We start from the raw sequence: 47,219 nt of genomic DNA, 5'->3' as shown, positions 1-47,219 counted from the left end.
CATTCCAGCCTTCATTGGGATTGGTAGAATGAAAAATCACCTCTCCCCAGCGATTGAAAATCCAGAATTCATACGTGGCAAGATTGCGAACCACCGGCTGAAAAATATTATTGTGTTCATCCGCATTTGGTGTGAATGCATTGGGAATAAAAACAGAAGGTGTTAAAATCACTTCCATCGAATCGACATACACACAACCGTAATCATCTTCAAAGGTTAAATAATACCATGTGTTTTGTTCCGGAGTGGCTACTGGATGCGCACAATCCGTACAACTTAATCCGTAAGGAGGCGACCAATAAAACGTTCCATTACCGGGAATAACAGGATTCAATACCGGAGCATCACCAATATCGAGAATTACATCCGGACCTGCATCAACATAACTCGGAGGAAAAACATTTACGGTTACAAATGCTGTATCGGCACAACCATTAGTATCAACGCCAATCACACCATAGGTAGTGGTAAAATCGGGACCCACAATCGGAAATGCAGAATTCGGATCGTCGATATCAAAAGGCGGGAACCAGGTATAACTATCAGCACCACTCACAAATAAAGCAGCGGTTTGATTGGAACAAATGGTATCTGCACCACCTGCTGTAATATGTGCAGGAGGCGGTAAATAAATTTGCGTATACGCCGTATCAGAAATATTACACGTATTATTCGCTGTTGCAATCAAGGTAATATCATAATAACCGGAAGCCGTATAAAAAATTTGTTCATCCGGATCGGTGGAGGTTTGACCATTACCAAAAATCCATTGATACGTAATTCCATTTGAACTGTTATTTTCAAATTGCACCAATGCAGGAATTACACAAGGTGTAAAATGAACATCCATATCTGCCTGCACATATTGCAACACTTCAATATGCACTTGCTGTGTATCTAAACATCCATTGGTATCCGCAACAATTACGGTATAATCGGTGGTAACGGTGGGACTCACCAATGGTGTTGCCGTATTTGCACCTATCACATTCAGCGTTGGTGTCCACGAATAAGTTGCACCACCCGATGCAGTAATGGTGGTTTGTTCTCCGTTACAAATGGTATCTCCGGGTAAAACACTTGCGCTGAGCGGACCCGGAATAAACACTTCTACATAAGCAGTATCTGCTCCATTACACGTATTGGAATCCAGCGCTACCAGCATAATTTCATAAGTGCCCGGTAAACTGTAAGTGTGATTTGGATTAACAGCAACAGACGTATCACCATCCCCAAAATCCCAATAATAACCTATTGCACCCACACTGTTATTCTGCAACTGAACAGAAACAGGAAGTTGACATGGATCTCCCGTAAAGCTGAATTGCGCTTGTGCAACGATATCTTTTAAATCAATTTTAAAAACAACGAGATTACAATTCGGAGAATTGTTGGTGTTCGACCATACACCCGGTGTAGTAGGAAAATTTGATTGTCCGCCACAACCACCACACACTGCCTGATACACTACCCCATCTTTATCGAAACGGGAAGTACCTCCATCTACATGTTCTTCACTCGGTGAACCTGCGCCTAAATAGGTTCCGTAAAGTAATTGTGTTGCATCCGGCGCAAGAATCATCAGATAAAAATCATTTCCATCTGTACTCAATTGTAATCCGTCAATGGTAACGGGTAATCCTGTAGTAGAAGAACTGCTTGCATGATAAGGTGCAATACCTGCTAAAAATCCACCCCAGCCACAGAGATAAATTTGTCCGCATTTATTAACCAAAAATGCAGATGGAGAAAAATCGACCACACCGGCATTTCTTCCTACGCGCGTGGAAAAATCGGTGCTGGTAAAAGAGTTATTGAATTTGTGAATGAATTGTCCGCTGTTTCCATTGTTGTAAACACCCGCCGGAGTGATTGGATAATTACCGGCTGTTTGTCCCACCACATACACATCATTATTCAAATCGATCTGCACAAAATAACATTGATCGTATTGCGATGTTCCGAAATACGAACAAGCTAAAATGGAATTTCCGCTCGGACTATACCGAACTGCAAATCCATCTACAGCTCCCGAATAAGTTGTTTGCAATGCACCGGGTGAAACCAATAAATCCGGACTCTCCGATCCGCCTGCCACATAAACATCGCCATTGGAATCTTCTTGTACACCATAAGCGGCATCGGCACCTGCTCCGCCGAAATAGGTGCTCCAGTTTAACACCGAAAGTGAGGCGTTCATTCGGAAAACAACACCATCATAACCTCCACCACCAAATACAGGTTCGGGAGCATTTGCGCTGGTGGGAAAATCAGCCGATGATGTTACAGACGCAACAACAATATCTCCGGTAGCATCTACAATTACTTCACCACGAAATGGATCACCATAATTGTAGGCCAGTGATGTCGATAAATTTAATCCGTCGTTTTGCGTTCCTCCAATATAAGTGCTCGATAATAAAGCAGTGCCTGTGGGATTAAAACGCGCAACAAAAATATCGGATCCGCTATTGTAACTCATTCCACTCGAAGGCGGCGCTGCATTGGTTCCACCATTAAACGTATTATCAAAAGGTGCTCCTGACATTGGGAAATCGAGCGATCCGGTAGTTCCCATAATGTATAATTCATTGGCGCTATTGCACACAATTGAATGCGGCGCTTCAGTTCCGGTTCCGCCTAAATAAGTTGAATAAATCAATGCACTTCCGCTCACATTAAATTTGCTCAGTCCAATATCACGGGTGAAGGAAGTCACTAATCCATTAAAACTGGTTTGAAAAGCACCAGGCGTTACGGGATATTGTCCGTTCGGATAAACAATGCCTGCACCAAATGTATTTTTTACGGCATCATAGGTTGCGGTAAATCCAAAATTATCTGCTGTTGATCCGCTGTACGAACTAAACACTAAAATCGGATCAATTATCAATGGGTAGTGTTCATCATAACCATTGGGAAAAACAAATGAAATAGAATCTCCCGCAAGCGCGTAACGGCATTCCACCATCACTTTTTTTCCCTGAATCATTTGCCACACCAATGGAGCTTTTTCTGTTAGCGTACAAATACTTGTTTCAATCACCAGATCTTTTCCTTGTAGTTTTATCTTATCTGCACCGGCATATTTCCATCGGATCACGGAAGCATCTGCACCGGGTGATACAAGAAAATCGTATTTGAGATTTCCGTTTTCATTGCCGTAATACATCAGATCAATCCCCGGATAAAAATTTTCGCGCGTCAGTTCATACGATGAATGCAAACCCGATTTCCATCGCGCAGGATCATTTCCCGTAAAATAGTTGTAATAAAACGGCGTTTGTTTTCCCGGGAGAAATGCTGCATCAGAATTGGAACCCACATAATTCATTCGCAAACAATGAGCGCGTGCTTCCGTGTTGGAGGGTTGGTGACGCGCATGTTTGTCCATTTCGAGAAAAAGATAAGTAGCCCCCTGATTTTCCAGGTACATATAACCCGGGTTCATTTTCAATTGGAAGCGGATCTTTTCATTCCACTGACCCTGGTTCGGTGTAAAAAAAACAGACTCATGCCAGGCATAGCCTTTTCCGCCCATCAGCAGAAAAAGAAACAAACACCCTATGGATAGCCAATTTTTCAAAACAACTCAGCAAGTTACGAAGCAATCTATAGACGTACAAAAGCAAAAAGTGTTGCCCGAGAGAAAAACTGATTTTTATGCTGTCTATAATTCTCGTAAATTTGCACTCCAGTTCTTCCCCTTATGAGCGATAACATCAAACACGAATGCGGCATAGCCCTCCTTCGTTTACTTCAACCCCTTGAATACTACGTCGATAAATACGGCACTGCCTTTTATGGACTAAACAAAATGTATCTCCTTATGGAGAAACAGCACAACCGTGGACAAGACGGGGCGGGGATCGCGAATATTAAATTCGACATGCAGCCTGGGCAGCGTTATATTTCCAGAAAACGTTCCATTAACACCAATGCCATTCAGGAAATATTTTCGGAGATCTATGGTAAAATCAACTCAGGCACCGAAAACAACCCTGCATTACTTAAGGATGTAGCTTACCTAAAAGAAAATTTCGGATTCACCGGGGAATTGTTTCTCGGACACCTGCGCTATGGAACCTACGGGAAAAACTCAATAGAAAGTTGTCACCCCTTTTTACGTCAGAATAACTGGATGACCCGCAACCTCGTGGTGGCAGGGAACTTCAACCTCACCAATGTGGATGAACTATTCGCCCAGTTAACTGAAATCGGACAACATCCGAAAGAGATGTCGGACACCGTTACGGTGATGGAAAAAATCGGTCATTTCCTCGATGTAGAAAATGAACGACTGTTTAAAATTTACAAAGCACTTGGCTACTCTAACCGACAAATTTCCGGTTTGATTGCATCCAATATGGACATCCAGCAGATTCTAATCAATTCTGCAGAAAAATGGGATGGAGGTTATGCTATGGCAGGATTAACCGGACATGGAGATGCATTTGTATTGCGCGACTCACACGGAATTCGTCCAGCTTACTATTACCAGGACGATGAAATTTGTGTTGTTGCATCGGAACGTCCCGTTATTCAAACTGCATTTAATGTCCCCTTCGAGGCCGTAAAAGAAATTACACCCGGACACGCCTTAATCATTCGGAAAAATGGTCAGGTTGGTGAATTTTCCATCACCGAAACCAAAGAACGAAAAGCATGTTCCTTTGAGCGGATTTATTTTTCACGCGGTAGCGATGCAGAAATTTACCGCGAGCGGATTCAATTAGGAAAAAGTCTCGTTCCGCAAATTCTCAAAAGCATCGACAACGATCTGGAGAACACTGTTTTTTCCTATATACCCAACACTGCAGAAACGGCCTTTTACGGAATGATCAAAGGGGTAGAAGATCATCTCAATATCATTAAAAAAGAAAAAATTCTTTCACTGGGATCGAATCCCGATCCCGATAAACTGGAACAAATATTATCCATTCGTCCCCGCGTAGAAAAACTTGCTGTTAAAGATGCCAAACTTCGCACCTTTATCACCAATGATGACGCAAGGGATGATATGGTGGCACATGTTTACGATGTAACACACGGCACGGTAAATAAAGGCGTGGATAATCTGGTGGTGATCGATGATTCCATCGTACGCGGAACCACGTTGAAAAAAAGCATTATTAAAATGCTGGATCGCCTGCAACCGAAAAAAATTATCATTGTCTCCTCCGCACCGCAAATTCGTTTTCCGGATTGTTACGGCATTGATATGGCTATTATGGGCGACTTCATCGCTTTTCAGGCTGCGGTGGAATTACTGCGCGAACGAAACATGAGTGGCTTACTCGATGAAGTGTATATGATGGCGAAGGAACAACTTCGTTTACCACGTGAACAATCGCACAATGTGGCGGTAAAAGTGTACGAAGCATTTCAACCGGAAGAAATATCTGCAAAGGTTGCACAACTCGTTACCCCTCCCGGATGTAAAGCACAAGTGGAAGTGATTTTTCAAACCATAGAAAACCTTCATGCCTCTTGTCCGAAAAACAGTGGCGACTGGTACTTCTCCGGCGATTATCCAACACCGGGCGGACACCGCGTTGCTAATCGTGCATTCGTGAATTTTATGGAAGGCAAAAAAGTAAGAGCCTACTGATTTACCAATTGGCCACTGCCCAATAAAGCGGCATACCAATGGTGATATTAACCGGAAATGTTATGGCTAGTGACATAGGCAAATATATTCCCGGATTCGCTTTCGGGTTGGCAATGCGCATGGCAGCAGGCACAGCAATATAGGATGCACTAGCCGCCAGAATTCCAAACATAAATCTGTTTTCCGGAACCGGACTTACCAATGCACTCAACCAGGCAACCGCAACGCCATTCACTAAAGGAATGAGGATGGCAAATGCATAGGGAAACCAACCGTAATTTTTTAATGAAGAAAGATTTTTACCACTGGTAATCCCCATGTCTAATAAAAAGATGGCCAAAAATCCTTTAAAAATATCATTGGTAAAAGGCTTGATTCCTTCGGCCTGACCCGCATCTGAAAAATAGCCAATCAGCAAGCTGCCCAAAATTAGCACCACGCTTCCATTGGTGAGGGAATGACGGATAACTTCCCGTTTAGAAACTGCCGTATTTTTTTCTTCAGAAAAACGCGATAACAAAAACAATCCCGCAATAATTGCAGGTGCTTCCATTAAAGCCATTATTGCCACCATGTGACCATGAAATGATTTACCTAACAATTCGAGGTAGCTAACGGAAGTAACAAAAGTAACAGCACTCACCGATCCATAAGCAGCAGCAATGGCACCGGCGTCATACACATTTAATTTTCTTCGTAAAATAAAAAAGGTATAAACCGGAATGGCCAGCGATAAAATCAGCGCAAGTACAATGGAATTAACAATCTCACCGGAAAATTCCTCATGCGAAAGTTCTTGTCCCCCCTTAAACCCAATTGCAAAAAGCAAATACATGGAAATAAACTTAGAAGAGGTCGACGGAATCTCCAGATCGCTTTTGATGAGTACCGCCAGAATTCCCAACACAAAAAATAAAAATGCCGGGTTGGTTAAATTCGAAATCAATAAATCAGTTTGCATATCGCATTTTCTCGGCCGCAAACCTAAGTGCAATTATTCATATCTTTTTATTTATATTAATTATATTTTACATAAAAATAATTTATAATTACAGATCGAACTTAACCAACTGATTCCCTCCCTTTCTGGATTAAGAAACCTTAAAAATTGGTCTGTACCCCTATATCCGGCAATTCATTTTTAATGATCGCTCTTTAACCAAACTTAATTTTTCTTTATGCAAAAATTGCCAAATATTCTGCTTATCGGATGCAAAACCAACAGGAGCAGATCCTGTTTTTGTTATGCATGCATACTAAAATAAACGAAACCGTTTTTGGTAGAAGCCAGGGAAATGCTGGTCGAAAAATCTGAACCATGCGCCCGAAAATCCGGTTAAACCAACCGGAAACCAAATCCGGATTCCACCCGAAGGAATCCGGAACCAGAGCTAGCCCTGATTTTGTCTTCAAGCCGGATTTACGAATCCGAATGTGATTGTTGAACCGATTAAACTCTGAAGTCATGAACGCTATTTCTACCTCCGTATCTCATTTTTTCCGTAAAGCAATTTTGTTGGTAACACTCGTACTTCAAATTCAACTTGCTTTTTCAAACCCTTCTTCAGCTGCATTGCCTGCAGGTCTTATCTTCCGGTTAAGAGCTGATAAAAACGAAATTTTACTCGCCGAAAAATCCATGAAATATTTTGCTCCCGTACATACCGATGGCAACATCAGCGAAATGGGGATGTATTCCGATTTCATCAAAGCTCAACGGGAAAGAAACCGTTTAATGGAAATGGGATTTACCAATGTAAATGTCATCGCCTATCTCGATAAAAAAGAAATCCCCACTGCAGATGCCATTAATCACCTTAACTCCAATGCAGCAACACAAAGTATCAGCGTACAAAAAATGGATTCACTTTTATCCCTCGTACAACAACATGATTATTATTATGCCATAACGATCGATTTCACCGATGCGAAAACAGTTGATGTATTTTTCGAATTAGGAAAAACACTTCAGATGGTGGTTAATTCCGCCGGAAAAGAGATGTGTATTTTCGGAAGATTTAATAGTCCGGAAGAAGCCGAAGTTTACATCGAACTTCTTCAGCAAAAAGGATTACAATCCGTCGCCCTCAGCGCCTGGTCGAAAAACAACGAAGCCCTCCCGCTCGCCCGCATCCTCGAAATTTCCTCTTCCAATCCGAAGGAGTTAGCCGATCAGAGTCGATAATCTCCGGTTCATCGATAGAAAAACCAGCTTAATGCTGGTTTTTTTTGTTTAATGAACGTTTAGGTGAGTCTTTGGTATAATCCTTGCTAAACCGTATTAGAAAAGGTGTATCTGCATTTTTTACCTCCTTCAACGGGTGTTGACCCTGATTAGTGGGTAAAAAAGCGGGATTGGGCAAAATAACCATTTTTGGCTAGTGCCTTTTAGCAACATATTTCGTCTTTTGTAACGTAGAAAGACCTGAACCAAAAATGCTCGATATTTTAAAAGATATGATGAGAGGACGACATTCCGCTGTTACGGATCCCAGCCTGAAGGTGCGCACCGAAGGTGGCGTGATGTATATTTTCTACACTGCTAAATCGGGCATGTTGATTTACGATATTTCCAATCCGAACGGACAAGTGATGTTAAAAGGCGAATTAAATGCCGAACAAGCGGAAAACACGATTGATGTTACATCACTTCGAAAAGGAAATTATACTCTCTATCTGATTGATGGTTCAGATTTGGTGAAATACCCATTTATCTATTATCCGGAATAGAAAACACTTCCTTAAAAAAATCACTGAGGTGGTGGATGCATGCATCTCTCTCTTCAATGAAGGACATATGTCCGCTATTCGTCAAAATCACTCCTTGCACCCGTGTTCCTGATTCGAACATTTCTTTCGATTTTTCTTCCGGCACCACATTATCATATTTACCTGCTAATACCATTACCGGAAAACGGCCCTTGCTTAATACAGATCGTTTATCTTCCCGTTCGCGCATTCCGCGTAAACATGCAGCTGCGCCTTGCGTACTTGTTAGCAAAGCCAGTTTTTTGATCAATTCAATTTCTTCAATAAACAAATGGAGATTCTGTTTGGCAAATAAATTCGGAATCGCTTCGCTGATAAAAACGCGCGGGTTCATTTCAAGAACGCGTATAGCACGGAGACGATCTGCCTTTTTTTCTTCACTGTCGGCAAACACCGTAGAATTCAACAATACAATTCCTTTACAAAATTCCGAATAGCGATCGGCCAATGCAAGAGCAACGTAACCACCCATGGAGTGACCAAGAACAATGGCCGATTTCACTTTTTCTTCACGCAACACACTTACCACAGCATCTGCCATTAAATTCATACTATTCACCTCAGCCAGCGACTCCGATTCGCCATGGCCCGCTAAATCGACACAAATCACTTTGTACGATTTGGAAAAAACAGCAGAAAAATCTTCCCAGATCAGTGATGATTCCAGAAATCCATGCAACAGCACAACGCAATGACTTGCATGGCCTTCGGTGTAATAACGGATTTTTTTAGAATTAAAAACGGTAAACGATGCCTTCATCAGCGATTCATCAGGCTTTCAATTTCATCGGCCTCAAGAGGAATATTAGCCATTAAATCGCGCGGCGAACTTTCGGTAACCATGATGTTATTTTCAAGACGAATACCCAAACTTTCTTCGCGGATATAAATTCCGGGTTCAACGGTGAAAACCATTCCGGGTTGAATGGGTTTATGCCATAATCCCACGTCGTGAACATCCAATCCTAAAAAGTGTGAAGTGCCATGCATAAAATATTTTTTATACGCCGGCCACTCCGGATTTTGATTGGCAATATCTGTTTTACTTAATAGTCCAAGTCCCAATAACTCACTCTCCATCACTTTTCCCACTTCCTTATGATAATCGGCCAGCATGGTTCCCGGACGTAACATCTTCATGGCTTCTTTCATCACACGGTGAACCGCATTGTAAACTGCTTTCTGACGATCAGTAAAACGACCTGAAACGGGAATGCAGCGCGTCATATCGGCCGCGTAATTAGCGTATTCAGCTCCCACATCAAGCAATATCACATCACCTGCTTTACACTCCTGGTTGTTGTCGATATAATGCAACACACAGGCATTAAATCCGCTTGCAATAATCGGCGTATAAGAAAATCCACGTGAACGGTTGCGCACAAATTCGTGAATGAATTCTGCTTCAATTTCATATTCCATCACGCCCGGTTTTACAAATTCCAACACGCGACGGAAACCTTTTTCCGTAATATCAATCGCCGTTTGCATCAGCTCAATTTCGAGTCCCGATTTCACACTGCGCAATTGGTGCATAATAGGAGCAACACGTTCCAGCGAGTGAAGCGGATAATTTGTTTTTATCCATTGAATAAATCGTGTATCGCGTGTTTCCGTTTCAATCACCGCGCGTAAATGTTCATTGGTGTTGAGGTAAATGGAATCGGCTTCGCAGACTAATTGTTTAAATACCTTTTCGAAATGTTGCAACCAGTAAACAGTTTTTATTCCCGAGGCTTCATAGGCCGATTTCTTACTGTGTTTTGCACCTTCCCAAATAGCAATTTCGTCGCTTGTTTCTTTTAAAAACAACACTTCGCGATGTGCAGGATCATGCGCGTGGGGAAACAAAACCAAAATGCTTTCTTCCTGATCAATGCCACTTAAATAAAACAGATCGTTATTCTGACGGAACAACATATGTCCGTCGGCATTGGTCGGCAATAAATCGTTCGAATTAAATACGGCTATTCCGCCGGGCTTTAACATTGCTGCAAAACGCTTGCGGTTGTCGATAAACAATTTCGGATTAATAGCCTGGTATTTCATAAGGAATGATTTTACCAAAAGGAAGAAAAAAAGCGCACAATTCAAAACGAATTCTGCGTTCATCATTGGTAAGGACATAAAAAAACCCCGAAATCGCTTCCGGGGTCTTTGTTATGTATGCGTCTTATTTCTTTTCAGGATTCCAGAATTCCTCCACAAATTTAGTGGTGAAATTTCCTTTTCTGAAATCTTCGTTTTTCAATAGTGCCTGATGGAACGGAATGGTGGTTTTAATTCCCTCAATGATGTATTCATCCAGCGCACGTTGCATTTTTGTAATCGCTTCTTCACGTGTACGTGCTACGGTAATTAATTTTCCAACCATCGAATCATAGTTCGGGGGAATAATATAACCGGCATACACATGGGTATCGATACGGATACCGTGTCCGCCCGGACAATGGTAATTCGTGATTTTACCCGGTGACGGAGCAAAGTTTCGGAATGGATCTTCGGCGTTAATACGACACTGAATGGCGTGTAATTGTGGTTCGTAGTTTTTACCGGAGATAGCTACACCTGCAGCAATTTTAATCTGCTCTTTCACCAGGTCATAATCGATCACCTCTTCGGTGATGGTATGTTCCACCTGGATACGTGTATTCATTTCCATGAAATAGAAATTACGGTGTTTGTCCACCAAAAATTCTATCGTCCCCACTCCTTCGTATTGAATTGCTTTAACTGCTTTAATGGCTGCATCTCCCATTTTCTTACGAAGTTCAGGCGTCATAAACGGAGAAGGTGTTTCTTCTACCAGTTTTTGATGCCGGCGTTGAATAGAACAATCGCGTTCGGAAAGGTGACATGCATTTCCGTATTGGTCGCCCGCTACCTGGATTTCGATGTGGCGTGGTTCTTCAATGAATTTCTCCATGTAAACACCATCGTTTCCAAATGCAGCACCGGCTTCCTGACGTGCAGAATCCCATGCGTTTTCAAGATCTTCTTCTTTCCACACTACGCGCATTCCTTTTCCACCACCACCGGCAGTTGCTTTCAGAATAACGGGATACTTAATCTTAGCCGCAATTTTTTTCGCTTCAGCAAGATCTTCCAATAATCCATCGCTACCGGGAATAACAGGAACACCCGCTTTTTTCATCGTGTCTTTTGCCGAGGCTTTGTCACCCATCGAATCAATTTGATAAGGCGTTGCTCCGATAAATTTGATGTTATGGTCCTGACAAATCTTCGAGAATTTCGAATTTTCGGAAAGGAATCCATAGCCCGGGTGAATGGCATCTGCATTGGTAATTTCGGCAGCTGCGATGATGCGCGACATGTTCAGGTACGAATCTTTACTCGGTGGAGGTCCGATACATACTGCTTCATCAGCGAAACGAACATGCAATGAATCTTTATCGGCCGTAGAATACACGGCAACAGTTTGAATGCCCATTTCCTTACAGGTGCGAATTACGCGCAATGCGATTTCACCGCGGTTGGCAATCAGAATTTTCTTAAACATTTTGCTAGAGTCATCTTTCGATTTTTTCGAAGAAGATGAGCCTGACTTTTTAAAAATAGCCATTGTTTTTGCTTTAAATGAGAAAGACCGCAACGAGTGCGGTCCTAATTCAGAATCGATTAAGCAGGATCAACAAGGAAAAGTGGTTGATCATATTCAACCGGTTTTGCATCGTCAACCAGAACTTTTACAATTTTTCCGGAAACCTCAGCTTCAATCTCGTTGAATAATTTCATTGCCTCGATGATGCAAATTTTATCACCGGCCTTGATGGTATCACCAACACTTACAAATGCAGGTTTATCAGGACCAGGAGAACGGTAAAATGTTCCGATCATTGGCGATTTTACAGTGATGTATTTAGCATCATCGGCATTGGTGGCCGGAGTTTTTGGTGCATCGGCAGCAGGTGCTACAGGAGTTGCAGCAATCACTTGTTGAACCGGAGCAGCAGCTACCACCTGAGGTGCAGCCTGTACGGTAGTTTGCACAACATTCGCTTTAGCGCGGATCACGATTTTAAAATCTTTTTTCTCGATTTCTACTTCGGTAACTCCCGATTTAGAAACAAACTTGATCAGATCCTGTATTTCGTTAAGTTCCATATGAATGGTTTTTGATTAAGCAATTAATTCGGTTCGTAAGCCCACTTCAAATATACAGCTCCCCAGGTAAAGCCTCCACCAAAAGCAGATAAAATTAAATTATCCCCTTTATGAAGTTTGTTTTCCCATTCCCAGAGCAAAAGTGGAATGGTACCTGCGGTGGTATTTCCGTATTTTTCAATATTGACCATTACCTTCGACTTATCCAACCCCATACGTTCAGCAGTGGCGTCGATAATTCGAAGATTGGCCTGATGCGGTGCCAGCCATGCCACATCGTTTGCGCTGAGATGGTTTTTCTCCATGATCTCGGCAGAAACATCGGCCATGTTGGTTACGGCAAACTTGAATACCGTTTTACCTTCCTGAAAAACGTAATGCAATTTTTTATCAATGGTTTCGTGCGAAGGCGGCATCATAGAACCTCCGGCGGGTTGGCAGAGATAATTTCTTCCTGCTCCATCTGCACGGAGAATAAAATCTTTAATTCCGTAACCTTCTTCGTTAGGTTCGAGCAATACCGCTCCTCCCCCATCTCCGAAAATAACACAGGTTGCGCGGTCTTCGTAATTGAGGATGGTCGACATTACATCCGCTCCCACAACAATCACTTTTTTATATCGTCCGGTTTCAATGAATTGAGCGCCGGTGGAAAGTGCATAAATAAATCCGGAACAAGCCGCCGAGAGGTCAAATCCCCAGGCATTTTTTAATCCGAGTTTATCGCAAACTACATTGGAAGTAGAGGGGAATGAATAATCACCGGTAATGGTGCCGATGATGAGCATATCGATTTCTTCGGGAGCAATTTTTTTCTTTTCAAGAATTTGTTTTACCGCTTCCACACAGATGTCGGACAAAGCCCTGCCTTCTCCTTTAAGAATTCTCCGCTCAGAAATTCCGGTTCGCGTGCGGATCCATTCGTCGTTGGTATCTACCATGGTAGACAGTTCTTCATTGGTAAGAACATATTCAGGAACATATCCTCCAACAGCAGTTATGGCAGCAGTAATCTTGGTCATTTTGCAAAAACTCCTTTGATCTTTTCAGGGATGCCGGCGTTCACCACATCCTTGCTCAAAAGTATCATATTTTTGATTGCAGTGGCATTAGAAATACCATGACCGATTATAACATTGGAATTCACCCCCAATACCGGGGTTCCGCCGTAGTTTTCGTAGTTAAAACGATCGAAATATTCGTCGCGGATACCGCGTTTGCGCAGGAGCCAGTATAATCCTTCCGCTTCCTTGAGCGCTACGTTACCTGTAAATCCGTCGCAAACAATTACGTCGGCTTTGTCGCGGAACAAATCTCTGCCTTCTACATTACCAATGAAATTGAAGTCCTTTGAATCTTTCATTAAGGCATGTGCGCTTTGAGCAAGCAGATTTCCTTTTTCAGGTTCTTCTCCGATATTGAGCAAGCCCACTTTCGGATTTTTTACGCCGTAAACCTGTTCAATGTAAATTGAACCCAAAACCGCAAACTGATATAATACATCCGGTTTGCAATCGGCATTTGAACCTACATCCAGAATGATGTTGATTCCACCTTCGAATTTTGGAAGAATAGAAGTGATACAGGGACGAATAACGCCGGGGACATTGTTGACGCTAAAAATGGAACCTACCAGCATGGCGCCGGTGTTTCCTGCAGAAGCAAAAGAATGCAAATTACCTTCTTTCAGCATGCGGAATCCAACCGCTATACTCGACTGAGGCTTTTGGGGCAAGGCGCGTGTTGGATGTTCGTCCATACCAATGACCTCCGTAGTATGCACAATGTCATACTTCGAAACATCTTCTTGCTCCCTTTCTAAAATGGAACGTATTTGTGGTTCATCACCAATCAGAACAAGCCTGACATCTTCAGGAAGTTCTTTTCTGGCTGCGATAGCTCCCGTAGTGGTAGCTTCAGGGGCAAAATCGCCTCCCATTATGTCAATACCTATCCTCATTCCTTATGGTTTTGGAATCGGACAAATGTAAACAAAGATTCGAATCAACCGGGATGTATCGATCAGGCAGTAGCGGTAGTGTCGATCACTACTTTGCCTTTATAATACATTTTTCCTTCATGCCAGTAGGCACGGTGGAACAGGTGTGGTTCTCCTGTGGTAGGACAGATTGCAACATTTCCGGCTACAGCCTTATAGTGGGTTCTTCTTTTGTCCCGTCTTGTCTTGGAATGTTTGCGTTTGGGATTTGGCATGGCTCAAACGTATTTTATGATTAAACAACTAACTCCTAATTTATTTACTCCTTTAATTCAACTTGATGTTCTTCAGCATATCCCAACGTGGGTCGGTATCATCATCGTCTTTTCCCTTTACGCGGTATTCTTCAATTTTCTTCAGCATTTCGGTATCGCATTCACCCTCCGGGTGAACCCGACGCACCGGTAGCGCGAGGTTGATGAATTCGTAAAGTTGCTGGGCGAACTGGACCTGATGTTCTCCGTGAGGAATGACCAGGATTTCTTCGGTATTGGTAAATTCTTCCTCACCGAACTTAACAATGAGTTTGTCATCACCTTCCACCTGAAGATCGAAATCGCCCGTGCAGAGATCGCACATCACCCGAACGGTTCCTTCGAAATGAAAAAACAATTCGAGCATGGAAGAAGATTTTTCCAGGATCACATGAACCTGAATATCGCCTTCTTCAATCTCCGACGATTCAAAGCATGCAAAGAACTTCTTGTCTACCACAAAACTAAACTCATGCCGGCCAACTCTCAGACCCGAAAATGAGATCGTATATTGATCCAGCAACTTCAAGTTTTATGATTAAAGGACGGCAAAGGTAATAAAAAAGAAAACAGGAAGGAGAAAAAGATGGAAAAAGGGACGAAATAATGCGAAATCACTCCCGCTCATTGCGTTCGGCCTTCACCTGTGGTTGTAAGGGGTTGGAATTGATCTCTTTATAAAACTTCCGGTTTAAAAACACATCTTTAGCCAGGTAAATCGCATTGCGGAACGAGGCCTCTGAAGCGGAGCCCTTACCCGCCAGGTCGTATGCTGTACCATGATCTGGAGAAGTGCGCACTACGGGGAGTCCCGCCGTAAAATTCACGCCTTCATCGAACGACAAAGCCTTGAATGGCGTAAGACCCTGGTCGTGATACATCGCCAGAATTCCGTCGAAATTCCGGAAGTTACCCGAGCCGAAGAGCCCATCCGCTGCGTAGGGACCAAATGCCATAATGCCTTCATTGCGCAAAGCGTTAATGGCCGGTTCTATAACGTTACGGTCTTCCTCCCCCAACAAACCATTTTCACCGGCATGGGGATTAATCCCCAGCACAGCAATCCGCGGTTTACGAATCCCGAAGTCGCGAATCAGGCTTTGGTTCATGCGTTGAGCCGTGCGGATGATTTTATCTTTGGTGATTAAGGTTGAAACCTCCTTTAAAGGAACGTGAGCGGTGACGAGTCCAACCCGCAGTGAACCACCCACCATCATCATGAGCGCTTCATCCACACCGGCAATGGAAGCCAGGTATTCGGTGTGACCAGGAAATTTAAACTGGTCACTTTGCATGACAAGTTTATTAATGGGCGCAGTAACCAGCACATCAATTTTTCCGGAAGCCAGATCTTTTACTGCAGCCTCCAGCGATTGAAAAGCATATTTTCCACCCAACGAAGTTGCTTCACCCGGGGTGATGTTCATTTCTTCATTCCACACCTGCACCAGGTTGGCCTTGTTTTTTTGTGCCTCTGTTGCCGAATTGATGAGATGAAAATTAAATTCATTCATCTGCAACACCTTTCGGTAATAGGAAGCCAGTTTAGAAGAACCGTAAACGATGGGCGTTATTTCACCGAACAAGCGGTTATCGGCGAGCGATTTAAGAATGATTTCCATTCCAACGCCATTGATATCTCCAACGGAAATACCGATGCGGACGCGATCTTCGGATGTATGTTGCTGACTCATGTATCGATTTTGCACAAAGTTAATAAAAGCATTCAGAGCCGAAGCCTAATTCGCACATTCATTCTCTCTGCCACTTGCAATATTTTGCGTACTTTGCTGTTCTATTCCCAAAGGGCTGTATTTATGCTAAAACGCTTACTGGCTTTTCTTTTCATCCTGTGGTCTTTTTCCGCCTCTGCAACGCACAACAGAGCGGGTGAGATTACGTATGAATGGATGGGAGGTTATACATACCGCTTTACAATTCGTATTTGCACCAATGAAGGCTCCAATATTGCCGATCGTCCGGAACTTGAAATCTGGTATGGCGATGGAGAGCGAGATACAGTTCCAAGGGTATCGGAAACCATGGTGCCACCCATTGGATCTTTTTCGGGCAGTGATAATATTTACATTGCTACACATACCTACGACGGACCCTTCACGTATTACATACAGGTGCTCGATCCCAATCGTAATCAGGGAATCTTAAACATCAGTAATTCGGTAAACGTTCCTTTCTGTTTACGAACTACACTTGTTATTTCTCCTTTCTTTGGATTAAACTATGGAAACAGTTCCTGTGTTCCGGAAAAATTTCCTTGTCCGGAAATCGGCTGTGTAGGCGGAAGGTATTGTTTCAATAGCGCCGCTTATGATCCCAATGGCGACAGTCTTGCCTATGAGTTAGTGCCGTGCATGGGCGATAATGGCAACGACAATGGATGTTCTCCTCTTCCCTTCGGTGCTGTTTACTCTTATCCGAATGTTATTGGAGGAGGAACAATTTCCATTGACCCCGTAACCGGAACATTCTGTTGGGATAATCCGCAAATTCAAGGCGAATACAACATTGCCATTCTCATTAAAGAATATAAAAACGGAATGTTTGTAGGCAGTGTATTGCGCGATATTCAAATTACCATTTTGGGTATTTGCAATAATGATCCTCCGCAATTAACCCCCATTGCCGATACCTGTGTAGTTGCAGGAAGCAGCATCAGCTTTTCACTCACGGCCACCGATCCCAACTCGGGCGATGTGGTAACGCTGAATGAATATGGACAACCCTTTTCACTGACCACCTCACCCGCTACTTTCAACACCGTTGGTTCCAATCCCGTTACCGGGACATTTAACTGGCAAACCGATTGCTCACACATTCGCAATTCACCATATCAGGTTTATTTTATTGCGGAGGACAACGATCCGCAGGTGCCGATGATTGATGTGCGTTCTGCCATGATAAAAGTGATTCCTCCACCGGTAACAGGTTTAAGCGTTTCGCCGGTAACCAACACCATGCAGTTAAACTGGAATCCGAATACCTGCAGCAACATTAAAGGCTATCGAATTTACCGTAAAATAGGAACAGGTGGCGGACCATTTAGTGGCTGCTGCGATGAAAACACTGCGACTGATAATGGTTATACTTTAATCGCAACCGTAAATGGATTAAACAATACCAGTTACATCGACAACAGTTCATTGGTTTTAGGAAACGATTATTGTTACGTGATAGTTTCCTATATGCAAGACGGAGCAGTGAGTTGTCCTTCGGAAGAAGACTGTGCACACTTGCTGATGGACGTACCTGTAATTACACACGTTTCCGTAGGCGAAACAGATCTTACTGCCGGTATCGATACCATTCGTTGGGTTCATCCGCTGGAGTTAGATACATTCTCTAATTTTACTGGTCCTTACTTCTACAAAATATTTAAACGCGACGGATTTGGTAATCCTTCTTCATTGGTATTTACCACGCCGCAATCGAATCAATTATACCTAACGCAAAAAGAATTAATAATAGATACACTCAACACACAGGATAAAGCTTATAGTTACAGGGTAGATCTTTATCAATTTAACACCGTTAGCGGAAACGAAGAATATATTGGTCCAACCAATCACGCTTCTTCCATTTTCCTGAGCATTGCGCCGGCCGATCAGCAGTTGATTTTAACCTGGCAGGAAGATGTTCCCTGGACGAATACTTATTATAAAATCTACAGGGAAAGTCCGACAGGTTCCAACAATTTTGTTTTCATCGATTCAACCTTTAACCAAACCTATACCGATACCGGATTGGTGAATGGAATTACCTATTGCTACCGTGTAGTTTCCTATGGCTCTTATTCCGATCCGAGAATTCCGAGTCCACTTATCAACTACTCTCAAAAAGCCTGCAAATCGCCGATTGATTTAACGCCGCCATGTGCGCCAACACTAAGCATCGATAATGATTGTGAAATTCCATTAAACACTTTGGTATGGAACAATCCGAATAACAGTTGTGCCGATGATGTGATGTCGTACAACATTTATTTCACCCCGGTGCAGGGAGAAGCTTTTACGTTGTTGGCGACGATCAACAGTAATCAGGATACAGTGTTTACGCACGTGTTGGACAATGGATCCATTGCGGGATGTTACTATGTAACGGCGATTGACAGTGTGCAATATGGAAATGAAAGTTTACCGAGCAACATCGTGTGTGGCGATAATTGTCCGGTGTATTTCTTACCCAATGTTTTTTCTCCCAACGGCGATGGCGATAATGATTATTTTGTTTCATTCCCATATCGTTTCGTTGAGAAAGTGGACATGAACATTTACAATCGTTGGGGACAATTGATGTTCCATACCGAGAATCCGGATATAAAATGGGATGGAAAAAATCAGGATAATCAATTGGAATGTCCGGAAGGGGTGTATTTCTACACCTGTAAAGTTTATACCATTCGCTTAACCGGATTAGAGGTGATTGACCTCAGCGGATTTATCCATCTTTACCGCTCCAACGGGGCATCAGTACATTAATCATCATGTTTACAGGAATTGTTGAAGCTTTGGGCACTGTGGTGAATATTGTTTCCGAAGAAGGAAATGTTCACTACTATATTTCTGCCCCTTTTATACGCGAATTAAAAATTGATCAGAGCATTGCGCACAATGGCGTTTGCTTAACGGTAGTGGATATACAGCAGGATGCCTATGTGGTTACTGCCATTGCAGAAACGCTCTCTAAAACCAATCTTGAAAACTGGTGTCTGGGCGATGAGATTAACCTGGAACGCTGCATGAAATTAGGCGATCGTTTGGATGGACATATTGTGCAAGGCCATGTGGATCAAACGGCCATTTGCACATCAGTGACAGAAGAAAACGGCAGCTGGAAATTTCATTTTATGTATACCGAAAACGAAAATGTAACAGTAACCAAAGGTTCCATTTGCGTTAATGGGGTTAGTCTTACCGTTGTTGATTCTAGCAAAGGCGAATTTTCGGTGGCGATTATTCCCTATACCTACGAACACACGAATTTTCATCACCTGAAACCAGGTGATAAAGTGAATCTTGAATTTGATATTATCGGTAAATATGTTTCGCGTTTAATGGCGAAATAATCAGCGGCCCTGTAATTCCATAATCACAGGAACAATGCGTGCCACCAAATAGATTACCACTACAAAAGCAGCGATAATTCCTATTCCTGCAATCATCCAGAATTTTTTCATTCCTGCAATGGATTTGCGCAAATCTTCCATGGAACCACTATGAGATAATTCTGTAAGTGCATTGCCTGAACGCAATAAATTGATGGTACCGAAAATATAGATTCCTACCAATACAATGATCAGATAAATGATGCTTGCCACGATGGGCCAGATTCGGTCGAACACCGCACGCTCTTCATAACGCATTCCACGTTTTGCTACGGAGGTAATATTTTCCGATCCCATAGCCATCACCAATAAGAGAATGAGTGCGAAGAGTCCGAGTAGAACCAAAATAGTAATGGAATATCCTTTGATAATTCCGCCGGCTGCTCTAAAATTTTGTTTGTGCTCGTCGGTAATACCCTGGGTATTTTGCGACCAGTCTAACGTTTCTGAATTTTCCATCGTTTATGATTTATGCTGGAAATACAATTCCAATTAAAATTGATACACCTAACATCACGAGGGTGAGTGTCCAGTACATTTTTGTTTGAATCATCGCTTCATTCAATACCTGCAAATCGCCGGTATGTCCGAATTGGCGGAACAGGCTCACTTTTTTTACAAGCAAAATGGCGATGTAAATAGAGAAGCCTCCAACAAGGATTTGCAACACATAATGAATGCCTCCCTGTGTTGCTAAATTGGAGATGTTACCCAAGATTGAAAGGCCCTGACCAATAAAGGTCATGATGGCGACAAAATTCATCCAACCCGCCATGCTTCTTGCTTCTGCCAGAATATCGTCGGGGATGGGATCCTGTTGGTTAAAATTATTTTCCATATCGGGAATTTAGAAAAAAAATTAATTCGATTTTAAATTGATACCTAATTCATCCATTTGTTCTTTTTCAATAGGAGAAGGTGCATCAATCATCACATCTCTGCCGCTGTTGTTTTTCGGGAAAGCAATGAAGTCGCGAATGGATTCACTACCGCCGAACAGAGAACAGAGACGATCAAATCCAAAAGCAATTCCACCATGCGGCGGAGCCCCGAATTCGAAGGCATTCATTAAAAATCCAAATTGCGCCTGCGCCTGCTCATCGCTAAATCCAAGTAAGGTGAACATACGCGATTGAAGAGCACGATCGTAAATACGAATCGATCCTCCTCCTACTTCCACACCGTTAATCACCATGTCGTAGGCATTGGCACGCACTTCACCGGGATTGGTTTCCAGCAGCGAAATATCTTCCGGTTTTGGTGAGGTAAATGGATGGTGCATGGCAAAATATCTTCCCGCTTCTTCATTGTATTCGAGCAAAGGGAAATCAACCACCCATAAGCAAGAATAGTTATCCTTATTGCGCAATCCCAAACGTGTTCCCATTTCGAGGCGAAGTTCATTGAGTGCTTTGCGTGTTTTATTCGCATCACCAGCCAACACAAGAATAAGATCACCCGGTTCTGCATTGAACAAGGCTGTCCATTTTTTCAATTCTTCTTCATTGTAAAATTTATCGACCGACGATTTTATGGTGCCATCGCTGTTATAACGACAATACACTAATCCGGTAGCGCCGATTTGCGGACGTTTTACCCATTCAGTTAATTCATCCAGTTGTTTGCGTGTATATTCCGCTGCGCCCTTTGCACAAATACCAACCACGAGTTGCGCTTCATCAAATACTTTAAACGATTTTCCTTTTACCACATCGTTCAATTCAACAAATTTCATTTCGAAACGGGTATCCGGTTTATCGCAACCATAATACTTCATGGCGTCGGCATAGGTCATGCGTGGCAACTCGGGAATATCGATGCCTTTCACCTGCTTAAAGAGGTGACGGGTGAGTCCTTCGAAGGTGGACAAAATATCTTCCTGTTCAACGAAGGCCATTTCGCAATCGATTTGGGTAAACTCCGGTTGACGATCGGCACGGAGGTCTTCATCGCGGAAGCATTTTACAATTTGATAATAACGGTCGTAACCACTCACCATTAGCAATTGCTTAAACGTTTGCGGTGATTGCGGCAATGCATAAAACTGATGTTGATTCATCCGGCTAGGTACCACAAAATCGCGCGCACCTTCCGGAGTGGATTTGATAAGATAAGGCGTTTCTACCTCCATAAATCCCAATGAATCGAGATAGTTCCGGGTAACTATGGACATGCGGTGACGCAATTCAAGATTACGACGAACAGGAGCGCGTCGTAAATCGAGGTAGCGGTATTTCATGCGTAATTCATCACCACCATCGGTATCATCTTCAATGGTAAAAGGAGGAATTTTCGATTCGTTGAGAACAGATAACTCTGTGACCAGAATTTCGATTTCTCCCGTTGCGATATTTTTATTTTTACTGCTGCGCTCAATCACTTTTCCTTTGACCTGAATAACAAATTCACGTCCGAGTTTTCTCGCCTTCTCGCACAATGCGGCATTCACTTCCATATTAAATGCCAATTGCGTTATTCCATAGCGATCCCGTAAATCCACAAAGGTCATTCCCCCCAAGTCGCGACTATTCTGCACCCAGCCCACGAGCTGTACTTCAGTTCCGACATGTTCCAATCTCAACTCACCATTGTGATGCGATCTTTTTCTAGTAGCTAACATTCTATTCGATTTTGGACGTGAAATTAGGAAAATGCCTGCAATTGAAACAGAAATGGGTAAAAAGCAGAAGGATTCCTCAGTCCACAACCATCACCTGTGGCAACAAGCATCCGAAAAGATGTGCTAAATAAATAAAAAGGGGTGCTGCATACGGTTCGTAAAGCCAAAGCGACGTTTCATAAAGTCAAGCTCCGCTTTTTCAGTCAGCACCTTCATTTTTACCAAAAAATTACACGATGAAAAAAAACCTACTCATTGCCTTATTCAGCCTTGCAGGGTACACTGCTCAATCTCAATTAAATAATGGCCTTGTAGCCAATTACCCCTTTGATTTTGGAGGCGGATTTAACTATCAGTTTGCACAACATGCCAGCATTGTTGGAGCGGTACCAGCCAGCGATCGTTTTGGAAGAACGAACATGGCCTTTGAATTTAACGGATCGAGCGATTACCTGATTGCAAGCGACAATAGCAATATCAATCTGGATCTAATGGATGGTGTTAGTATTTCAGCCTGGATCAATCCCAGTTCGAATCCAGCAGGATTAACATCCATCGTTACCAAATGGTGTGGAAGCACTTCTGAGCAATATGGAATGTGGATGGATGGAAACAGCATTACCGTTGGTATCCGTTCCATTAGTTCCGTAGGTATTACCGACAATTCCAATTTACAAGCCGGAAACTGGTATCACGTAGTATTTACCTTCGATAAGAACAGTGGCGACCATAAAGTGTATGTCAACAATATTGTTACCCTTAGTCAAACCATGGTAGGAACAGTTGCAACAACATCCGATTACACCAGTTTATCGATGGGAGCACAAGCTAATGATGTTAGCGGAAGCAGTGTGAGTCCTAACCGTTTTTTCCCGGGTAAAATCGACGATGTACGCATTTATAATCGCGCCCTAAGTGCTGTTGAGGTGGATTCACTTTTCAACATGCCGGACCCTACCTGCAATGGATTTGATTTTGCATCACTCACAGGAACGGATGCAAGTTCAACATCATCGAATGACGGTGCTATTAATTTTGCCATTACCGGCGGATTTGGTCCCTATACCTACACCGTAAACGGAGGATCGTCGAATGCCATTCCTTCCGGATCGATGTGTGGGTATTCTTTCGAAGGCGGATCCATCAGCTTAACTGCTCCAGGTACTGCAGTATTTACCAATGTAAATTTTTCAAGTTACGGAACTTCGAATGGATCTTGCGGAAACTTTACCTATGGTCCCTGCCATTCTATGACCTCAACCAGCAGCATTAATGCTAACGTTCTTGGAAATGATGTTATCAATTTCGGAACTGATAACGGCGTATTTGGTGATCCATGCTTTGGAACAGGAAAATATTACAATGGACAATTCTCCTATGCAGAATCGGTTTCTTTATCCAACCTTGCTACCGGCACTTATACCATTGAGGTAACCGATTCACTTGGTTGCAGCACCAGCGGAACAGTAACTATTTCTGCGCCTTCTGCCATTACCGAAAACACGCTGAACCATCTTCAGGTATTCCCAAATCCTGCACAGGGAATGGTAACCATTAAAACTGAAAACGCCACCGGCATTTCCATCTCCGATATCAGCGGAAAAACAATAATGACAAAAACCATTACAGGTACACAAAGCATCGATTTACAAGGAATGGAAGCAGGTGTGTATTTTATCCGCGACATTCGCTCGAATACTGTTTATAAACTGATTGTTCAATAATCAACTCTAGATGAAAGGTTGAACATAACACCGCAGCAAAGCAAAGCCGGATACGTCCGGCTTTTTTTATTTAACGGCAACTATACCCCCAGAAAAGGCCACACCGGGTGATTGGATTTCGCTATTTTTATGGAAAGTTGCGCCATGAAAAAAATTCTACTTTTTGTTGTTCTCATTATTACCGGAAATTCAATAAAAGCTCAAAGCTTTTATCCCTGGACCCTCGAAGGATTTCCGCAGGCGATGATACATCTTGACAGCATTCAATGCCTATGGGAAATCGGAAGTCCGTCGAAGTCCACCTTTACCTCTGCCTACTCGGTCCCCAACGTGATTGTGACCGATACATTAATACCTTACCCGAATCAGTCCGACTGCTTTTTTCAGTTATCCATTCCACTTCCCTATTCGCCCACCTGGTATTTCAATTTTGATCACCAATACGATACCGAAGCAGGAAAAGACGGAGGTTGGATTGAATACTATGATTATTGCACCGATGAATGGAAAAATATTTTACAGGCGCAGATGTGGGATTATTGTTACGCGGGAGTTTATGGTATTGGAGCCATCAGTGGAATTTACAGTGCGAACGACACGCTACAAAATGGAACACCCGCCTTTTCCGGATCAAGTAATGGTTGGCAAAATGTAGGATTTCAATTTTATTGCATGGCTGTTTTTCAGGATCCCGATGGCGGACAACGCGGTGGAAGTGGCGATACGTTAAAATTGAGATTTCGCTTCAGTTCCGATAGCGTAAATACCAATCAGGATGGCTGGATGATTGATAATTTTCTGATAACGGTTGACAATGGGATCTGCTCTTCGGTGGAAGAATTATCTTCTGCTATGGACCTGAAAATTCTACCCAATCCCGCCACTGATTTTATTCAAATCCAAAAGAAAGACGGATCATCCTTTCAGGGAGAAACTATTTCGATTTTTGACATCCATGGAAAATGTCTGAGTAAAGAAATCATCCGTGGGAATTCCTATCACTACAATTGCAATACCATTCCTCCGGGGATTTATTCCTACCGCATCTCCGGCAGGGACAACAAGGTATCTCACGGTACGTGGATAAAAGAATAAGCTTCCCTAAAAAGAAGCGCTGAACATTGCTAGATTTGTACATGAGTTTATCTGTACATAGCGATGAACATTTTATGCGACAAGCATTGAATGAAGCCCGTGAAGCGTTTAAACAGGATGAGGTTCCTGTAGGTGCAGTAATTGTCTGGAAAAATCAGATTATTGCTCGTGCACATAATTTAACCGAACTCTTACAGGATTTTACTGCACATGCCGAAATGCAAGCCTTCACCTCAGCTACCAATCACATCGGCGGAAAATACCTGAACGAATGTACACTCTATGTTACCCTGGAACCTTGCGTAATGTGTGCAGGAGCATCGTTCTGGACCCAAATCGGAAAAATTGTTTACGGCGCTAAGGATGAAAAACGCGGATATAAAAGCATGAATGAAAAAATTATTCATCCGAAAACAGAAATTACCGGAGGCATTTTAGAAGAAGAATGCGGCGAATTAATCCGGGAATTTTTTAGAAAAAAACGATGAGAACACTGATCGTTTTTCTGCTTTATCTCCTGTGCAGTGCAACCATCCATGCACAAAGCAATTCTTCTTCCATTATACAAACATTACGCAAGGGGAATTTTTCTGATTTTAAAAAGCAAATTATTTCTGCTACAGATTTGGAAGAAGTGTTATGGAAAAGCTCCAACCAATTAAAAAAAGAATTTGCCAATTCATCTAATGTCGACCGCTCCACTTTTAAAAAGGATTTCGAATCGAAAAAAGTGTATCAGCAGTTCATGCAGGATTTTGAAAAAAAAATGACTGCCTTCTATTCAGAACTTGCATTAAAAAATGCAGAATGGAAACTGATTCAATCCATCACTGCCAATGAATTTCTCCCTGTTCTTTCGAAGGACAGCCTAATGGCGAATCAATTTTTGGTGGACATGTATTCTGTAAACAAAGAAGGAAAACACTACCGTGTGGAAGTGTTATACTTTTTAAAAAACGATAAAAAGTATTTTTTTGAACCAAAGTTTAAGGCGATGTCCACCTTAAGTGAAGAAAACCTTTATGAATTTTTCATTGAGAATTTATCGCTCGGTGCGGATGGTGATTTTATGATTTTGGTTAATCTGCAGGACAAAGACCGGAAGTTAAACCGGGAGTTAATGATGGATACGCGCAATTTTACTTTTTTGAAATCGAATTATTCGCGCTTGCCTGAGGACAAAAAAAAGTTGAAGGAAATGTTTCCGGATCGCAGCATAGCGGTAGACTCCACTTTATTTGAACAACTGATCAAGAAATTTGGTCACCCCCCATTTGCCGAATTGGATGAACTCAATTTTAAATTCAGTGCATATAAAAACAATGACGATTTAGTGAAAGCCCTTAATCAGGGAAAATTGAAATTGTACAAGAATGAAAAAGCGGCCATTTACATGTGGGCACACCGTTTGTTTTTACAAGGCATTCGCTGCACGGAAGTTGAATTTCAACTGGAAGAACCTTATTTTGAAATGGCCTTTCCATTGAACCTCAGCACCTATTAATTTTTTTCTTCAACAACTCAATAGTATCAGCTCATTTTTCGGTAAATTAGGTAAACCAAAAACCCGAACCATGAAGCATATTTTCTCTCTCTTCCTGTTTGTTGCTTTATTACAAGCAAATGGACAAAATGTAACTTTTACGGCTAAATCGGGTGATGCAGAATTGGATGTTACCCTGAGCGACATGAATGTAAAAGCGACAGCCGATTTTCAACTATTTAAAAATGAAATGAAGCTGGCCTACAACGTAACCGACCAGAAATTAGAATACCTAAAGACCACCATAAAAATGGCTCCTGCTGATATTTACATGACACTTGAAATTGGAAAAATTACAGGTAAAACGGTGGATGCTGTTACCCAATGTTACCAGAGCAACAAAAGCAAGGGCTGGGGTGTAATTGCAAAAGAAATGGGCATTAAACCCGGATCCAGTGAATTTCACCAATTGAAATCGAGCGCTAAAGGCAAAAACGATAAAATGAAGGGCAACGGAAATTCCCATGGAAATAATGGAAAAGGAAATGGGAACGGTAATGGCAAGGGAAAAGGGAAAAAATAATTATTTCCTTTTTTTCAGCTTTAACATTTCTTTCTCCAAATCGATCGCTTCCAATACCAGGCAGCGATAATTTTCTTCGGTTTCTTTCGTCATTTCCCGAAAATAAAAATGTCGGATTTGTTTATTATGATCCCCTTCTAAATGTCCTTCGGAATTATCCATTAAATGCCCCTGCACAAAACCAGCGTATAATTCCGACTTTGGGTTAACGGACAAATAAAGCAGTATGGATTTATGATCGAAAAACAAGGTTTGATAACGAAATTTTTCGCTGAAATATGGCGACAGGGATAAGGTCCATTCCCGGATCTTCTCAATTTTTAATTGATTCTCCAGATTTTGCTTTTCAATCCATTGTTGAATTTTAATATCCATGTCTGGTCTTGTACGTACAATAATTTGTAATTTTACAGCAGAAATCCTTATTATAAAACAACGTTTAAAACTTTAAAATATGTATCCTCCAGAATTAGTTGCTCCGATGAAAAAGGAACTTGTTGACGCAGGTTTCAAAGAAATGATCACCGCAGGTGACGTGGATGCGGGAATGAAAAACGACGGCACTACTCTAGTGGTGGTAAACTCCGTATGCGGTTGTGCAGCCGGCGCTGCTCGTCCCGGTGTACGCATGGCACTGAAAAACGGCAAACTTCCTGTCCACCTAACCACCGTATTTGCAGGGGTGGATAAAGACGCAGTAGAACAGGCCAGAAAATACATGTTGCCTTATCCGCCTTCATCGCCTTCTATTGCATTGTTTAAAAATGGTAAACTGGTGCACTTCTTAGAGCGCCATCATATTGAAGGACGTTCAGCAGAAATGATTGCCGAAAACCTGAAGGCAGCTTTTGATGAGTTTTGCTAAATGATAATAAATCCCGCAAAAGCGGGATTTTTTTTAATCTTCCGAGTACCCTTAATTCGCTGCAATCATTTCCGGACGAACCACGCGGATTCCTTTTCGCTTTTTAAAGGTTTCGAGTCCTTGCGACAACCACTCATTAAAGGCCTTTACTTCGCCATGGGTTTGATAACTTGCTTTTCCGTTCAGCATTTCTTCATTACCATCTAGTAAGATGTATAAAGGCTGGGATGATTCGCCATACAATTTCACTTCCATATCGGCCCATTTCTGACCAACATTTCTGAATTTGGAAGCAGCCGGATCATTCGGATCAAGTTTGGTTCTTTCGTCAACATGCAATGAAATGACCACCAGCGAATCGCGAAGCAACTGGAGATTTGCAGGAGCGGACCAAACATTTTGTTCCATCTTACGACAATTCTCGCAACCGTAACCGGTAAAGTCGATCATTGCCGGTAATCCTTTTAAGCGCGCATATTCCATTCCATGATCATAATCGTGGAAGGTGATGAGCTGATGTGGACCATAACTGGCATGTTCGGGTAAGCCTTCGCCGCTTTCTTTTGCATCGGGTGCTTTATTACCAACTCCGTAAGGCGATTCACTATACTCTAATGGGGGAGCAATTCCCGCCAATAAGTTTACTGGAGCACCCCACATTCCGGGAATGATATAAACCATAAATGAAAATACAATCATAGCCATTACTGCTCTGCCCGATGAAATTTTAGAACCTTCGGAATCGTGCGAAAGTTTAAATGCACCAATGAGGTAGAGTCCCCACATAAACAAAACACCTGCAAACAAGGCGAGGAAAACTTCGCGTTCCAGTAAGTGACTTTGATTTACAAGGTCGGCCTTGGAAAGGAATTTTAATGACAATGCCAATTCTACAAATCCCAAACTTACTTTAACCGTATTCAACCATCCACCCGATGAAGGCATGCTGTTGAGGAATCCGGGGAATATAGCGAACAAGGTAAATGGTAATGCAATGGCCATCGAGAATCCCAGCATTCCGAAAATGGGTCCCATTATCCCTTTCGAAACCGATTCTACCAATAGAGAACCAACAATCGGACCTGTACATGAAAATGAAACAAGCGCCAGTGTAAAGGCCATGAAAAAGATTCCGAGCATTCCTCCTTTATCTGCATTCTTATCAGCTGCATTTACCCATGATGTAGGTAAAACAATTTCGAATGCACCAAGGAATGAAACAGCAAATACCACCAGAACGATAAAGAAGAGTAGATTAAAAAAGAGACTGGTGGACATTTCATTCAATGCCGTTGGTCCGAATATTCCCGTAATCAATAATCCGATGACCACATAAATAAGAATGATGGAGATTCCATATACGGAAGCATTGGTGATTGCCTTTTTACGGTCTTTCGAGGACTTTAAAAAGAAACTTACCGTCATTGGAATCATTGGGAACACACAAGGTGTTAAAAGCGCAGCAAATCCGCTTAAAAAGGCAATCAGGAAAATCATGAAATAAGAATCTTCCGAAGCGGCGGTAGAAATATTTTCGGCGTCGTGCAGGTTGAGGTCAACATTCATTTCTTCCTGCAGCACATATTTTTGTTTTCCGTTGGTGGCTGCAAAGGAAATGTGAACGGGGATTTTACTCATGAGAATAGAATCGGCCTTGTTCACTTTTATTTTTTGCGAAAACACGGCATCCTGAATATAGACTTGCATGGATTTATCGCTGCCCGGAATTTTCCACGACATGATTTCGCCCATGGTCATTTTTCCGTCGGCCACAATTCCGTCGGGTAATTTAATATCAATCGCAAAAGGGTGATAAGCCATATCGGCGGAAACTACATAACCGGAATCGCTTTGCAGTTTAAAGAGGATTTCATACTCGGTAGCCGAATATTTTTTCGAATAGATTTTCCATCCCACCGGGGTGATGGCATGTCCGGCCTGAGCAGAATCTACCGCAGGAACCTCAACCGCTGTAGTTTCTTCATTCACCACTTCTTCCACCACATCACTGGTGCCACCTGCACACCCTTTTAATTTAAAACTAAAGGGGACATAGGCCGGAGGTAAACATTTACTCTCATCGCATTGCATGAATTCGATTTCACCTTTCAGTTCGAAATCTTTTTTGGAGAGGATTTTTATTTTTTGTTTGAATACTGCTTTATGAGGAAAGATATTGTACTCACCTCCGAATCCTTCCATGAATTTCGCTTTGGCTTTTCCTTCGCTTACTTTCCCTACACGCTGATAAGCTTTGCTATCAGTAAATGTGAAAGCCGTGGGAATGGGTCCATCGGCATTGGGTTGAAATTGCGAGTAGATGTACCAGCCTTCTTCGATCACTGCGGTGAAGGTAAGTTCTGCCTCGCATCCATTTTGTTTCACGTCGTACGACCACACCACATTATCGAACTTCTGCGCCTGGGCAGGGTTCACCGTCTGAAACAACAGAAGTGCAGACAAAAGGAAATTTTTCATACCAGTTGTATTTGAAGGGTTCAAACTTAGGGAATTATTCGAGCCACTTGTGTGCTTTTTGTCGCAGTTGCAGACCTCATTGCGGTTACCACAGCCATCGTACAGCCAAAACAAACAAAGTATCAGGACTCCAAGCGCCAGGGTCTTTCCTAAGATTCTTATCATGGATCTTTTTTTCTCCATAACACAAATCTAACTAGGAAAATTGTATTAAAAGGTCCGAAAATGGTCCAAATCCTTGGATTTCTAAGTCCTAAAAATCGATCTCATCCTGCGGACCAAGCTTAAATTTCCGGCGGAACCACCAGGCGAAAAAATAGAAGAAAGGGGTATCTAAAAGTGCAATGACCACCTTAAATAAAAATCCATTGACCAATAAAGGACCAAAGCGATCCCAGGAGATACTGCCGAAATAACACAAGACCAGCAATACAATTAATGTATCGATAAATTGGGAAGGGATGGTAGAAAAGTTATTCCTCAGCCATAAATGCTTTCCATGGGTTTTCTTTTTCCAGAAATGAAACAAGCGGATATCAATGAACTGCGCCATGAGATAGGCGGCCATGGATGCGGCTACGGAATCGACCGTGTTTCCGAATACGCGGTGAAACTGATCATCGCTTACGGGCGACCAATCGGTGGCGGGGACTGCGGCTGAGATGTAGATGATGAGTAAAACAAAAACACTCGATATCAATCCGGCCATGACAATTAAATCCGAACGCCGGCGACCATAAATTTCCGATACGATATCGGTAATTAAAAAAGTAACCGGGTAAGGAATAATGCCTACGCTAATATAAAAAGTGTAATGGGTAAGCGAATGCCACCACGAAGCATCATCTGCACCGAAACTTAAAAAGCTGAAGGGTGTCCAGTAAAAAAATTTCTGAAAAGTAAGATTGCAGGCCACCAATGCGGCAATAAAAACGCCTGCTAAAATGAAGTAATACTTCTCGGCTTTTAATTTGAGTTGCGGATCCAAATAATATTAATCTGCAATACAACAATTAACCGGCATAAATGTTCACATCCACAATGCGGTGAATGGGGATGGTCATGCCATGCTTAAGCACAATATTTTTTTCGCCGGTAGCCCAGATGGTGGTCTCAACCATTTTCAGTCCTTCATCGTCGGAAAAAATAATGCGGCATTTGTTGTGTTCAATGTTTCCCAGAGTGGTTGCATCTTTGAGTTTATCCATCAGAATTTTTTGTTCTTCCCGGCTTCTGCTAATCGCCTCAGCGGGGAAACGCAATCCTGCAACACTTTCTTTAGAAATCAAAACGGGCGTAGCTAGTTTATCCATGCAATTGGTTTTTGGAGGTAAGAGGCTTTTACGAGTGAACCCGCAAAATGGTTTAGGCTCTTTTTAAGAATCTATCGATAATTTAACGCTTCTCGTCGTTTTTTCGCTCAACTTAAATCGGTCATCCGCACGGATGCCCACCAGCCACACGATTTTGTCGGCCGAAGTCAGCACCCACACCTGTTCTTTTTCGGGGATCGACATTTTCTGGTCGATAAAAAAATCGGAAAGTTTTTTGCGGCCTTTCATGCCAAAAGGAATAAACGAATCGCCTTTGTGCCAGCGACGAAGGGATAAGGGAAACTGCAAAAGATCGGCATCCACGTAAATGCTGTTTTTATCCGGAACCGGTTCGGGTTTTCCTTTGATGTATTCCAGTTGTATACGCAACGGATATTCGAGCAGTGTTTCTCCTTCGGCAATTTCATGCACCTCCAAATCTTCGGGTGCCAGCGGCGTTAAGAGGCCGAGTCCGCGGTTTAACACCAGACGATGCGTGTGCGAAAAAAACTTTTTACCGGAATCACGCAGGTGACGATCGAGAATTTGCGCAACGGAAGAATGATGAAATCCGAAGGGACGCAACAATTCAAACATCAGCAAACGCGGAACAGGATCCTGCAAAATTTCGTCGATCGAAAAAACCCAGCCAAATTCATTTTTACGAAGCAATTCCGATTTGCGAAGATCCATATGGTGGCGATACCACTGATTGACATCCGACAAATGCTGCATGCTGTTGCTGATGGCACGTACAACATGCGGTTGCGATTTTTCGATGAGCGGAAATAAATCGTGCCGAATCTGATTGCGCAGATAATGTGTTTCTGCATTGGAAGAATCTTCGCACCAGGTGATGCGGTTTTCCAGTGCAAAATGAAGAATCTCCTCGCGCGAAAAAGGCAAGAGCGGACGAAACACATCCCGTTCAAGAATTTTCATACCGCTTAATCCCTCGATGCCGGCCGAGCGAAAAGCCTGAACAAAAAATGTTTCTGCCTGATCGTTGAGGTGATGGGCAGTGACGAGAAAAGTAAATTTTTGTTTTTTCAATAACTCGCGAAACCATTCGTAACGCAGATCACGCGCTGCCATTTGCACACTTATTTTTTCTTTTTCGGCATAAGCAAGCGTATCGAAATGTCGCACCAAAAAAGGAACATCCAACTCCATGGCGAGTTGCTGAACAAATTGCTCATCGCGGTTGGACTCCTCCCCTCTCAATTGAAAATTGCAATGCGCAATGGTAAAATTAAAACGCAGGCGATGCATCAGTTGCGACAATACCACACTATCTACTCCACCACTTACCGCGAGTAAAAAACGTTGTTCTTCGAACTGAGGCAAATGCTCATCGATAAGAATCCGGAATTTTTTTTCGAGTTCGTTCATCCCTTTTGCAATGAAGCAGCAATGGCCCTGCGCATGGATTCCGATTTAAGCAGACATTCATCATATTCCCGTTCGGGATCGGAAGCCAGCGTAATGGCACTGCCTACAGAAAAAGAAAGATAGCGATTTTTACGATCATATAGAATACTTCGTATTACCACATTCAAATCGAAATCGCCATCACCTGTGATATAACCTACCGTTCCTGAATATAAACCGCGTTGACTTTTTTCATACTGATGAATCAACTCCATCACCCTCACCTTGGGTGCGCCCGTCATGGATCCCATTGGAAAAGTAGCACGTAAAATTTCACCCGGTGATGCAGAAGTGCTGCAGGATACGGTAGAAATCATTTGATGCACCGTATTGAACGAATAGATGGCACAGAGCTCATCCACCGCCACCGAACCCGATTCAGCAATGCGCGAAAAATCGTTCCGCACCAGATCCACAATCATAATATTTTCACTTCGCTCTTTGGGATCGTTGCGCAGTTGTTGCTGCAATGCCAGATCTTCTGCAGGACTAACACCCCGGCGTATCGTTCCTTTAATGGGTTGAGAGATCAACCGGTTTTTTTCTTTTTTCAAAAACCGCTCGGGCGAACCGCAAATTAAAAACCGTTCCCCATTACGCAAAAATGCAGAGAAAGGCGCTTTGGAAATGGAATATAAATGCTGATACAAGGTGAATGGATCGGGACTCACATTCCGCAATGTAAAGCGCATGCAAAAATTCATTTCGTAACAATCGCCGCGACGTAAATGTTCCTGAATCTGTATTACACTTTGTATATACTCTGCCTTGGTAAAATCCATTTCAAATTCCGGAAGCGGAACATCTGCATTGGAATTCAATTTAAAATCAGGCGCATCAAATTCATACCTTTCATCAAAAGGAAGCAAAGCAGCATGCGGAAAATCCACAGCAGGAATTCCGTTGGACTGCAATCGTTCGAATCGGTCTTTTAACTCATACGCGAGAGCGAGAATTCCATTGGGACACTCCTCCGAAAAAGGATCGTAGTCCTGCCATTCCCCCGCCACATTGAGCAACTGTTTTCCATTGGGACCAGCCGCCAGCCATGCAAAATTTTTCGCATCACGCAGTGCGTTTTGTACATGCAGAATAGCTTGTTCGCTGCTGATGTTCATGGATTCAATGCCAGCTCTTTTAAACATTCCACCCACAATGGCGAATCGTTTAAACTGTTCACCAATTGTAATTTTTCACCACCGTGTTCGCAGAATAATTCTTGATAAGCTTCGCCGATTTCTACGGTTGTTTCGAGGCAGTCGGAAACAAAGGCAGGAGAAAATACCAGCAATCGTTTTTTTCCTTCCTGAGCCAAACGAATAATGGTTTGATCGGCATAAGGCTCCAGCCATGGATCTTTACCGAGGCGCGACTGAAAAACCACAGTATAATTTTTAATTTCCAATCGTTGTGCAATACGTTTTGCCGTTTCGTAACAAGTTGCTTTGTAACAAAATTTATTTTCGTCGGTAATTCCTTCTTCACAATGGTGGTCGCTACACGGACGGTTATCGGTATACACCTTATCCACATGCCGCTCCGGCACTCCGTGAAAGCTGAATAATACATGATCGTACGAAGCGATATCGTGTTCTCTGCCGCGTGCAACAAATGCATCGATGTATTTGGGATGATCGTAATACTGACTAATCATTCTTATTTCCGGAATCACCCACCATTTACTGATGATGCGCATTGCTTTTTCGAGTGATGATCCGGTAGTGGAAGAAGCATTCTGCGGATACATCGGAAGGATAATGATGCGGTCGTAATTCGCTTTACTCATTCGTTCGAGCACCGACTCCATGGATGGATTCTGATAGCGCATGGCAAACTCCACCGTGTAATTTTCGGGAACCATTTTCTGTAACGCTTCCTTCACTTTTAATCCATGCAACAACAATGGAGATCCGTCTTTGGTCCACAACTTTTTATATTCCTTCGCCGATTTGGGTCCGCGAAAGGGTGCAATAATCAAATTCACCAGAAACCATCTTCCCAGTGGATTAATATCAATCACCCGACCATCCATCAAAAACTCGCGCAAGTATTTTCGCACGTCTGATGTTTTCGTTGAATCGGGTGTTCCGAGGTTGAGTAGTAATATTGCGTTTTTCATTGGGGTAGGTAGTGGGAATTAGGTAGTGGGTAGTGGGGAATAGGTAGTGGGTAGTGGGGATTAGGTAGTGGGTAGTGGGGATTAGGTAGTGGGTAGTGGGGATTAGGTAGTGGGTAGTGGGAATTAGGTAGTGGGTAGTGGGGATTAGGTAGTGGGTAGTGGGGATTAGGTTGTGGGTAGTGGGTAGTGGGTGTTGGGCATAATTATGTGGTTGGGGGTTTTTTCTTTATTTGGTTTCGAACGTATTTTATATAGCCATTTAGCATTTTTAAACAATCATAAATTTCCTCGCGGAAATTGTTGAAGGTCTCTTGAGTTATAAAATTTTCATCTATACAAACATACAAATGATCTAAAAGTTCAATTAATGATCCCCTTGCAATGATGTAAAAGCGAATCGAATCCTGGAAGTGAAACCGTCCATATCCTTCGGCAATATTTGCAGATATTGATCTAGAACAACGAATCATCTGATCGGATAATCTTAATTTCTCCTGATCTGGAATCCGCTTTACCAATTGAGAAATACGAATACGCAGCGCTCTGGTTTTATTCCAGACCAATAATTTTTCAAGGGATTTTTCAAGTTCGATTTCCACAGCGAAATTTTTAGCAATAAAAAAATAATTCCTGCAAAAAATCACCGAAATGTAAAAACAGAAAAAAAATGAAAAGGACTTCTAGGGTTGATCGTTAATATTCAAATAAAAATGATGCACAAAATTAATAACCACAACTTCAATTTCCTTCACAAGTAATTCAACCGGCAAATGCATTTTATTAAATATTAATTTTCCACTCAACCCACTACTCTCTGCCCTCTAACCTTCTGCCCATATTCCCTCTTCCCTTCTACCTTCTACCCTCTTCCCTTCTACCCTCTACCTTCTTCCCTCTGCCTTCTACCTTCTTCCCTCTTCCCTCTACCCTCTACCCTCTACCCTCTACCCCTTAAATATGCAATGCCCGCTTAGCGGTGGCGTCGAGGGCGGCTTCTTTGAGGGATTCGGTGAAGGTCGGGTGTGCGTGGCAGATGCGGGATATGTCTTCGGCGGAGGCGCGGTATTCCATGGCCACAACAGCTTCCATAATCATATCGGCAGCGCGGGGACCAATCATATGCACACCGAGGATTTCATCGGTTTGTTCGTCGGCAAGTACTTTTACAAGTCCGTCTGTATCCATCGAAGCGCGGGCACGACCCGAAGCTTTGAAAGGGAACTGACCGACCTTATATTTTTTTCCGTCTTTTTTCAATTCCTCTTCGGTATAACCTACTGAAGCTACTTCCGGCCAGGTATAAACCACACCGGGAATAAGCAGGTAATTGATATGCGGTTTTTGTCCGGCAATATATTCCGCCACAAACACGCCTTCTTCTTCGGCTTTGTGCGCCAGCATTGCACCGCGTACCACATCGCCAATGGCGTAAATATGGGGGACATTCGTTTGCAAGTGATCATTCACTACCACGCGACCACGCTCGTCTAATTGAACACCTGCTTTATCGAGACCCAAGCTCTCGGTATAAGGTTTTCTTCCCACTGAAACCAGGCAATAATCCCCTTTAAATTCCACTTTATTTCCTTTGCTGTCTTCTGCAACAACAACTGCTTCTTTAGCACTGCCTTTTGCGCTGAGTACTTTATGCTGGAAATAAAATTCGAAACCTAATTTTTTCAGTGACTTCTGTAATTCTTTACCCATTGTACCATCCATGGTAGAAATAATTCCGGGAGCAAATTCAATTACCGAAACTTTTGCACCCAAACGTGCATATACCGAACCTAATTCCAATCCGATTACCCCACCGCCAATAACGATCAGGTGTTTGGGAACTTCGGTGAGATTTAACGCTTCGGTGGAAGTGATCACGCGTTTTTTATCGATTTCCATTCCGGGAAATGCAGAAGGTTTTGATCCGGTAGCTATGATGATGTTTTTCCCTTCGATAGTGGTTACTTTACCATCATCTCCTTTAATGGAAACCTGCGTTTTCGATTCGAAAGAACCATGTCCGCGATACACATCAATTTTATTTTTCTTCATCAGAAAATCAATACCACCAACAGTCTGTTTCACCACTTCATTTTTACGGGCAATCATTTGCTTGATGTTCACTTTTACATCCTTCACATCAATTCCATGCTCGGTAAAAGTATGTGTTGCATTATGAAAATGTTCCGAAGAATCGAGCAGCGCTTTAGATGGAATACAACCCACATTTAAACAGGTTCCGCCCAGTGTATTGTAGCGTTCAATCAATGCAGTTTTCATACCCAGTTGCGCACAGCGAATGGCAGAAACATATCCGCCGGGACCAGATCCGATAATGATAACGTCGTAATTACTCATGGTTTTGCTTTTTTTTACCCAACGAAGGTAAGAATTTTAGCAGGAAGAGAAAATGCACTAAGAGCAAAGGTAACAAGCTGTAAAACAAGCCTTCAAGTGGCCCAAAACACCTTGCTATTCTAAGCTGTTGTATGGGTTGTGGAACAGAAATTATTACCACCAACGTTTATTCTGCCTGTGTATCCCGTATGGCGTAATGCGGTTGAAGTGTTGCATTGGTCAGGAAATCTATTGACCTGCATTCGCTATTTCAAGGGAAAAGACAAGTTAATTCCCCCATATGGGATGGCACTAAATGTATTATAATACTTGCGATCATTTATTAAATACACATTTGCAAATAGAACCATTGAACATTTTTTGAGTTTTAAAAACTGAAAACCCATGGATAAAAATCCCATCAGCTGATAATGCGGATTTACTTTAACCCGTTTAAAAAATAAAGGATCGGAGTCTTGAATTGAATCCAATTCCTTACGGGTATAATAATCCCGGTTAAGCACATGGATAAGTCCACATTCGAAAACCAACCTTTTCGCTTTATTGAATGGATTAAACTTCAGGGTAGATGACACGCATGATAAATGATTTACCCGTGGATCAAATCCAAAACCGATAAGCCCATTTACATATTTCCCTGATGAATCATCTCTACTAAAATCACGTTCATAATTGATGCTGTATAAATATTTATTTCCGATATCCAGCGACAAAAAATTCCGTTGGGCAAAAACCTCATTGCAAAAATTCAAACCAAAATAAAATATTGGAAATAATACTTTAATTAATTTTTTCATAAACCAAACGATAAATTAATTCCTCCCCATGGAATTGCATACCACTCATTATAGTATTTTCTATCCCAAATTAAAAATCCCGATAAACAAATTGATAATTGGAATCGGGATCGATTCAGTATCCGATAAGCAATTCCCAAAAATAGAACCGGCCTGTAAACGGGTTTATAATGTATCTGATTAAAATAAATCGGATTGGCAAGCAAGGCCGAATCCTGAAAACTTCTGGTATGTGGATTACCTTCAAATACATGGCCTAATCCACCCTCTAAAATCCAGCGAGGGGCTTTTTGAAATGGATTGAATTTAACGGTGCTTGTTAAATAGGTATGACCAGGAACCCAACCCCCACCAAACGATAAATTAAGCACATTTCCTGAGCTGTCATTTGCAATTAAACTTCTTTCGTAATTAATACAATAGATGTACTTATTCCCGACATCCAGCGACAAAAAATTCCGTTGGGCATTAAGCGGATTGGGAGTAAAAACAAAAAAAAGAACAATAAAAAATAATACGCTAATCACCAATTTTCTCAAAAGTTCCATAATATGACATTGCATTTATTAATCTTACAGAAAGCATATCTACCATTTTAGGATTATAAAAAGAATTCGCTAAGATAATTTCACAAGTACTCAAGCGATCGCAAAACCCTTCGTCTTCAAATGGTGAAGAAGATTTAGCTTCAACATTAAAAAAAATATACCCTGCATCTAAATAATTCCCGTCAACCGTAATTTTTTTAAAATAGCCTCTCTCCTTGCATTTTCCATCCTTCCACTTTTTAATTTTACCACTTTCTGAAAATTCCAATTCAAAATATTCTTCATCATCCGGAGAATAATTAATACCTCCTGACTCCACTAACTTCCAGCGACCAATGAGTAGCTGTGCTTCATTATCGAGCTTATCTTTTTTGCAGGAAAAAAGTAGGAGGGAAAGGAATATGAAAATTGGTAATCTCATTTATTATTTCAGTTTTTGGAAGGCAGAATGCAGTTCACTTCACCCGAACAAAATAATTCCATCTGCCATATGAATTATAAAAATCAGGATGGGATTCATCCAAAGGCCTGCAATCGAGCGCTAAGGAATCAGGGCGATGAAGATCAACAAATAAATCTGATTCAGTGGAGTTGCAATTGTGATTGATATCGTAATATGCATACGTACCATACGTGGACCAATGAATACAGTTTCTTTTCCAGCACTCTACCAATTTATCATTCTGGTAAAAGGAAATCTTTCCGTTTGCATGAAATTCAACCTCATAATTGTATCCATAATCCGAAGGATATACGGTATCTATTACACTCCCCGCTCCTCCAATATTATACCAATTCACTGTGGTATGCGTCCATTTCCACTTGCCAACCAATTCATGGTAATCGCCTTTAAAATTATCTTTTTTGCAGGAAAAAAGAATGAGGGATAGAGCTATGAATAAAAATTTGCGCATAATGCTTCTAGCTAATATAGCTAAAAAAGAAATTGAATGCTAGCATTGATACGGTCATTTAGCCACCGGTGACTTTAGAAATTTATAATAAAACCTAAATCCAAAAACCAGAACCATGCAATCATTAGTTAAATGATGGATGGCTGAATAGTTAACCCAAAAATATGGGGCTAAAACAAATTAAAACATAACCATTTTTGGTCAATATGACGAAAAAATCTTCCCCTTATAAAAACTCCTTGCGAAAGGGAAAGGTGTATTTGTAATGACTTTGGCGCCATCCTTCGCGATCGTAGAAACGATGGGCATCGCTGCGTTTTTTATTGGTGCATAATTCGATGAGGTCGCAATCCAACTCCTTTGCTTTTTCCTTTACAAAATCGAGCAGGATTTTTCCGTAACCTTTACCGCGACAGGAATCGTGAATACAAATCTCCTGCACTTCGGCAACCGCAGCATAATGATGCAGCAGGAACTGGATATGCATACTAACAAAACCAATTACCTGATTCTTTTCTTCGGCCACGTAATAATAAATTGTTTCCTGTTTCAGGTTTTTAAGGTAAATCCTGCTTAACTCATCCATGGGAATATCAAATTCTTCCAATTGGCAGATCAATGCGTGTACTGCATTCAGATCTTTTTCTTCGGCGGGGCGGATGTTCAGTGGACTCATAGTATGAAATTAATCAATTCGTCACTGAATAGAAGTGTAAACCAAAAATCATTTCCGAAATGAACAAAAATCGTTTTAAAGGGTTAACTATCCATGGACCGCCATTCTGCCCTTCGTAGTATCATTCCCGCGTTAAACCTTGCCGAAAAAGAATCCGGTGTAGAGGAACGTTTTCAAAATCAGGTTTTGCGTCCGATACTCAAGTTTCAGTCGGACCTCCTGTTGATTTACATGCAGCATTATCTGAAGAACAAGGACCCTCAGTTTTGCAGCAGAAACAAAGCATCGAAAGAGGAATACATCCATCAATCGCTGCAAAAAGATCATCATTTACGTGCGCAGATTTGCGGCATGGTACTGGCTTTGTTCAATGATGAAGAAATGCAGCACTATTTACAAAACAGCAATGCGTATAATAAGCGGATCATCCAGATGTTAAGCACCCGTTTTCATTCGCAGCTTCAAGAATTTTGTGTATGATCCGGTCGCTATTGGTTTACGGTTTTATTCATTTTTCCGCATTGGCCATTGGAGGAATTGCCACCTCGAGAGGAGTCCGCGAATGGTACCCTACGCTTCAATTGGCACCCTGGACACCACCCGGCTGGTTTTTCGGATTTGCCTGGACTACCATCATGGTATTGCTTACGATACTCTGCGCAAAAACAATTCCTTTAAATCGTCTCTTTCAATGGGGTAATCCGCTGATTACTTTTTACTGGATTCACCTGCTGCTAAACATAGCCTGGAACTATTGTTTCTTCTGGATGCGGTCTCCTGCATTGGGCTTAATTGAACTTTCACTTTTTTATTTCGTGTTGGTGGTGATGAGTTATTATTTTATCCGCGAATGGAAAGCGAGTATTTTCTTTCTGCTCCCCTACCTCCTCTGGGGCCTCGTCGCCCTCAGCCTCAACACCTACATCTGGATAAAAAACTAAAGCACAAGTCCGCTCCTCTCATCCTTCACAAAAATTGCATTAGAAACGATCTCCGTGTTTCACCCACCCGGCAACAATCCGATTCCACTTCCGCCCTGAATGACGCACGGTGTGTACTCAGTGCCTCAGTGGTATTCCTCAAACACATATTCTATTTGCCAACAAACGCTATTTAAATTTTAATCCTAACTAAAACTGAGTGCAACTCAGTATCCGCTATCTCTAAATGTTACCACCCCTTAGTGTTCTTCTTTTAATTTTCTTCGTGCAACTTCGTGTACTTGTGCCTTAGTGGTTCACCCCTGCCCTGCAATCCTCCGATTCCACGCTCCGCTCTGAATGACGCACGGTGTGTATAACCATTTCATCCCTCTTTTTTTTCCTACTTACCCTCTCCCTACTACCTAATTTTCCTTCTACCCTCTTCCCATTCCCCCTTCTACCTTTCTGCCCACTACCCACTACCTATTTTTCCTTACTACCCACTACCCACTACCTATTTTCCCTTCAACCTTTCTGCCTACAACCCTCTCCCCCTTCTACCTTACTACCCACTGCCTACTACCCAATTTTCCTTACTACCCACTACCTATTTTCCCTTCTACCTTTCTGCCCACTACCCACTACCTATTTTTCCTTACTACCCACTACCTACTACCTTTTTTTCCTTTTCCCTTTCCTCCTTAATTAATCAATTTGTGAATTAAAATTTCGCCTTGTTTTATTAAGCTTCAAATTCTTCAACAATTCATTATCAATATAAAGCAAATTTTCTTCAGTAAAATTATTATTTAAAACCAACGAAAAATGTTAAAAAATCATCGCCTCGAAAATGTAAGAAACGGCAAATTTTAGGTCGAAAACCTAGTAATTTTTCTTGACTCATGAGCATCGATCATTTAAATTTATTACTGCCCAAAAAAAGAAAAATGCATTCGCACTTCGCACTTCGCAATCGCAATCGCAATCGCAATCGCAATCGCAGTTTGCAATTGCAGTTTGCATTTTATGCTTTTCTAATATTCCCCAATTCTTTTGGGTCTTTTCATCAAATTATAACTCCTTTTTGCATAGAAAGGAGGTGCTTTTTGTAACTTAGCAAAATTGCGTTTTGTTCCCACTTTCTTTTGACGCTTAAAAAACAAGGTGGAGATTTTGCAATCCAGTATTGCACTTTTTATTTACAAACTGAATAGTGAAAGTTCCTTTTTACATATTTTTTATTTTTTTTTCTCTTTTCTGTAAAGCGCAAACCAACTTGGTACCGAATGGCAGTTTTGAAGATCACTCCAATTGTCCATTTTTACAGGATCAAGTCACATATTGCAATTTTTGGCAAGAGGCAAATGGATGTACTGCGGATTACGTATGCACTTGTTCTCCTTCTGGTAATGGTGTGAATTCACCTTTTTACTGGATGGGATACCAGGAAGCTTTTCATGGAAGTTGTTATATGGGAATTGGGGCTTATGGGGATATGGAAGATGGGATAGATCTCTTATTAACTGAAAGTATTCAGACGGAACTAACAGACTCCCTTTTAGCCTTTCATAAATACAGAATCAGTCTTTTTGTTAGCCTTTGTAATAGTTCAGAATTTACAATTGATAACTTTGGCGTTCTTGTATCTGAAACCAGACCCAACAAACCTTTTGAGTGCGATACCTTTTCAGCATATCACCCACAATTGGTCGTCTCATATCTTACTGACACCATGAATTGGGTTAAACAAGAAGCGGAGTTCGTAGCCCAAGGGGGGGAAAAATGGCTTACCATATCAAGATTTGACTTTAACGGACCAAGTCAATTAGCTGCAGTCTCAACTAACACACCAGTACCTTTTTTAAATTATGCTTATTATCTTGTAGATAGTGTAACTCTAATTGACATAACAGATCTTGAAAATTTACCCGATTTTCAAAATGTTATTTCACCAAACAACGACGGAATAAATGATGTATTTATTTTACCTGAATACGAATTTTTGTTTCAGGAAAACGTAGTCATTTATTCACGCTGGGGAAATGAAGTTGCAGTTCTAAATAGCAACAATCCCTTTTGGCCCGAGAATACATTCACCGATCAAAACGTACACTCAGGTACCTATTTTTACGTATTTTCGGCAAGCACCAAAGAAGGAAAAATCATTTACAAAAAAGGAACACTTTCAGTATTCAGGTAAATGTCTTTTTACCATGAAAAAACCTTTATGCATTACAATTTTAGGCCTATTGCCCTTATTTACTTCATTTACCTCTCAAGCGCAAACACCGGTAATTGGGACTCCGCCTGCCAATAACCCCAATGCTCAGGCTGGAGCAGCATGGTACCGTGGAGGTAACAACAACACTGTCCCACTTGGCAATAATATTTTCGGTACCTTATGGAATTCTCCGATTTACACCTTTACTGCAAACACACCAAGATCTAAACTAAACGGCAACTTGGTTGGAGCCCAATACCTGATCAACGGTTTTGGCACAATTCAAGGTGTAAACACCTCCGGTTATATGTTACTTGGAAATGATCTAGGAATTACTCCAAATAATTTCTATAACCAGAAAGGGGCTTTTTCGATGCTACACCTCAATGGGAACACCAATAATCCGGGATTCATTCAGGAACAAGGTTACAGAACCTGGATGAGAACAGGTATCACATTTACAGATAATCAGGACCGGGCATACATTGGATACCGGGCTAATGCATTAGATGTTTCGGATTTCATTGTAAACTGGAGCGATAATTCGGTAGGTGGGGTTGGTGCGCCGGATAATATGATTTTTAATTTTCTTTCTTAGAATTTCGCTCCTTTCCTAATTGAAATAATTTACCCGTTTTCTTTTCACGATAATATTTCTCTAAAAATTTCAATGAAACTTTTAGTGTCCTTCTGTCTTCGTGATCTAAAAACCCACCCGGCAACAATCCGATTCCACGCTCCGCTCTGAATGACGCACGGTGTGTATTACCATTTCATCACTCTTTTTTTTCCTACTGCCTTTTTACCCTCTCCCTACTACCTAATTTTCCTTCTACCCTCTTCCCATTCGCCCTTCTACCTTACTACCCACTACCCACTACCTATTTTTCCTTTTCCCCTTCCTCCTTAATTAATCAATTTGTGAATTAAAATTTCACCTTGTTTTATTAAGCTTCAAATTCTTCAACAATTCATTATCAATATAAAGCATGTTTTCTTCAGTAAAATTATTATTTAAAACCAACGAAAAATGTTAAAAAATCATCGCCTCGAAAATGTAAGAAACGACAAATTTTAGGTCGAAAACACGGTGATTTTTTCTTGACTCATGAGCATCGATCATTTAAATTTATTGCTGCCCAAAAAAAGAAAAATGCATTCGCACTTCGCAGTTTGCACTTCGCACTTCGCACTTCGCACTTCGCAGTTTGCAGTTTGCAGTTTGCTATAAAGTATGGCAATTATTGCCTCGTTACAATTTTTTATGTTTTAGAAACCCAATACTTTCTTGGGGTTTCCTCCCAGAAACTTTTATTCTTACTCAATACCCTTACTCCGGAATATGGCTAAAATTCCAGGAACATTTTTAACCCTTTGCCAACAATTTCAATGATTAAACTAAAAATTGTAGATTCTATGAAATAACTACAGAAAGCTATAACCAATTAAGGTAATATATCGTCTAAAGAGTAGGCAATATTACACGTTTTCACTTATCATAAGGATAAGTCTTGAACGAAATCAAGAATTACTTAATTTAGAAGACCTAGAAAATCTTGTCGTTTAACCACCCTATTACTTGAACAAACTCTTAATTATATTACTTCCATTAATCAGTAGTATTTGCTACTCCCAAACTTATATTGACGTAACAAACCAATACATTCAAAACCCAAGTTTTGAAGATTATACCGCATGCCCTCAAGGAAACTCTTTCTTTCCAAATCAGATGTGGATTGATAGCGTTGTAGGTTGGTACGCTCCAACACATGCAACAAGTGATTATTTTAATGCATGTAATATCTTGGCAAATGGTATTCCGAGTAATAATGTTACATATCAAAACTCATTTGATGGCGTTGGATATTGTGGATTTTTGGCTTATACACTTTGGTCTAATAATATGTGGAGCGAATATGTCCAAACAATGCTTTTACAACCATTAGAGCCAAATGTGAATTATCGCTTTTCGATGAGAATTAATAGAGCCAATGGGTACAATTTTGCAGTAGAAAATATTGGAGCAAACTTCTCAAATGGCAATATGTATAACGCTAGTGTTTCACCGTACAATCTCACACCAACAATACTCAACCAAACAGGTTTTTTAACCGATACAACAGATTGGGTGTTGGTTTCAGGGGAATTTACTGCTAACGGCAATGAAAATTATTTAACGATTGGATGGTTTGGAGATACTATTACAAATGACTGCGCATTTTTTATCCCGCCAGAAATTGATCCAATGACTGGCGATTCTCTTTATGTAACGGATACATATTATTTAGTTGACAGTGTAAAACTGTACAAAATTGAATATGACTTTGATGATTTCAACATTAACATTATTAGTCCAAATGGAGATAACATAAATGATGTGATGGATTTTTCAATCTATAAATTTGTTGAATTAGATCTTGTTATTTTTAACAGATGGGGAAATGTTGTGTGGCAATCCAATGGCCCAAACTCAAAATGGGATGGAAAAGCAATGTCTGGTGATAAGGTTGCAGAAGGCACATATTATTACAGATTGGATGGATTTGATCAAAACGGAGGAAAAATAAAAAAAAGTGGTTTTGTTCAAGTAGTAAGGTAAATCTTATTACTTATGGTAAATAAAATTGTAAAAGTACTTTTTAGTACATTAGCATTAACCCCTGTAACGTATGCCCAACAGGCACCACAAGGAATCCCGCCTGCAAATAACACTAACGCCCAGGCATCTGCTGCATGGTATCGAGGTGGAAATACAGCAACCACACCAAACAACATCTTTGGAACACTCGCTGGTTTTAATTCTCCAATTTTCACCCAAACTTTCGGAGTCACCCGTACAAGACTGAATGGTTCCGTAAGCTATCCGGTAAACACCTTTACTGGTGTCCGTGATGGTTTTCTTCTTTTAGGAAACAATGGAAATGTTAACGGCGGAACTTTATTATCAGCTAACCGGGGAGCATTTACGTTATTGCATTTAAACGGAAACACTAATAATGTAAACAATGTACAGGAGTTTGGTTATCGCGACTGGATGCGAACAGGTATCACCTTCACCGACAATAACGACCGGGCATACATTGGATACCGGGCTAATGCATTAGATGTTTCAGATTTCATTGTAAACTGGAGCGATAATTCGGTAGGTGGAGCCGGGGCTGCGGGACCGGATAATTTGATTTTTAATTTTACTT

45 protein-coding genes are annotated in these 47,219 nt (G+C 41.6%); 17 read left to right on the top strand and 28 right to left on the bottom strand.

Annotated features, from left to right (window positions below):
- A partial coding sequence (locus K1X56_09000) for a PKD domain-containing protein (GenBank protein ID MBX7094846.1) occupies positions 1–3,541 on the bottom strand: 3,541 nt, incomplete at its 3' end.
- 168 nt (positions 3,542–3,709) lie between these two features.
- Between K1X56_09000 and K1X56_08995 the strand changes: the two genes are divergently transcribed.
- Entirely contained in the window at positions 3,710–5,611 is a 1,902-nt protein-coding gene (locus tag K1X56_08995; protein MBX7094845.1) for a class II glutamine amidotransferase, read from the top strand.
- Position 5,612: 1 nt separating this feature from the next.
- On the opposite strand, the gene K1X56_08990 is transcribed toward K1X56_08995, so the two are convergent.
- Positions 5,613–6,572 carry a sodium-dependent bicarbonate transport family permease gene (locus K1X56_08990; GenBank protein MBX7094844.1) on the bottom strand — a complete coding sequence of 320 codons (960 nt, stop codon included), beginning with the start codon at positions 6,570–6,572 and terminating at the stop codon, positions 5,613–5,615.
- A gap of 504 nt (positions 6,573–7,076) precedes the next feature.
- Between K1X56_08990 and K1X56_08985 the strand changes: the two genes are divergently transcribed.
- Together K1X56_08985 and K1X56_08980 are read left to right on the top strand one after the other, a co-directional pair.
- Positions 7,077–7,796, top strand: a complete 720-nt coding sequence (locus K1X56_08985) for a hypothetical protein (GenBank protein ID MBX7094843.1) — start codon at positions 7,077–7,079, stop codon at positions 7,794–7,796.
- A 272-nt stretch (positions 7,797–8,068) separates the two neighbouring features.
- The gene (locus K1X56_08980) at positions 8,069–8,341 is read left to right on the top strand and encodes a hypothetical protein (protein ID MBX7094842.1); all 273 of its coding nucleotides are present in this window, start codon (positions 8,069–8,071) and stop codon (positions 8,339–8,341) included.
- Here the strand turns inward: K1X56_08980 and K1X56_08975 are convergent.
- The 9 genes from K1X56_08975 to pdxA form a co-directional block, all read right to left on the bottom strand.
- Positions 8,322–9,140, bottom strand: coding sequence for an alpha/beta hydrolase (locus K1X56_08975; GenBank protein ID MBX7094841.1), 819 nt, complete (start codon positions 9,138–9,140; stop codon positions 8,322–8,324). The two genes, K1X56_08980 and K1X56_08975, sit on opposite strands and share 20 nt — an antisense overlap.
- On the bottom strand, positions 9,140–10,429 hold the full coding sequence (locus K1X56_08970) for an aminopeptidase P family protein (GenBank protein ID MBX7094840.1): 1,290 nt from the start codon (positions 10,427–10,429) through the stop codon (positions 9,140–9,142). The genes K1X56_08975 and K1X56_08970 overlap by 1 nt, the downstream gene beginning before the upstream one ends.
- A 124-nt stretch (positions 10,430–10,553) precedes the next feature.
- Positions 10,554–11,900, bottom strand: coding sequence for an acetyl-CoA carboxylase biotin carboxylase subunit (gene accC, locus K1X56_08965; protein ID MBX7094839.1), 1,347 nt, complete (start codon positions 11,898–11,900; stop codon positions 10,554–10,556).
- A gap of 119 nt (positions 11,901–12,019) precedes the next feature.
- Positions 12,020–12,505 (bottom strand): acetyl-CoA carboxylase biotin carboxyl carrier protein, encoded by a 486-nt coding sequence (accB, locus tag K1X56_08960; protein ID MBX7094838.1) that lies wholly within the window; start codon positions 12,503–12,505, stop codon positions 12,020–12,022.
- 23 nt (positions 12,506–12,528) lie between these two features.
- Positions 12,529–13,527: a ketoacyl-ACP synthase III gene (locus K1X56_08955; GenBank protein ID MBX7094837.1), complete on the bottom strand. Its 999-nt coding sequence runs from the start codon at positions 13,525–13,527 to the stop codon at positions 12,529–12,531.
- Positions 13,524–14,465: a phosphate acyltransferase PlsX gene (gene plsX / locus K1X56_08950; GenBank protein MBX7094836.1), complete on the bottom strand. Its 942-nt coding sequence runs from the start codon at positions 14,463–14,465 to the stop codon at positions 13,524–13,526. Before plsX ends, K1X56_08955 begins: the two co-directional genes overlap by 4 nt.
- Before the next feature lie 62 nt (positions 14,466–14,527).
- Positions 14,528–14,719 (bottom strand): 50S ribosomal protein L32, encoded by a 192-nt coding sequence (gene rpmF / locus K1X56_08945; GenBank protein ID MBX7094835.1) that lies wholly within the window; start codon positions 14,717–14,719, stop codon positions 14,528–14,530.
- Between the two features lie 52 nt (positions 14,720–14,771).
- Positions 14,772–15,287: a DUF177 domain-containing protein gene (locus K1X56_08940; GenBank protein MBX7094834.1), complete on the bottom strand. Its 516-nt coding sequence runs from the start codon at positions 15,285–15,287 to the stop codon at positions 14,772–14,774.
- A gap of 85 nt (positions 15,288–15,372) precedes the next feature.
- Entirely contained in the window at positions 15,373–16,452 is a 1,080-nt protein-coding gene (pdxA, locus tag K1X56_08935) for a 4-hydroxythreonine-4-phosphate dehydrogenase PdxA (GenBank protein ID MBX7094833.1), read from the bottom strand.
- A 123-nt stretch (positions 16,453–16,575) separates the two neighbouring features.
- Between pdxA and K1X56_08930 the strand changes: the two genes are divergently transcribed.
- A complete protein-coding gene (locus tag K1X56_08930; protein ID MBX7094832.1) occupies positions 16,576–19,254 on the top strand; it encodes a gliding motility-associated C-terminal domain-containing protein in 2,679 nt (892 codons plus the stop codon).
- Between the two features lie 5 nt (positions 19,255–19,259).
- Positions 19,260–19,841 (top strand): riboflavin synthase, encoded by a 582-nt coding sequence (locus K1X56_08925; protein ID MBX7094831.1) that lies wholly within the window; start codon positions 19,260–19,262, stop codon positions 19,839–19,841.
- On the opposite strand, the gene K1X56_08920 is transcribed toward K1X56_08925, so the two are convergent.
- The 3 genes from K1X56_08920 to aspS are packed head-to-tail and all read right to left on the bottom strand — an operon-like array spanning position 19,842 to position 22,500.
- The gene (locus K1X56_08920) at positions 19,842–20,339 is read right to left on the bottom strand and encodes a hypothetical protein (GenBank protein MBX7094830.1); all 498 of its coding nucleotides are present in this window, start codon (positions 20,337–20,339) and stop codon (positions 19,842–19,844) included.
- 10 nt (positions 20,340–20,349) lie between these two features.
- Positions 20,350–20,718, bottom strand: coding sequence for a hypothetical protein (locus K1X56_08915; protein ID MBX7094829.1), 369 nt, complete (start codon positions 20,716–20,718; stop codon positions 20,350–20,352).
- A 21-nt stretch (positions 20,719–20,739) separates the two neighbouring features.
- Positions 20,740–22,500: an aspartate--tRNA ligase gene (gene aspS, locus K1X56_08910; GenBank protein ID MBX7094828.1), complete on the bottom strand. Its 1,761-nt coding sequence runs from the start codon at positions 22,498–22,500 to the stop codon at positions 20,740–20,742.
- A 236-nt stretch (positions 22,501–22,736) separates the two neighbouring features.
- Between aspS and K1X56_08905 the strand changes: the two genes are divergently transcribed.
- The 5 genes from K1X56_08905 (at position 22,737) to K1X56_08885 (ending at position 27,385) form a co-directional block, all read left to right on the top strand.
- Entirely contained in the window at positions 22,737–24,224 is a 1,488-nt protein-coding gene (locus K1X56_08905; protein ID MBX7094827.1) for a T9SS type A sorting domain-containing protein, read from the top strand.
- Between the two features lie 144 nt (positions 24,225–24,368).
- Positions 24,369–25,319, top strand: a complete 951-nt coding sequence (locus K1X56_08900; protein MBX7094826.1) for a T9SS type A sorting domain-containing protein — start codon at positions 24,369–24,371, stop codon at positions 25,317–25,319.
- A 41-nt stretch (positions 25,320–25,360) separates the two neighbouring features.
- On the top strand, positions 25,361–25,807 hold the full coding sequence (locus K1X56_08895) for a nucleoside deaminase (protein ID MBX7094825.1): 447 nt from the start codon (positions 25,361–25,363) through the stop codon (positions 25,805–25,807).
- Positions 25,804–26,823: a hypothetical protein gene (locus K1X56_08890; GenBank protein MBX7094824.1), complete on the top strand. Its 1,020-nt coding sequence runs from the start codon at positions 25,804–25,806 to the stop codon at positions 26,821–26,823. Before K1X56_08895 ends, K1X56_08890 begins: the two co-directional genes overlap by 4 nt.
- 70 nt (positions 26,824–26,893) lie before the next feature.
- Positions 26,894–27,385: a hypothetical protein gene (locus tag K1X56_08885; GenBank protein MBX7094823.1), complete on the top strand. Its 492-nt coding sequence runs from the start codon at positions 26,894–26,896 to the stop codon at positions 27,383–27,385.
- On the opposite strand, the gene K1X56_08880 is transcribed toward K1X56_08885, so the two are convergent.
- The gene (locus tag K1X56_08880) at positions 27,386–27,760 is read right to left on the bottom strand and encodes a hypothetical protein (protein MBX7094822.1); all 375 of its coding nucleotides are present in this window, start codon (positions 27,758–27,760) and stop codon (positions 27,386–27,388) included. It lies immediately after the preceding gene.
- Between the two features lie 79 nt (positions 27,761–27,839).
- Between K1X56_08880 and K1X56_08875 the strand changes: the two genes are divergently transcribed.
- Complete coding sequence (locus K1X56_08875; protein MBX7094821.1) at positions 27,840–28,250, top strand: BrxA/BrxB family bacilliredoxin; 411 nt, start codon at positions 27,840–27,842, stop codon at positions 28,248–28,250.
- Between the two features lie 51 nt (positions 28,251–28,301).
- Here K1X56_08875 and K1X56_08870 read toward each other — a convergent pair whose 3' ends face one another.
- The 13 genes from K1X56_08870 to K1X56_08810 all read right to left on the bottom strand — a co-directional run bounded on the left by K1X56_08870 (position 28,302) and on the right by K1X56_08810 (position 40,881).
- A complete protein-coding gene (locus tag K1X56_08870; GenBank protein ID MBX7094820.1) occupies positions 28,302–30,728 on the bottom strand; it encodes a thioredoxin family protein in 2,427 nt (808 codons plus the stop codon).
- A gap of 253 nt (positions 30,729–30,981) precedes the next feature.
- Positions 30,982–31,716: a queuosine precursor transporter gene (locus K1X56_08865; GenBank protein ID MBX7094819.1), complete on the bottom strand. Its 735-nt coding sequence runs from the start codon at positions 31,714–31,716 to the stop codon at positions 30,982–30,984.
- 25 nt (positions 31,717–31,741) lie between these two features.
- Positions 31,742–32,041, bottom strand: a complete 300-nt coding sequence (locus tag K1X56_08860) for a hypothetical protein (GenBank protein ID MBX7094818.1) — start codon at positions 32,039–32,041, stop codon at positions 31,742–31,744.
- Positions 32,042–32,104: 63 nt separating this feature from the next.
- A complete protein-coding gene (tilS, locus tag K1X56_08855; protein ID MBX7094817.1) occupies positions 32,105–33,433 on the bottom strand; it encodes a tRNA lysidine(34) synthetase TilS in 1,329 nt (442 codons plus the stop codon).
- Positions 33,430–34,617, bottom strand: a complete 1,188-nt coding sequence (locus K1X56_08850; protein ID MBX7094816.1) for an anthranilate synthase component I family protein — start codon at positions 34,615–34,617, stop codon at positions 33,430–33,432. Before K1X56_08850 ends, tilS begins: the two co-directional genes overlap by 4 nt.
- The gene (hemH, locus tag K1X56_08845; protein MBX7094815.1) at positions 34,587–35,591 is read right to left on the bottom strand and encodes a ferrochelatase; all 1,005 of its coding nucleotides are present in this window, start codon (positions 35,589–35,591) and stop codon (positions 34,587–34,589) included. The genes K1X56_08850 and hemH overlap by 31 nt, the downstream gene beginning before the upstream one ends.
- 203 nt (positions 35,592–35,794) lie before the next feature.
- On the bottom strand, positions 35,795–36,190 hold the full coding sequence (locus K1X56_08840) for a four helix bundle protein (protein MBX7094814.1): 396 nt from the start codon (positions 36,188–36,190) through the stop codon (positions 35,795–35,797).
- Between the two features lie 352 nt (positions 36,191–36,542).
- Positions 36,543–37,946, bottom strand: a complete 1,404-nt coding sequence (gene lpdA / locus K1X56_08835; GenBank protein MBX7094813.1) for a dihydrolipoyl dehydrogenase — start codon at positions 37,944–37,946, stop codon at positions 36,543–36,545.
- A 245-nt stretch (positions 37,947–38,191) separates the two neighbouring features.
- Positions 38,192–38,743: a hypothetical protein gene (locus K1X56_08830; GenBank protein MBX7094812.1), complete on the bottom strand. Its 552-nt coding sequence runs from the start codon at positions 38,741–38,743 to the stop codon at positions 38,192–38,194.
- Complete coding sequence (locus K1X56_08825) at positions 38,740–39,291, bottom strand: hypothetical protein (protein ID MBX7094811.1); 552 nt, start codon at positions 39,289–39,291, stop codon at positions 38,740–38,742. Before K1X56_08825 ends, K1X56_08830 begins: the two co-directional genes overlap by 4 nt.
- Positions 39,263–39,712, bottom strand: coding sequence for a hypothetical protein (locus K1X56_08820; protein ID MBX7094810.1), 450 nt, complete (start codon positions 39,710–39,712; stop codon positions 39,263–39,265). Before K1X56_08820 ends, K1X56_08825 begins: the two co-directional genes overlap by 29 nt.
- Before the next feature lie 34 nt (positions 39,713–39,746).
- The gene (locus K1X56_08815) at positions 39,747–40,205 is read right to left on the bottom strand and encodes a hypothetical protein (protein ID MBX7094809.1); all 459 of its coding nucleotides are present in this window, start codon (positions 40,203–40,205) and stop codon (positions 39,747–39,749) included.
- 226 nt (positions 40,206–40,431) lie between these two features.
- The gene (locus tag K1X56_08810) at positions 40,432–40,881 is read right to left on the bottom strand and encodes a GNAT family N-acetyltransferase (protein MBX7094808.1); all 450 of its coding nucleotides are present in this window, start codon (positions 40,879–40,881) and stop codon (positions 40,432–40,434) included.
- 93 nt (positions 40,882–40,974) lie between these two features.
- Between K1X56_08810 and K1X56_08805 the strand changes: the two genes are divergently transcribed.
- The 6 genes from K1X56_08805 to K1X56_08780 all read left to right on the top strand — a co-directional run.
- A complete protein-coding gene (locus tag K1X56_08805; GenBank protein ID MBX7094807.1) occupies positions 40,975–41,361 on the top strand; it encodes a glyoxalase in 387 nt (128 codons plus the stop codon).
- Positions 41,358–41,822, top strand: coding sequence for a tryptophan-rich sensory protein (locus K1X56_08800; GenBank protein ID MBX7094806.1), 465 nt, complete (start codon positions 41,358–41,360; stop codon positions 41,820–41,822). Before K1X56_08805 ends, K1X56_08800 begins: the two co-directional genes overlap by 4 nt.
- A gap of 1,195 nt (positions 41,823–43,017) precedes the next feature.
- Complete coding sequence (locus K1X56_08795) at positions 43,018–44,004, top strand: gliding motility-associated C-terminal domain-containing protein (GenBank protein ID MBX7094805.1); 987 nt, start codon at positions 43,018–43,020, stop codon at positions 44,002–44,004.
- Between the two features lie 13 nt (positions 44,005–44,017).
- Complete coding sequence (locus tag K1X56_08790) at positions 44,018–44,623, top strand: hypothetical protein (protein MBX7094804.1); 606 nt, start codon at positions 44,018–44,020, stop codon at positions 44,621–44,623.
- 981 nt (positions 44,624–45,604) lie between these two features.
- A complete protein-coding gene (locus K1X56_08785) occupies positions 45,605–46,624 on the top strand; it encodes a gliding motility-associated C-terminal domain-containing protein (GenBank protein ID MBX7094803.1) in 1,020 nt (339 codons plus the stop codon).
- A 12-nt stretch (positions 46,625–46,636) separates the two neighbouring features.
- On the top strand, positions 46,637–47,219 hold a 583-nt coding region (locus tag K1X56_08780), incomplete at its 3' end, for a hypothetical protein (GenBank protein ID MBX7094802.1).

It is taken from the genome of Flavobacteriales bacterium (assembly GCA_019694795.1).
Taxonomy (GTDB): domain Bacteria; phylum Bacteroidota; class Bacteroidia; order Flavobacteriales_D; family UBA2798; genus UBA2798.
Note: the sequence above shows the minus strand (reverse complement) of the source record. Positions and strands in the feature narration are given on the sequence as shown.

Coding starts and splice junctions, on each gene's coding strand:
- K1X56_08870 (MBX7094820.1), bottom strand. CDS start 30,728: ATGAAAAATTTCCTTTTGTCTGCACTTCTGTTGTTTCAGACGGTGAAC.
- K1X56_08890 (MBX7094824.1), top strand. CDS start 25,804: ATGAGAACACTGATCGTTTTTCTGCTTTATCTCCTGTGCAGTGCAACC.
- K1X56_08875 (MBX7094821.1), top strand. CDS start 27,840: ATGTATCCTCCAGAATTAGTTGCTCCGATGAAAAAGGAACTTGTTGAC.
- K1X56_08825 (MBX7094811.1), bottom strand. CDS start 39,291: ATGGAACTTTTGAGAAAATTGGTGATTAGCGTATTATTTTTTATTGTT.
- pdxA (MBX7094833.1), bottom strand. CDS start 16,452: ATGAGTCAGCAACATACATCCGAAGATCGCGTCCGCATCGGTATTTCC.
- aspS (MBX7094828.1), bottom strand. CDS start 22,500: ATGTTAGCTACTAGAAAAAGATCGCATCACAATGGTGAGTTGAGATTG.
- K1X56_08850 (MBX7094816.1), bottom strand. CDS start 34,617: ATGTTTAAAAGAGCTGGCATTGAATCCATGAACATCAGCAGCGAACAA.
- K1X56_08980 (MBX7094842.1), top strand. CDS start 8,069: ATGATGAGAGGACGACATTCCGCTGTTACGGATCCCAGCCTGAAGGTG.
- K1X56_08800 (MBX7094806.1), top strand. CDS start 41,358: ATGATCCGGTCGCTATTGGTTTACGGTTTTATTCATTTTTCCGCATTG.
- K1X56_08810 (MBX7094808.1), bottom strand. CDS start 40,881: ATGAGTCCACTGAACATCCGCCCCGCCGAAGAAAAAGATCTGAATGCA.
- K1X56_08895 (MBX7094825.1), top strand. CDS start 25,361: ATGAGTTTATCTGTACATAGCGATGAACATTTTATGCGACAAGCATTG.
- K1X56_08955 (MBX7094837.1), bottom strand. CDS start 13,527: ATGACCAAGATTACTGCTGCCATAACTGCTGTTGGAGGATATGTTCCT.
- K1X56_08930 (MBX7094832.1), top strand. CDS start 16,576: ATGCTAAAACGCTTACTGGCTTTTCTTTTCATCCTGTGGTCTTTTTCC.
- accB (MBX7094838.1), bottom strand. CDS start 12,505: ATGGAACTTAACGAAATACAGGATCTGATCAAGTTTGTTTCTAAATCG.
- K1X56_08900 (MBX7094826.1), top strand. CDS start 24,369: ATGAAAAAAATTCTACTTTTTGTTGTTCTCATTATTACCGGAAATTCA.
- tilS (MBX7094817.1), bottom strand. CDS start 33,433: ATGAACGAACTCGAAAAAAAATTCCGGATTCTTATCGATGAGCATTTG.
- K1X56_08820 (MBX7094810.1), bottom strand. CDS start 39,712: ATGAGATTACCAATTTTCATATTCCTTTCCCTCCTACTTTTTTCCTGC.
- hemH (MBX7094815.1), bottom strand. CDS start 35,591: ATGAAAAACGCAATATTACTACTCAACCTCGGAACACCCGATTCAACG.
- K1X56_08885 (MBX7094823.1), top strand. CDS start 26,894: ATGAAGCATATTTTCTCTCTCTTCCTGTTTGTTGCTTTATTACAAGCA.
- K1X56_08805 (MBX7094807.1), top strand. CDS start 40,975: ATGGACCGCCATTCTGCCCTTCGTAGTATCATTCCCGCGTTAAACCTT.
- K1X56_08995 (MBX7094845.1), top strand. CDS start 3,710: ATGAGCGATAACATCAAACACGAATGCGGCATAGCCCTCCTTCGTTTA.
- K1X56_08880 (MBX7094822.1), bottom strand. CDS start 27,760: ATGGATATTAAAATTCAACAATGGATTGAAAAGCAAAATCTGGAGAAT.
- rpmF (MBX7094835.1), bottom strand. CDS start 14,719: ATGCCAAATCCCAAACGCAAACATTCCAAGACAAGACGGGACAAAAGA.
- K1X56_08915 (MBX7094829.1), bottom strand. CDS start 20,718: ATGGAAAATAATTTTAACCAACAGGATCCCATCCCCGACGATATTCTG.
- K1X56_08985 (MBX7094843.1), top strand. CDS start 7,077: ATGAACGCTATTTCTACCTCCGTATCTCATTTTTTCCGTAAAGCAATT.
- plsX (MBX7094836.1), bottom strand. CDS start 14,465: ATGAGGATAGGTATTGACATAATGGGAGGCGATTTTGCCCCTGAAGCT.
- K1X56_08970 (MBX7094840.1), bottom strand. CDS start 10,429: ATGAAATACCAGGCTATTAATCCGAAATTGTTTATCGACAACCGCAAG.
- K1X56_08975 (MBX7094841.1), bottom strand. CDS start 9,140: ATGAAGGCATCGTTTACCGTTTTTAATTCTAAAAAAATCCGTTATTAC.
- K1X56_08860 (MBX7094818.1), bottom strand. CDS start 32,041: ATGGATAAACTAGCTACGCCCGTTTTGATTTCTAAAGAAAGTGTTGCA.
- accC (MBX7094839.1), bottom strand. CDS start 11,900: ATGTTTAAGAAAATTCTGATTGCCAACCGCGGTGAAATCGCATTGCGC.
- K1X56_08990 (MBX7094844.1), bottom strand. CDS start 6,572: ATGCAAACTGATTTATTGATTTCGAATTTAACCAACCCGGCATTTTTA.
- K1X56_08830 (MBX7094812.1), bottom strand. CDS start 38,743: ATGAAAAAATTAATTAAAGTATTATTTCCAATATTTTATTTTGGTTTG.
- K1X56_08905 (MBX7094827.1), top strand. CDS start 22,737: ATGAAAAAAAACCTACTCATTGCCTTATTCAGCCTTGCAGGGTACACT.
- K1X56_08790 (MBX7094804.1), top strand. CDS start 44,018: ATGAAAAAACCTTTATGCATTACAATTTTAGGCCTATTGCCCTTATTT.
- lpdA (MBX7094813.1), bottom strand. CDS start 37,946: ATGAGTAATTACGACGTTATCATTATCGGATCTGGTCCCGGCGGATAT.
- K1X56_08925 (MBX7094831.1), top strand. CDS start 19,260: ATGTTTACAGGAATTGTTGAAGCTTTGGGCACTGTGGTGAATATTGTT.
- K1X56_08815 (MBX7094809.1), bottom strand. CDS start 40,205: ATGCGCAAATTTTTATTCATAGCTCTATCCCTCATTCTTTTTTCCTGC.
- K1X56_08920 (MBX7094830.1), bottom strand. CDS start 20,339: ATGGAAAATTCAGAAACGTTAGACTGGTCGCAAAATACCCAGGGTATT.